54 protein-coding genes, 3 tRNA genes and 3 pseudogenes (2 of these 60 cut by a window edge) are annotated in these 56232 nt (G+C 70.5%); 41 read left to right on the top strand and 19 right to left on the bottom strand.

Going from position 1 to position 56232, the window contains the following annotated elements; genetic code table 11:
- The 6 genes from O0235_RS14475 to O0235_RS14450 all read left to right on the top strand — a co-directional run.
- Positions 1-1125, top strand: the 3' portion of a protein-coding gene (locus tag O0235_RS14475) for a ubiquitin-like domain-containing protein (RefSeq protein WP_270056478.1). It extends 339 nt beyond the left edge of the window; only the last 1125 of its 1464 coding nucleotides appear in the window; the start codon falls outside the window, past its left edge; it ends in the stop codon at positions 1123-1125.
- A 28-nt stretch (positions 1126-1153) separates the two neighbouring features.
- On the top strand, positions 1154-1987 hold the full coding sequence (gene rsmA / locus O0235_RS14470) for a 16S rRNA (adenine(1518)-N(6)/adenine(1519)-N(6))-dimethyltransferase RsmA (RefSeq protein WP_270056477.1): 834 nt from the start codon (positions 1154-1156) through the stop codon (positions 1985-1987).
- Positions 1980-2852, top strand: a complete 873-nt coding sequence (gene ispE, locus O0235_RS14465; RefSeq protein WP_270056476.1) for a 4-(cytidine 5'-diphospho)-2-C-methyl-D-erythritol kinase — start codon at positions 1980-1982, stop codon at positions 2850-2852. The genes rsmA and ispE overlap by 8 nt, the downstream gene beginning before the upstream one ends.
- On the top strand, positions 2849-3268 hold the full coding sequence (locus O0235_RS14460) for a hypothetical protein (RefSeq protein ID WP_270056475.1): 420 nt from the start codon (positions 2849-2851) through the stop codon (positions 3266-3268). The genes ispE and O0235_RS14460 overlap by 4 nt, the downstream gene beginning before the upstream one ends.
- A 71-nt stretch (positions 3269-3339) precedes the next feature.
- Entirely contained in the window at positions 3340-4032 is a 693-nt protein-coding gene (locus O0235_RS14455; RefSeq protein ID WP_270056474.1) for a CehA/McbA family metallohydrolase, read from the top strand.
- A 30-nt stretch (positions 4033-4062) separates the two neighbouring features.
- Complete coding sequence (locus tag O0235_RS14450) at positions 4063-5331, top strand: calcium:cation antiporter family protein (RefSeq protein ID WP_270056473.1); 1269 nt, start codon at positions 4063-4065, stop codon at positions 5329-5331.
- 88 nt (positions 5332-5419) lie between these two features.
- Here the strand turns inward: O0235_RS14450 and O0235_RS14445 are convergent.
- The 3 genes from O0235_RS14445 to O0235_RS14435 all read right to left on the bottom strand — a co-directional run bounded on the left by O0235_RS14445 (position 5420) and on the right by O0235_RS14435 (position 5731).
- Positions 5420-5495, bottom strand: a tRNA-Arg gene (locus O0235_RS14445).
- A 13-nt stretch (positions 5496-5508) separates the two neighbouring features.
- Positions 5509-5595: transfer RNA gene (locus tag O0235_RS14440), tRNA-Leu, on the bottom strand.
- Between the two features lie 59 nt (positions 5596-5654).
- Positions 5655-5731 (bottom strand) — tRNA-Val (locus O0235_RS14435).
- A gap of 89 nt (positions 5732-5820) precedes the next feature.
- Here O0235_RS14435 and O0235_RS14430 point away from each other — a divergent pair.
- Genes O0235_RS14430 through O0235_RS14420 form a run of 3 tightly spaced genes read left to right on the top strand, consistent with a single transcriptional unit; the run spans position 5821 to position 9651 of the window.
- A complete protein-coding gene (locus O0235_RS14430) occupies positions 5821-7212 on the top strand; it encodes a class II fumarate hydratase (RefSeq protein WP_270056472.1) in 1392 nt (463 codons plus the stop codon).
- Positions 7212-8960 (top strand): sensor histidine kinase, encoded by a 1749-nt coding sequence (locus O0235_RS14425; RefSeq protein WP_270058081.1) that lies wholly within the window; start codon positions 7212-7214, stop codon positions 8958-8960. Before O0235_RS14430 ends, O0235_RS14425 begins: the two co-directional genes overlap by 1 nt.
- Positions 8950-9651, top strand: coding sequence for a response regulator (locus tag O0235_RS14420; protein ID WP_270056471.1), 702 nt, complete (start codon positions 8950-8952; stop codon positions 9649-9651). Before O0235_RS14425 ends, O0235_RS14420 begins: the two co-directional genes overlap by 11 nt.
- 9 nt (positions 9652-9660) lie before the next feature.
- On the opposite strand, the gene O0235_RS14415 is transcribed toward O0235_RS14420, so the two are convergent.
- Both O0235_RS14415 and O0235_RS16165 read right to left on the bottom strand, forming a co-directional pair.
- The gene (locus O0235_RS14415) at positions 9661-10176 is read right to left on the bottom strand and encodes a DUF1015 domain-containing protein (protein WP_270056470.1); all 516 of its coding nucleotides are present in this window, start codon (positions 10174-10176) and stop codon (positions 9661-9663) included.
- 91 nt (positions 10177-10267) lie between these two features.
- Positions 10268-10936: pseudogene (locus O0235_RS16165) on the bottom strand (DUF1015 family protein); the annotation flags it as partial.
- A gap of 79 nt (positions 10937-11015) precedes the next feature.
- Between O0235_RS16165 and O0235_RS14405 the strand changes: the two are divergent.
- The gene (locus O0235_RS14405) at positions 11016-11345 is read left to right on the top strand and encodes an HIT domain-containing protein (protein ID WP_270056468.1); all 330 of its coding nucleotides are present in this window, start codon (positions 11016-11018) and stop codon (positions 11343-11345) included.
- On the opposite strand, the gene rph is transcribed toward O0235_RS14405, so the two are convergent.
- Positions 11342-12067 carry a ribonuclease PH gene (rph, locus tag O0235_RS14400; protein ID WP_270056467.1) on the bottom strand — a complete coding sequence of 242 codons (726 nt, stop codon included), beginning with the start codon at positions 12065-12067 and terminating at the stop codon, positions 11342-11344. The two genes, O0235_RS14405 and rph, sit on opposite strands and share 4 nt — an antisense overlap.
- A gap of 66 nt (positions 12068-12133) precedes the next feature.
- Positions 12134-14461, bottom strand: coding sequence for a ComEC/Rec2 family competence protein (locus O0235_RS14395; RefSeq protein WP_270056466.1), 2328 nt, complete (start codon positions 14459-14461; stop codon positions 12134-12136).
- 116 nt (positions 14462-14577) lie between these two features.
- Between O0235_RS14395 and O0235_RS14390 the strand changes: the two genes are divergently transcribed.
- A complete protein-coding gene (locus tag O0235_RS14390) occupies positions 14578-15771 on the top strand; it encodes a thiolase C-terminal domain-containing protein (protein WP_270056465.1) in 1194 nt (397 codons plus the stop codon).
- Positions 15772-15773: 2 nt separating this feature from the next.
- A complete protein-coding gene (locus O0235_RS14385; RefSeq protein ID WP_270056464.1) occupies positions 15774-16184 on the top strand; it encodes a Zn-ribbon domain-containing OB-fold protein in 411 nt (136 codons plus the stop codon).
- An 8-nt stretch (positions 16185-16192) separates the two neighbouring features.
- On the opposite strand, the gene O0235_RS14380 is transcribed toward O0235_RS14385, so the two are convergent.
- The gene (locus tag O0235_RS14380; protein WP_270056463.1) at positions 16193-17071 is read right to left on the bottom strand and encodes a LabA-like NYN domain-containing protein; all 879 of its coding nucleotides are present in this window, start codon (positions 17069-17071) and stop codon (positions 16193-16195) included.
- A gap of 270 nt (positions 17072-17341) precedes the next feature.
- Positions 17342-18409: an Mrp/NBP35 family ATP-binding protein gene (locus O0235_RS14375; protein WP_270056462.1), complete on the bottom strand. Its 1068-nt coding sequence runs from the start codon at positions 18407-18409 to the stop codon at positions 17342-17344.
- Positions 18410-18634: 225 nt separating this feature from the next.
- On the opposite strand from O0235_RS14375, the gene O0235_RS14370 reads away from it, so the two are divergent.
- The 16 genes and pseudogenes from O0235_RS14370 (at position 18635) to O0235_RS14300 (ending at position 35029) form a co-directional block, all read left to right on the top strand.
- Entirely contained in the window at positions 18635-18856 is a 222-nt protein-coding gene (locus O0235_RS14370) for a hypothetical protein (protein ID WP_270056461.1), read from the top strand.
- 78 nt (positions 18857-18934) lie between these two features.
- Positions 18935-19885 carry a dihydroorotate dehydrogenase gene (locus tag O0235_RS14365; RefSeq protein ID WP_270056460.1) on the top strand — a complete coding sequence of 317 codons (951 nt, stop codon included), beginning with the start codon at positions 18935-18937 and terminating at the stop codon, positions 19883-19885.
- A gap of 2 nt (positions 19886-19887) precedes the next feature.
- A complete protein-coding gene (locus O0235_RS14360; protein WP_270056459.1) occupies positions 19888-20907 on the top strand; it encodes a zinc-dependent alcohol dehydrogenase family protein in 1020 nt (339 codons plus the stop codon).
- Positions 20908-20917: 10 nt separating this feature from the next.
- Positions 20918-21949: an N-acetyl-gamma-glutamyl-phosphate reductase gene (gene argC / locus O0235_RS14355; protein ID WP_270056458.1), complete on the top strand. Its 1032-nt coding sequence runs from the start codon at positions 20918-20920 to the stop codon at positions 21947-21949.
- Positions 21949-23142 (top strand): bifunctional glutamate N-acetyltransferase/amino-acid acetyltransferase ArgJ, encoded by a 1194-nt coding sequence (gene argJ, locus O0235_RS14350; protein WP_270056457.1) that lies wholly within the window; start codon positions 21949-21951, stop codon positions 23140-23142. Before argC ends, argJ begins: the two co-directional genes overlap by 1 nt.
- Positions 23139-23906 (top strand): acetylglutamate kinase, encoded by a 768-nt coding sequence (argB, locus tag O0235_RS14345; RefSeq protein WP_270056456.1) that lies wholly within the window; start codon positions 23139-23141, stop codon positions 23904-23906. Before argJ ends, argB begins: the two co-directional genes overlap by 4 nt.
- 57 nt (positions 23907-23963) lie before the next feature.
- Positions 23964-24488, top strand: a pseudogene (locus O0235_RS16160) (RNA degradosome polyphosphate kinase); the annotation flags it as partial.
- Positions 24489-24564: 76 nt separating this feature from the next.
- Positions 24565-26070 carry a polyphosphate kinase 1 gene (ppk1, locus tag O0235_RS14340; RefSeq protein ID WP_373324331.1) on the top strand — a complete coding sequence of 502 codons (1506 nt, stop codon included), beginning with the start codon at positions 24565-24567 and terminating at the stop codon, positions 26068-26070.
- Between the two features lie 52 nt (positions 26071-26122).
- Positions 26123-27325: an acetylornithine transaminase gene (locus O0235_RS14335; protein WP_270056454.1), complete on the top strand. Its 1203-nt coding sequence runs from the start codon at positions 26123-26125 to the stop codon at positions 27323-27325.
- Positions 27326-27334: 9 nt separating this feature from the next.
- Complete coding sequence (locus O0235_RS14330; RefSeq protein WP_270056453.1) at positions 27335-27691, top strand: SdpI family protein; 357 nt, start codon at positions 27335-27337, stop codon at positions 27689-27691.
- Between the two features lie 71 nt (positions 27692-27762).
- Positions 27763-29001, top strand: a complete 1239-nt coding sequence (locus tag O0235_RS14325) for an argininosuccinate synthase (RefSeq protein WP_270056452.1) — start codon at positions 27763-27765, stop codon at positions 28999-29001.
- A gap of 18 nt (positions 29002-29019) precedes the next feature.
- The gene (locus tag O0235_RS14320) at positions 29020-29370 is read left to right on the top strand and encodes a hypothetical protein (RefSeq protein WP_270056451.1); all 351 of its coding nucleotides are present in this window, start codon (positions 29020-29022) and stop codon (positions 29368-29370) included.
- A 1-nt stretch (position 29371) separates the two neighbouring features.
- Complete coding sequence (locus O0235_RS14315; RefSeq protein ID WP_270056450.1) at positions 29372-31009, top strand: alpha-amylase family glycosyl hydrolase; 1638 nt, start codon at positions 29372-29374, stop codon at positions 31007-31009.
- Positions 31010-31040: 31 nt separating this feature from the next.
- Entirely contained in the window at positions 31041-31598 is a 558-nt protein-coding gene (locus tag O0235_RS14310; RefSeq protein ID WP_270056449.1) for a hydrolase, read from the top strand.
- Positions 31599-31786: 188 nt separating this feature from the next.
- A complete protein-coding gene (gene leuS / locus O0235_RS14305; protein ID WP_270056448.1) occupies positions 31787-34231 on the top strand; it encodes a leucine--tRNA ligase in 2445 nt (814 codons plus the stop codon).
- A gap of 138 nt (positions 34232-34369) precedes the next feature.
- Positions 34370-35029 (top strand): bactofilin family protein, encoded by a 660-nt coding sequence (locus O0235_RS14300; protein WP_270056447.1) that lies wholly within the window; start codon positions 34370-34372, stop codon positions 35027-35029.
- A 120-nt stretch (positions 35030-35149) separates the two neighbouring features.
- Here the strand turns inward: O0235_RS14300 and O0235_RS14295 are convergent, their stop codons facing one another.
- The 6 genes from O0235_RS14295 to O0235_RS14270 form a co-directional block, all read right to left on the bottom strand.
- The gene (locus O0235_RS14295) at positions 35150-35404 is read right to left on the bottom strand and encodes a hypothetical protein (RefSeq protein ID WP_270056446.1); all 255 of its coding nucleotides are present in this window, start codon (positions 35402-35404) and stop codon (positions 35150-35152) included.
- Positions 35405-35516: 112 nt separating this feature from the next.
- Positions 35517-36053, bottom strand: a complete 537-nt coding sequence (locus O0235_RS14290; RefSeq protein ID WP_270056445.1) for a hypothetical protein — start codon at positions 36051-36053, stop codon at positions 35517-35519.
- Between the two features lie 2 nt (positions 36054-36055).
- Positions 36056-36538 carry a pantetheine-phosphate adenylyltransferase gene (coaD, locus tag O0235_RS14285; RefSeq protein ID WP_270056444.1) on the bottom strand — a complete coding sequence of 161 codons (483 nt, stop codon included), beginning with the start codon at positions 36536-36538 and terminating at the stop codon, positions 36056-36058.
- On the bottom strand, positions 36535-37095 hold the full coding sequence (gene rsmD, locus O0235_RS14280) for a 16S rRNA (guanine(966)-N(2))-methyltransferase RsmD (RefSeq protein WP_270056443.1): 561 nt from the start codon (positions 37093-37095) through the stop codon (positions 36535-36537). The genes coaD and rsmD overlap by 4 nt, the downstream gene beginning before the upstream one ends.
- Positions 37095-38798: a glycosyl hydrolase family 18 protein gene (locus tag O0235_RS14275; protein ID WP_270056442.1), complete on the bottom strand. Its 1704-nt coding sequence runs from the start codon at positions 38796-38798 to the stop codon at positions 37095-37097. Before O0235_RS14275 ends, rsmD begins: the two co-directional genes overlap by 1 nt.
- A 33-nt stretch (positions 38799-38831) precedes the next feature.
- Entirely contained in the window at positions 38832-40052 is a 1221-nt protein-coding gene (locus tag O0235_RS14270) for a S1C family serine protease (RefSeq protein ID WP_270056441.1), read from the bottom strand.
- A 118-nt stretch (positions 40053-40170) separates the two neighbouring features.
- Here O0235_RS14270 and greA point away from each other — a divergent pair, with 118 nt between their 5' ends.
- From greA to sucC, 7 genes are all read left to right on the top strand, one after another.
- On the top strand, positions 40171-40638 hold the full coding sequence (gene greA, locus O0235_RS14265) for a transcription elongation factor GreA (protein WP_270056440.1): 468 nt from the start codon (positions 40171-40173) through the stop codon (positions 40636-40638).
- 80 nt (positions 40639-40718) lie between these two features.
- The gene (lysS, locus tag O0235_RS14260; protein WP_270056439.1) at positions 40719-42188 is read left to right on the top strand and encodes a lysine--tRNA ligase; all 1470 of its coding nucleotides are present in this window, start codon (positions 40719-40721) and stop codon (positions 42186-42188) included.
- Between the two features lie 10 nt (positions 42189-42198).
- Positions 42199-42714, top strand: a complete 516-nt coding sequence (locus O0235_RS14255) for an NUDIX hydrolase (RefSeq protein WP_270056438.1) — start codon at positions 42199-42201, stop codon at positions 42712-42714.
- Positions 42708-43994, top strand: coding sequence for a serine--tRNA ligase (gene serS, locus O0235_RS14250; protein WP_270056437.1), 1287 nt, complete (start codon positions 42708-42710; stop codon positions 43992-43994). Before O0235_RS14255 ends, serS begins: the two co-directional genes overlap by 7 nt.
- A gap of 140 nt (positions 43995-44134) precedes the next feature.
- The gene (locus tag O0235_RS14245; protein ID WP_270056436.1) at positions 44135-44689 is read left to right on the top strand and encodes a hypothetical protein; all 555 of its coding nucleotides are present in this window, start codon (positions 44135-44137) and stop codon (positions 44687-44689) included.
- A 74-nt stretch (positions 44690-44763) separates the two neighbouring features.
- Positions 44764-45468 (top strand): PP2C family protein-serine/threonine phosphatase, encoded by a 705-nt coding sequence (locus O0235_RS14240; RefSeq protein WP_270056435.1) that lies wholly within the window; start codon positions 44764-44766, stop codon positions 45466-45468.
- Between the two features lie 47 nt (positions 45469-45515).
- Entirely contained in the window at positions 45516-46775 is a 1260-nt protein-coding gene (sucC, locus tag O0235_RS14235; RefSeq protein WP_270056434.1) for an ADP-forming succinate--CoA ligase subunit beta, read from the top strand.
- A 93-nt stretch (positions 46776-46868) separates the two neighbouring features.
- Here sucC and O0235_RS14230 read toward each other — a convergent pair whose 3' ends face one another.
- Entirely contained in the window at positions 46869-47486 is a 618-nt protein-coding gene (locus O0235_RS14230) for an ATP-dependent Clp protease proteolytic subunit (RefSeq protein ID WP_506005461.1), read from the bottom strand.
- Between the two features lie 194 nt (positions 47487-47680).
- On the opposite strand from O0235_RS14230, the gene typA reads away from it, so the two are divergent.
- The 6 genes from typA (at position 47681) to O0235_RS14200 (ending at position 53422) form a co-directional block, all read left to right on the top strand.
- Positions 47681-49534, top strand: coding sequence for a translational GTPase TypA (typA, locus tag O0235_RS14225; protein ID WP_270056433.1), 1854 nt, complete (start codon positions 47681-47683; stop codon positions 49532-49534).
- 42 nt (positions 49535-49576) lie between these two features.
- The gene (locus O0235_RS14220; protein ID WP_270056432.1) at positions 49577-50644 is read left to right on the top strand and encodes an alanine racemase; all 1068 of its coding nucleotides are present in this window, start codon (positions 49577-49579) and stop codon (positions 50642-50644) included.
- A 65-nt stretch (positions 50645-50709) separates the two neighbouring features.
- On the top strand, positions 50710-50859 hold the full coding sequence (locus O0235_RS14215) for a hypothetical protein (RefSeq protein WP_270056431.1): 150 nt from the start codon (positions 50710-50712) through the stop codon (positions 50857-50859).
- 58 nt (positions 50860-50917) lie between these two features.
- Positions 50918-52084: an acyl-CoA dehydrogenase family protein gene (locus O0235_RS14210; RefSeq protein ID WP_270056430.1), complete on the top strand. Its 1167-nt coding sequence runs from the start codon at positions 50918-50920 to the stop codon at positions 52082-52084.
- Positions 52085-52098: 14 nt separating this feature from the next.
- Positions 52099-52758, top strand: coding sequence for a nitroreductase family protein (locus O0235_RS14205; RefSeq protein WP_270056429.1), 660 nt, complete (start codon positions 52099-52101; stop codon positions 52756-52758).
- A 79-nt stretch (positions 52759-52837) separates the two neighbouring features.
- Entirely contained in the window at positions 52838-53422 is a 585-nt protein-coding gene (locus tag O0235_RS14200; RefSeq protein ID WP_270056428.1) for a VOC family protein, read from the top strand.
- Between the two features lie 18 nt (positions 53423-53440).
- Here the strand turns inward: O0235_RS14200 and O0235_RS14195 are convergent, their stop codons facing one another.
- The 3 genes and pseudogenes from O0235_RS14195 to O0235_RS16155 all read right to left on the bottom strand — a co-directional run.
- On the bottom strand, positions 53441-54658 hold the full coding sequence (locus tag O0235_RS14195; RefSeq protein ID WP_270056427.1) for a GNAT family N-acetyltransferase: 1218 nt from the start codon (positions 54656-54658) through the stop codon (positions 53441-53443).
- Positions 54659-54681: 23 nt separating this feature from the next.
- Entirely contained in the window at positions 54682-55416 is a 735-nt protein-coding gene (locus tag O0235_RS14190; RefSeq protein ID WP_270056426.1) for a hypothetical protein, read from the bottom strand.
- 85 nt (positions 55417-55501) lie between these two features.
- Positions 55502-56232 (bottom strand): annotated as a pseudogene (locus O0235_RS16155) (right-handed parallel beta-helix repeat-containing protein) (its annotated part continues 178 nt past the right edge of the window); the annotation flags it as partial.

Genomic DNA, 56232 nt, shown 5'->3' with positions numbered 1-56232 from the left:
GACGGACGCGACCTCTCGCTCATGACCACCGCCTCGACCGTGGGCGGCGCCCTCGCCGAGGCGGGCGTCGCGCTCGGTCCGCGCGATCGGGTCCGGCTCAACGGCGTCGTCGCGTCGCCCGCCGCGCCGCTCGCCGGCTTTCGCATCGCCGACAGCTCCGCCGCCGCAGCCCATTCGCCGGCCCCGGTCGTGACCGTCGAACGCGCCCGCCGTCTCGTCGTCTACATCGATGCCCTCCGCCTCGAAGTCCAGTCGCCCGCGGCGACCGTCGAAGAACTCATCGCCGACCTCGGCCTCGTCGTCCGCGAAGCCGACCTCGTCGAGCCGGCCCTCGCCACGCGGCTGGATGCCGGCATGGCCGTCCGGCTCGCCCCCGCGCGGACCATCAACGTCGTCCTCGACGGCCGGCCCCACGCGCTCTACACCCGCGCCGCGACTGCCGGCGAGGTGCTCGCCCTGCTCGACCTCGGCGATGCGCAGGTCATCGACCTTTCGCACGAACCCGGCGACTACCTCGCGGCTGGCGCGACGCTCGTCGTCGCCACCCTGCGCACGGCGCGGGAAGAAGTGGCCGAGCCGCTTCCGCCCCCCGTGCTCGTCGAAGAAGACCCGGCTCTGCCGAAGGGCCAGGTGCGGCTCACCCCGGGCCAGCCCGGCGAAATCCGCGTCGTCTACGAAGCGATCTACCGCAACGGCGTCCTCGAGCGGCGCGAGGCCGTCGCGCGCACCGTCACCCGCTCGCCCGTTCCCGCCCGCCAGGTCGTCGGAACGCTCGAAACTGGCGGCTCGGGCAACATCCTCGCCAGCCCCGAATACACCGGCCCTTACCGCAAGAAAGTGACGGTCTGGGCCACCTGGTACAACGCCAGCCACGGCCCCTGGTCGCGCGAGCACCCGGCCTACGGCCGGACCGCCACCGGGGCGATCGTCGACCGCGGCATCTGCGCCGTCGACCCGGACTACATCCCGCTCGGCACCCGCTTCGTCGTCCCCGGCTACGGCCTCTGTGTCGCTGCCGATGTCGGCGGCGGCATCAAGGGTTGGAAGATCGACCTCGGCTTCCCCGAGTCCGCCGGGCCCAACCCGTGGCGAACCGGCAACGTCGATATCTACATCCTCGACTGACCCTTCCGGCCGCCCCTACGATGGAGCCATGCCCGCCGCGAAATCGGAGCGCCTTCCCGGCCCGCGCCCGCGCAAGGCGCTCGGCCAGCATTTCCTCCGCGATTCCGGCGTGCTCGCCGACATCACGGGGGCGCTCCGCGTGCCCGAAGGCGGCCTCGTCGTCGAAATCGGGGCCGGCACCGGCCAGCTGACGGCCGCGCTCCTCGATGCCGGCCACGAGGTCGTCGCGCTCGAAATCGAGCCCCGCCTCGTCGGCCACCTCCGCAACCGCTTCCGCCGCCACCCGCGGCTCCGCATCGTCGAAGCCGACGCCCGCACCGCCGCGTACGCAGACATCGTCCCCGCCGACCGGCCGTTCTCCATCGTCGGCAATCTGCCGTACTTCGCCGCCAACCCCATCGTCCGCAACGCGCTCGAATCCGCCCGCAAGCCCGCGGAGCTCGTCGTCATGGTCCAGCGGGAGGTCGCGCGCGAGATGGCCGCCCCGCCCGGCGCGTGGTCGCTCCTGACCGTCTCCATCCGGGTGTATGCCGAGCCCGAACTCCTCTTCGATGTGCCCCCGGAGGCGTTCGACCCTCCGCCAGCCGTCTGGTCAACCGTGATTCGGCTCGAACTCCTGCCGGAGCCGGCGGTCCCGGCGGCCGATATCCCCGGCTTCTTCGAGTTCGTCAGCCGCGTCTACCGGAATCCCCGGAAGCAAATCCATAACAGCCTCGCGCGCGGCCTGTGGCTGCCGCCCGGCGGCGCCCGCGAGGCCCTGCTCCGCGCCGGCATCGACCCTGCGCGCCGCCCTGAGACGCTCGACCTCGCCGAGTGGCGCGCCCTGCAGCGCGCCGCCGCAGAGGTGCTCGCCCTTGCCTGAGCGGCTGCGCGCGCGCGCCCCCGCCAAGGTCAACCTCGCGCTCGACGTCCTCGGGCGCCGCCCCGACGGCTACCACGAGCTCGACACGATTTTCCTCGAGCTCGACCTCGCCGATGACGTCGAACTCCTGCCCGGAGCGGAGCCCGGCATCGACGTCGATGGCCCCTGCGCGGCCGGGACCCCGGGCGACCGTTCGAACCTCGCCTGGCGGGCGCTCGAGCTCGCGGCTGCCGCCGCCGGCGAGCCCCCCGCGCACCGCATCGTCATCCACAAGCGGATACCGGCGGCCGGCGGCCTCGCCGGCGGCTCCTCTGATGCAGCCGCAGTGCTCCGCCTGGCCGCCCAGCTCTGGCCCGGCATCGCGCCGCACCTCCCGCAGCTCGCGCTCCAGCTCGGGAGCGACGTGCCGTTCTTCCTGCTCGGCGGCCTCGCGCGCGGCCGGGGCCGCGGCGAAAAGCTCGAATCCCTCCCTCTCACCGCGCGGTGCGACGTCCTGCTCTTCCCGCCGGGGGCCGCCACCCCGTCGCCCCCGCGCAAGACCGCCGCCGTGTTCGAAGCGTACGCCGCGCTGCCGCCCGCCTCGCCCGCCGTCCCGCGGGTGCTCGACCTCCTCGCGGCCGGCCATCTCACCTCCGGGGGGCTCCTCGGCGCCAACGCGCTCGAACCAGCTGCGCTCCGGGTCTTCCCGGGCCTCGCCGATCACCGCGCGCGGGTCGAGGCGGCCCTCGCTCAGCCAGTCGTCCTCACCGGTGCCGGCCCGACCTGGTTCTGGGCCGGGCCCCCGGGCGCCGGCGCTGCCCTCGCCGAACGGGCGCGGTCAGCCGGCCTCGAGGCCATCGTCACCCGGGCGGCGCAGGCGCCGTGAGCGTCTACACCGTCCTCGCCGGCTGGGCCATGGGCAACGCGATGGCCATCATTTCGACCTTCGCGCTCACGTATATCGCCGTGCAGCCCGGCGCCCAGCGGTTCGTCCAGAAGGTCTTCGACCCCGAGGTGCCGGGCTGGCTCCTCGCCGTCCCCATCTCGATCGGCGCCGGCGTCCTCTGGTCGATGACCGGGCTGGTGCTCGCCTCCATCTACATCCTCGGCGGCTTCGCCGAGATGACGCCGGCCCTCGGCGCGCCGAGCGGCCCGTGGCTCCTCCTCATGGCTGCCATCGCCTGGCTTCCCGTGCCCATCCTCTGGCTCATCTCCCGCCGGCTCTGGTGGATGTGGCTCGGCATGTCGCTCGTCTTCGTCGGCCTCTTCGGCTGGGCGATGCCCGTGCTCGGGGAGCGGTGATATACTCGCCGCACTCGTGAAAATCCGAACGAATCTGCGGAGGGCGCCGTTTGCCGGGCACCATCATTGACATGCATCTGCATACCACCCGGGGCGCCTCGGACTCCATGCTCGACCCCGATGACCTCATCGCCGAGGCCCGCCGCGTCGGCCTTACCGGCGTGAACATCACCGAGCACGACCGCATGTGGGAGCCGTGGGACCTCAACCCGTTCCGCAAGAAGCACGAAGGGATCTTCGTCTCGAACGGCATGGAGGTCTCCACCGATATGGGGCACATCCTCGCCGTCGGGCTGAAGGGCTACGCCCCGGGCATCCGCCGCCTCGAAAAGCTCCGCGAAATCGCTGACGAGCAGGGCGCCTTCCTCATCGTCGCCCACCCGTTCCGCCACTTCTTCGACCCCGTCCACTTCAAGCGCGAGGGCAAGGAGCCCTTCCGCCTCACCCCCGAGGAAGCCGCAAAGCTCCCCGTCTTCCAGCTCGTCGACGCTATCGAAGTCCTCAACGGCTGCAACACCCCGCGCGAGAACTACTTCGCCCTGCAGGTTGCCAAGGTCCTCGGCAAGCCCGGCACCGGCGGCTCCGATGCGCACAGCACCCAGGGCATCGGTTACTTCACCGCTGTCTTCGAAGAAGAGCTCCTGAGCCAGGAGCACATGGTCGACCAGCTCCACAAAGGCCGGTTCTACCCGGGCCGCGGTCTCCCCGAAGGGAAACTCGAAAACTACTGGGAGACCGCCGAGCCCATCCCGTTTTACGAATGAACCGCGCCAGCCGACCGGGAGCCCGGCCCCGTGCGGACTGATACCCGCGCCTGGCTCACCATCGGCGCCGCGGCGCTCGCCTGCGCACCGGGCATCGCCTTCCGCTTCGCCGGCTACCATCCCCCGGCGATCGCCGGCGCGCTCACCTTCGGCATCGCCATCCTCGCCGCGGCCTTCCTGCTCTCGTGGGGCGCCGAGACCGCTGAGATGGACATCTCGCAGGGGCTCGCGCTCGCCATCATCGCCATCATCGCCGTCCTGCCCGAGTACGCGGTCGATTTCATCCTCGCCTGGAAGGCCGGCGCCGACCCGGCCGAGGCCGAGCGCGGCCTCGCCGTCGCGAACATGACCGGCGGCAACCGCCTGCTCATCGGCATCGGCTGGCCGCTCGTCTTCTTCCTGTTCTTCTACCGCACCCGCATTCGCGAACTGGTGGTCGACCGCGAGCGCAGCCTCGAGCTGACGTTCCTTGCCGTCGCAACGGCCTACGTCATCTTCATCCCGCTCCGCAGCCACATCACCGTCATCGACACCATCGTCCTCGTCTCCCTCTTCCTGATGTACATGTTCTTCACCTCCCGCGTCGAAACCGAGGAGGTCGAGCTCGTCGGGCCCGCGAAGGCGATCGGTGCCCTCCAGGCCGCGCCTCGCCGTCTCGTCGTCGTCGTCCTCCTCGTCTACAGCGCCGTTGCCATCTTCGCCTCCGCCGAACCCTTTGCTGACTCCCTCGTCCACATCGGCGAACGCTTCGGCATCAGCGAGTTCTTCCTCATCCAGTGGCTCGCGCCGCTCGCGTCGGAATCGCCGGAGGTGCTCGTCGCCTGCCTCCTCGCGTGGCGCGGCCGCGCCGCCGCCGGCATGGGCGTCCTCATCTCCTCGAAGGTGAACCAGTGGACGCTCCTCATCGGCACGCTGCCGATCGCCTTCCTCGTCTCCGCGGGCGAATTCGGGTGGACGCTGGGCCTGCCTCTCGACAGCCGCCAGCGCGACGAAATCTTCCTGACCGCCGCGCAAAGCGCCTTCGCCATCGCCGTATTCGCCAACCTGCGCATGTCTCGCGCCGAGGCTGCTGTCCTGTTCGGCCTCTTCGCGACGCAGCTCTTCATCACGAACGAACACGCGCGCGTGCTGTACGGGCTCGCGTACACCATCCTCTGCGTCGTCCTGCTCGCATGGAACTGGCGCGCGCTCCCCCGGACCCTCCGGGACGCGGTCACCATCATGCAGGGCCGCGAACTCGCCCCCGGCGACGACCTCGCGGCCGAGGAGCAGGCCGAACCGGCGCGCCCGGCGCCCTGAACCGGGGCCCTCACCAGCGCCCGAAAACGAAAAAGCCGCCCGGTTCGGCGGCTGACGGCGTGCCCGCGACACGTGGCTGGAGCAAAGATGGTACGCCCGGGAGGATTCGAACCTCCGACCTTTGGGTCCGCAACCCAACACTCTATCCCCTGAGCTACGGGCGCACGAAACAGTCGCTGGTGCCGAAGGTGAGATTTGAACTCACACGCCCACAGGGGGCACTACGCCCTGAACGTAGCGCGTCTGCCATTCCGCCACTTCGGCACTGCTTCGATTATCGGCCGGACGGGCACCCCGTTCAACCGATGGACCGACGATTCGGCTGGTGGGCGGTACTGGACTCGAACCAGTGGCCTCGTCGGTGTGAACGACGCGCTCTAACCATCTGAGCTAACCACCCGCCACGCCCCAGTCTATGCCTGCGCCATCCCCTGTTCAACCCGCCGGCGGCCTCTCCAACCTCCTCCGCGAGCCTGCTAGAGTGTCCCCATGGCCGACGCCACCCGCATCGAGCGCGACGCCCTCGGTGAATTCCCGGTGCCCGCCGATGCTCTCTACGGCATCGATACCGCCCGCGCTATCGCCAACTTCCCTATCTCCGGCCGACCCTTCCCGCTGGCGATCGTCCACGCGCTGGCGCTCCTCAAGGCTGGCGCCGCCCGCGCCAACCGCCAGCTCGGGCTCCTCGACCCTCAGCTCGCCGACGCCATCATCACCGCCGCCACCGAGGTCGCCGAGGGCCGCTGGGACGACCAGTTCCCGGTCGACATCTACCAGACGGGTTCCGGCACCTCCACCAACATGAACGTGAACGAGGTCATCGCGAACCGCGCCAACGAGCTCCTCGGCGGCGGCCCGCGCGGCGTCTACCGGCCGGTCCATCCGAACGACCACGTCAACCGCGGCCAGTCCTCGAACGACGTCGTGCCGACGGCCATCCACCTCGCCGCCATCCGCCGCATCCGCGAGCACCTGCTGCCCGGCCTCTACCGGCTCGAATCCGCGCTCCAGGCGAAGTCGGCCGAATTCGACGGCGTCATCAAGACCGGCCGCACCCACCTGATGGACGCCGTGCCGGTCCGCCTCGGCCAGGAGTTCCGCGGCTACGCGGGGCAGGTCGAACGCGCGCGCCGCCGGGTCACCGCCGCCGGCGAAGCCCTGCGCGAGGTCGCGCTGGGCGGCACCGCGGTCGGCACCGGCCTCAACACCCACCCCGAATTCGCCGGCCGCGCGCTCGCGTACGTCTCCGAAGTCGCCCGCGTCCAGCTCACCGAGACGACCAACCACTTCCAGGCCCAGTCCTCCATCGACGCCATCGTCGAGGCAAGCGGCCACCTCCGCGCGGCCGCCGTCGCGCTCGTCAAGATCGCCAACGACCTCCGCCTGATGGCGTCCGGCCCCCGCGCCGGGCTCGCCGAAATCGAGCTCCCGGCGCTCCAGCCCGGGAGCAGCATCATGCCCGGCAAGGTGAACCCCGTCATCCCGGAAGCGGTCATCCAGGTCGCGGCCCGGGTCGTCGGCAACGACGCGACCATCGGCATGGCGGGCCAGTGGGGCTTCTTCGAACTCAACACGATGCTGCCCGTGGCGGGCGCGGCGCTGCTCGAATCCATCGACCTCCTCGGCAATGCCGCGGCCGTCTTCGCCGAGAAGTGCATCGCGGGCATCCGCGCTACGGAGCGCGGCCCCCAGCTCGTCGAGCAGGGCCTCGCCATCGCGACGCCCCTCGCCCTCGATATCGGCTACGACCGCACTGCCGAGCTCGTGAAGCTCGCCCTCGCCGAAGGCATCACCATCCGCGAGGCCGCGCGGCGGGAACTCGGCCTCGATGACCGCGCCCTCGACCGCCTGTTCGACTTCCGCCGCATGACGGGCGCGTGATGGCGCCCGGCAGCAGCCCGGCGGCCCGCTCCGCGGGCGACCCCTCGCTCCTGCCAGGTGCCCCGCCCCGGCTCCGCGGCCTCCTCCGCTGGCTGGCCGAGGACGACACCGCCGGCTGGCTTCGCGGCTACCTCATCGCCGCGGTTCTCGTCGCCGTCGCGACCGCCGCCCGCGGCCTCCTCGGCCTCATCTTCGAGGGGCTCACGCCGACGTTCGTCATCTTCCTCGGCGCGTCCGTCGCGACGGCCTTCCTTGCCGGCACCGGGCCGGCCCTCGCAGCGACCGCTGCCTCGGCCGTCATCGCGAACCTCTTCTTCGTTGGCAGCCCCGGGGCGTTCGAGTTCGATACGGCCGACCTGGTCGTCCTGGCCGCCTTCGTCGTCGAGGGCGGCGTCATCGCCGTCTTCGGCGGCCGGATGCGCCGGCTGCTCCGCCGCCTCATCGAGCGCGAAGCCGAGATCTCCGACCTCTACGCCGGCGCCCTCGCCAAGGAACACGAGCTCCTCCGCGCCAACGAGGCCCTCCAGCTCCTCGCCGACGCGGGCGTCGCCCTCAACCAGTCGCTCGACCTCCAGCGCACGATGACAGCCCTCGCGGGGCTCGTCGTCCCGAGGTTCGCCGACGCCTGCTTCATCGACCTCCTCGAGGACGGCCGGCTCCGGCGTGTCGCGCGCGCCAGCGCCGACGCCAGCCTCGCGGAAGCCGTCGAATCATTCGAGGCCGCCGGCGCCGCGCAGGAGCTCCGCGCTGCCATCGGCAACGCCGTCCGGGGCGGCAGCGCGTGGTTCGTCCCTGTCATCAGCGACGACATGCTCCGGCGCCTGTCGGGAACGCCCGGCCTGCTCGAGGCCGCCCGGCAGGTTCGCGCCCGGTCGATCATCGTCGCGCCGATCGAGTCCCGCGATGGCCTCTTCGGCGCCATGACCTTCCTGCGGGTCGGCAGCTCCCGCCAGTTCGACGGCCGGGACGTCGAGCTCGCGCGGCAGATCGGCGCCCGCGCGGCCATCGCCATCGACCACGCCCGCCTCTACGAAGAAGCGCGCCGCGCCAACGATGCGAAGGACGAGTTCCTCGGCTTCATCTCGCACGAACTCCGCACGCCCATCACTGTCATCCACGGCGGCGCCCACGTGCTCCGCACCCGCCGGGGCGAACTCCCGCCCGATGTCGCCGACGGCATCCTCGCCGACGTCGAACGGGAGGCGGAGCGCCTCTCGCGCATGCTCGAAAACCTGCTGGCGCTCTCCCGCGCCGAACTCGACCGCGACGTGCCGGTCGAACCTGTGCTGCTCCAGCGCCTGATCCCGCGGCTCGTGGCCGGCCTCGACCCGGGCARCGGCTGTACCGTCGACGTGCGCGTCGAAGCGGCGCCCCCGCCGGTTGCTGGCGACCCCGGTTACCTCGAGCACGTCCTCCGCAACCTCATCCAGAACGCCGCCAAGTACGCACCGCCCGGAACGGCCATCGAGGTCGTCGTCGCCGGGGACGCCTCCGGCGGCACTGTCAGCGTGCTGGACCGCGGGCCCGGCGTTCCCCCGGAAGACATCGACCGCATCTTCGAGCGCTTCTACCGCTCCTCCCGCACCGCCGGCCTCGCCCCCGGGGCCGGCCTCGGCCTCGCCGTCTGCCGCAGGCTCATCGAAGGGATGGGCGGTACCATACGCGCCGAACTTCGGCAGGAGGGCGGGCTCGCCGTCACCTTCTGGCTCCCCGCCTTCGCCGACCCGGGAGACGACGATGAGCGCTGAACCCCTGCTGCTGGTGGTCGACGATGAGGCCGGCGTCCTTCGGCTCATGAAACTTGAGCTGACGGCGCAGGGCTTCCGCGTCATCACCGCCGCCGACGGCGAGGAGGCGCTCCGCCTTGCCGAGGAGCAGCGCCCCGACGCAGTCGTCCTCGACATCATGATGCCGGGCATCTCCGGGCTCGAAGTCATGCGCCGCCTCCGCGAGCGCTCCAACGTGCCCATCATCCTCGTCACCGCGAAGGACAAGGACAGCGACAAGGTCCGCGGTCTCGAACTCGGCGCCGACGACTACGTGGTGAAGCCCTTCAACCCGGACGAGCTCGGGGCCCGCATCCGCGCAGTCCTCCGGCGCGCCGTCGCCGCGGAGGTCGACCGGGTCGTCCGGGCCGGCAACGTCGAAATCGACCTGAACCGCCGGCTGGTCCACAAGAACGGCGAGCAGGTGTCGCTCACCCGCACTGAATGGCTGCTGCTCCAGCACCTCGCCGCCAACCCGGACAAGGTCATCCTCGCGCCGGAGCTCCTCTCGAAGGTCTGGGGCCCGGAGTACCGCGATGACCTCCAGTACCTCCGCGTCTGGGTTTCCCGCCTCCGCGCAAAAATCGAAGACGCGCCCGCCGAGCCCCGCATCATCAAGACGCTTCCGGGAATCGGCTACATGCTGTCGACCGGCGGCGGAACCGAAGACTGACCCCGGCCCTCAGGGTTCAAGGGGATAGAAGACCAGCCCGGTCCCCAGCTTCGGGTGGAAGAACGTCGACTTCTGCGGCATCCGCTCGCCCTGGTCGGCGAGCTTCATGACGTCATCGATGCGCACCGGGTTCAGCAGGAAGGCAGCAGAAGCCCCCGGTCGCGCCTCCAGGAACGCGAACACCTCGTCGAGGTCGTGGGAATACTCGATCGCGCCCGCCCGCAGGTCGTCGTCCGAAATGCCCCAGAGCGGTTCGAGCACTCCGTAGCGCAGCACGTTCGGCCCGATGCCGAGCCACGCGTCCGAATGTCCCGCCGGCACGTTCCCCGCGAGCGGTTTGCCCGGCACCCGGCGCAGGGCGTGGACCTGGCGGGGCTCCAGCTCGAGCGCCACCGCGTCTGCTGTCTCCAGGACGGCGAGGAGCGCCTCGCGCGATGCGTCCGCCCCGGCGGGGAGCTTCACGTGTTCGATCTCGAAGGCGTCCCCGAGCCGCTGCCGCCAGTCCGCCGGCGCCGGCCGCGGCACCAGCCGGTGAATCGGCCGGATGACGAGCCACTGGGTCCTCGCTTGCGACGATGGCCGCCATGGTGAACCGCGCCGGGTGGTCGGGCGGCAGCGGCCCCTGTTCGAGCCGCCAGTTGCGGTAATTCACGGCGGTCTCGTACCGGTGATGGCCGTCCGCGATGTAGAACGACTCCGCCAGCAGCGGCGCCAGCTGGCGCATCTCGTACGGGCCCGCTTCGACCGCCCAGAAGCGGTGGTGGTCGCCTTCGAAACTCGTGGCGGTCGCCGTCGGCGGCGTTGCCGCGGCCGTCCGTTCGATGAAATCGCGCAGCTGGCCGGCCCGGTCCCGCGCAATGCAGAAGACCGGGCTGAACTGCACGCCCGTGGCCTGCAGCAGCCGCAGCCGGTCCTCCTTCGGGCCCGACATGGTGTACTCGTGCGGCTTCACCGCCCCGGTTTCCCACGGCTGCGCCTCGACCGCCGCCATCACCCCGCGCCGCCGGTAGACGTGGCCGCCTTCGACGAACTCCTGCTCGTAGACGTACAGCATGGGCCGCTCATCGCGCGCCAGGAGGCCGCGGGCCTGCCACTCCTGCACGAGCCCGGCCACCCGGCCGTACCGCTCGTCGCCGCCTTCCGCCAGCTCGAGGTGGACGGCGTTGCACGGGTTCTTTGCCGCCAGCGCCCGCTGCATGGCGGGCGTGATGACGTCGTAGGGCGGCGCGAGCAGGTCATCGAGCGGGCCCGCAGCAGGCGTATAGCGCAGGCCGCGGAACGGCATGAACTGGGGCATCGGGTCTCCCGGCGTGGCTCTCGTGGTTTGTTTGGCGGGGCGCCGGACCGGTAAGATCCGAATCCCCATGCCAACATACTGCGTCTTCTGCAACATTGTCGCGGGCAAAGAGCCCGCGAACATCATCTATGAGGATGACGAAATCATCGTCATCCAGAATATCCTTCGATGGGTTCCGGTCATGCTCCTCGCCATGACCAAGCAGCACACCACCCAGGCCGAACTCTGGACCTACCACATGGGCAAGGTCGCCCCAATCGCTGCCGAGATCGGGCGTCAGCTCTGCCCGGGCGGCTTCCGGCTGCTCTCGAACTTCGGCTATGACGCGATGCAGAGCCAGGAGCATGGCCACCTCCATATCCTCGGCGGCACGTTCCTCGGCCACTACGTCGGCTAGCTGGCGGCGAGCGCCTCCCGCTGCTTCTCGAACAGCTGGAGGATCCCCGTCCGCGCGAGGTCGATGAGCGCATCCATCGCTGCCCGGCTGAACGGCTTCCCCTCGGCCGTTCCCTGCACCTCGACGAACGCGTCGTCGCCGGTCATCACGACGTTGAAGTCGACCTCTGCCGTGGAGTCCTCTTCGTAACACAGGTCGAGCATCGGCACGCCCCCCACGATGCCGACGGAGACTGCCGCCACCGGCGCGGTGATGCACGCCTCGGTCACCAGCCCGGTAGCGGCGAGCTTCCGCACCGCCAGCTTCAGCGCGACGTACGCGCCGGTGATGGACGCCGTCCGCGTGCCGCCGTCCGCCTGCAGGACGTCGCAGTCGAGCGTAATCGTCCGCGGTCCAAGCAGCTCGAGGTCGACGACCCCGCGAAGCGACCGCCCGATGAGCCGCTGGATCTCCTGCGTCCGGCCGCCGGGCCGGCCCCGCTCCACCTCGCGCTGGCTTCGCGTGTGTGTCGCGCGCGGCAGCATCGCATACTCCGCCGTCACCCAGCCGCTCTGGGTATTCCGCAGGAACGGCGGCTGCCGGTCCTCCACGCTCGCGGCGCACAGCACGCGCGTCCTGCCGAACTCCACGAGGCAGCTCCCTTCGGCGAAGTCCAGCACGTTCGTCGCAAGGTGAACGCGGCGCAGCTCGTTCGGAGCGCGCCCATCGATGCGTGTCGTCATCTCGGGCTCCGGGCGGTCCAGGGTCGCTCCCGAGGGTAGCCGCGGCGCCGCTCCCGGGCAAAGCGCTCAGCGCTCCGTCGTGACCCGGATGACCCCGTCCCTGACCTCGACCCGGATGCGTCCGTCCTGGTCGGTCCGGGCGATGGTCGCGCCGCCCAGGGCCTCCAGCGTCAGCGGATGCGGGTGGCCGAACGGGTTGCCGGAGCCGACGCTGATGACGGCCAGTCCTCCCGCGGCGAGGCCGAGAAACGCGGCGTCGCTGTTCTTCGACCCGTGGTGCGGCACCTTCAGGATGTCGACGCCGCCCCCGAGCGTGTCGAGCAGCGCCCGCTGCTCCGCCGCGCCGAGGTCGCCCGTGAACAGGAGCCGTATCCCGCCGTACTCCGCGAGCACCGCCAGCGAACGCCGGTTCAGCTCGCTTCCAGGTATGTCCTCCGGCGGCCAGAGGATGCGGAACGCGACGCCGTCGAACTCGAACCGGTCGCCGGCCTGCGCAACGACCTCCCGCCCGCCGAGGGCCCGGGCCGTCAGCGCTCCCGTCCGCGTCGCGTTCCGGTCGCCGTTCGTCACCACGCTGCCGAGCCGGAAGCGCGCCGCCAGCGCCGGGAATCCCCCGATGTGGTCCTCCTGCGGGTGGCTGATGATGACCAGGTCGACCTTCCGGTCCCACGCGGGCATGACCTCCCCGAGTTCGCGCGCGAGCCGCAGCCCGCTCGGGCCGGTATCGATGAGCACCTGCTTGCCGCCGGGCGTCGTCAGGAGCAGCGCATCCCCCTGCCCGACGTCCAGCACATCGAGGGCAAGGCGGCCTTCCGGCCGGGCGATGCCGGGGAGGAGGAAGATGGCCAGTGCCCCGGCCGCGCCGCCGAGCACGAGCCGGTTGCCGAGGGCCGCCCGGCGCCGCGCGGCCTCGGACACCGGCACCGGCGCCGGGAGGAACCGGTACGCCGCCCCGGCCGCGGCCGCGAGCGCGGCCATCAGCCCTGCCGCCGCAGCCGGCGCGAGCCGCCCCGGCTCGACGGCCGCCCACGCCGGCGCCGCGGCCGTCGCTGCCGCGTCGAGGATGAACCGGAGCGGCAGCCAGGCGACGATCCCGGCGAATTCGCCGCCGGCCCGCCACCCGAGCCCGGCGGCCGATGTCGCCAGTGATGCCCAGAACGCCAGCGCGACCACCGGCTGGACCGCCACGTTAGCCAGCGGCCCCACCACGGAAACCGCACCGAAATGCGCCCAGGTGATGGGAGTCGTCGCGGCAGTCGCGGCCAGCGACAGCGCCGTCACCTCCGTCGCCCAGCCGGGAAGCCAGCTCGCCGGCCACCACCGGCGCGCCTGCTCGACCATCCACCGAAGCCACGGCCCGAACGTCAGCAGCCCGGCAGTCGCCGCCGCGCTCAGCTGGAAGCCGGCATCGAGCGCCAGCCGCGGCCACGCCGCCGTCAGCAGGATGACCGCCAGCGCCAGGCCCGGCAATCCGCTCTGCGGCCGCCCGACGGCTTCACCGGCGAACAGCACCGCGGTCATCACGGCCGCGCGGGCCACGCTCGGCTCGAACCCGGCGAGGATGACGTACCCGCTCACCGCCAGCGCCGCGGCCGCCAGAGCCCGGTTCCGGCCGATCGCCCGGCTGAGCACCGCCAGCGTCAGCGCCGCAACCATCACGAGGTTCGCCCCCGAAACGGCGACCAGGTGGCGCAGCCCGCTCCGGTTGAACTCCTCCTTCACGTCCCGCGAGAGCCCGCCGTCCCGCCCGAAGGCAATCCCGGCGCCGAGCGACGCCTCGGGCTCCGGCAGCGACCGCTGCAGCGCGGCGTCCAGGGCCAGCCGCAGGTGCGTCAGCTGGCGGTCCATGCTCCATTCCCCGGGCTCGAGCAGCGCGCTCTTCGGCCGCCACATCACCGCGCCGATGCCCCGGGCCGCGAGGTAGCTCCGGTAGTCGAAGCCGTCGAACACCGGCGCCGCTTCCAGCTCGCCTTCGAGCCGCACCCGGTCGCCCGGCAGGAACCGTTCGTACTGGTGCATCCACGCCCGGATCAGCCCCGCGTTCTCGACAGCCGCACCGTCCTCCAGCTCGAGCCGTTCGATGCGGATGTCGTACGCGGTCGCGAGTTCGCCGGGGTCTGGCTCGCTCACGACGATGCCGGTCACCACTGCATCGCGGCCCGTCAACGCCGCGACCGGGGGCGGTGCGCCGTCCAGCGCACCCTCGAGCCGCCAGCCGGCGGCCCCGGCGAACAGGACGGCCGCCGCCAGCACCCCCGGCCGCACGGCGCCGCGGACGGCTGCCGGGACACCAGCGAGGGCGGTCCATGCCGCACCCATCCACCACGGCGCGCCCCAGAGACCGACCGGGACCAATCCCGCCAGCCACGCCGCGCCCAGTCCGATCAGCAGCATCGGCGCCGGAGGCTAGCAAACTTCGCGGCTGCCGCGCACCGTTTGACGCCCCGCGAGCCCCTCCGTAGAGTCCGGCGGCAAGAAGCGCCCACCATTTCGCAGACAGGAGCAGCTGCATGCCCACCCAGCGGCGGGATGCCGCCATCGTCGGGATCTACGAATACCCGAAACGCAAAGCCCCCGGCGTGACGCCCCTCCAGATCAAGGCCGAATGCGCCGCCCGCGCCCTCGAGGATGCCGGCCTCAGCTGGAAGGACGTCGACGGCCTCTACGACGCCCAGGACGGCGCGGGGATGGCCGGCCTCAGCCTCGCCGAGTACTTCGGCTTCCGCCCGAACGTCATCGACACGACCGCCGTCGGCGGCAGCTCCTACGAGTTCCACGCCGCCCACGCGAAGCGCGACATCGCGGCCGGCCGGTGCAGGGTCGCGCTCCTCACCTACGGCTCGACCGCCCACAGCGACGCCCGCCGCATCGGCACGATGGGCGGGGGTGGCGGCRGCGCGCCGAGCCCGCTCTCGAACATGACCGACCCCTACGGCATGACGCTCATCTCGAACTACGCCATGGTCGCCCGGCGGCACATGCACCAGTACGGCACCACGAGCGAGCAGCTCGCCCGCATCGCCGTCGCGACCCGCGCCCACGCCATGCGCAACCCCCAGGCCGTCCAGGCGATGACTGACCTCGAATTCCRGGACATCCGCGAGATCACCGTCGAAGACGTCCTGAACTCGCGCATGATCGCCGACCCGCTCCACCTGCTCGACTGCTGCATGGTCTCCGATGGCGGCGGCGCGGTCGTCATCGCCGCCCCGGAAGTCGCCCGCGACTGCCGCAAAACGCCCGTATGGATCATCGGCTCCGGCGAAGCGACCAGCTACTCGGAGAACGGCTCCGACATCACCGTGAGCGCCGCTGCCCAGTCCGGCCCCCGCGCCTGGGCCGAGGCCGACGTCCGGCCCGACGAAGTCGACGTCGCGATGATCTACGACTCGTTCACCATCACCGTGCTCGTCATGCTCGAGGACCTCGGCTTCTGCAAGAAAGGCGAAGGCGGCGCCTTCGTTTCTGAACAGCGTTTGCGCTTCGACAGCCCACTCAAGCCCGCGCTCAACACCGACGGCGGCGGCCTCRGCTCGAACCACCCCGGCATGCGCGGCATCTTCCTGCTCATCGAAGCCGCCCGCCAGCTCCGCGGCGAATCGACGTCGCAGGTCCCCAATGCCCGCCTCGCCGTCGCGCACGGCAACGGCGGCATGCTCGCCACCAGCCACACCGGCGGCACCATCGTCCTCGCGAGGGATTGACCATGCCAGACCGACCGCAGCCCCGCTTCCCGGAACCCGACACGCAGCCCTACTGGGAGGCGACGAAAGACCACCGCCTCCTCTACCAGGTCGATCGCGATACCGGCGACGTCGTGTTCTTCCCGCGCCGCCACAACCCGAAAAACGGCTCCTCGAACCTCGAGTGGCGCGAATCGAAGGGCCTCGGCACGGTCTACACGTTCAGCGTCGTCCGGCTCAACCGCCACCCGGCCTTCGCCGAGCTCGGGCCCTACGCCGTCGCCTACGTCGACCTCGATGAGGGCTTCCGCATCCTGACGAACATCGTCGGCGTCCAGGACCCGACGAAAGACATCTACATCGGCCAGCGCGTCAAAGTCGCCTGGCTCGACCAGTCGACCGGCATCTCCATCCCGGTGTTCGAACCGGCCTGAGCCGGGTCTCAGGCCCGAATCTTCTGCAGGATCGACTGGATGTCGATGAAGCGGTCGGCGGCGTGCCGCAGGTTCGACGCCGTGCTGCTGCCGACCGCGACCACTTCGACCCGCACGCCTTTGGCCTGCACGACCTCGACGAGCCTTTCGAAATCGCCGTCGCCGGAGACCAGCACGACGACGTCGAGGCGGTCGAGCATCTCCATGATGTCGAGCGCCATCTCGATATCGACGTTCGCCTTGATCGTCCCATCGGAGAACCGCTTGAACGGCTTCGTGACGACGCGAAACCCGTTATCGAGGAACGGCTCGGCGAACCGCTGCGTCTCGAGGCTCACACCCGGGTCCTCGTGCACCGGCGAATAGGCGACCGCGCGGACGAGCTGGCGCCCTTCCGAGAGGTAATCCAGCATCTTCCGCCAATTCACGCGGTGCTTGAGCCGGTCGAGAGCGAGCTCGATGTTCGCGGCGTCCACGAACACGCCGATGCGCGGCGCGGGAGCCGGGGCGGCCCCCGGCGTGTGAGCCACCCGGCGCGCCAGGTCCTCCTGCACCCGAACGAGCTGCGCGAGCTGGGCCGCCTGCGTCTCGAGCGTCCGGGTCAGGGTCGAAATCTCATGGGCGAGCTGGCTCAGCTGCTTCTCCGCCGGCACCGGCGCCGGGGTGCGCTCCTTCTTCGCAGGTGCGCCCGCCTCGGCCGGAGGCTTCGCAGGCGCGCCCGCCTCGACCGGAGGCGCCGGGGCTTTCGCTGACGCCGGGCCCTCAGCGCCGTCGCGCTTCGCGGGCGCCGTGCGGGCGGGGGAGGGAGCCGGCGCAGGTGCGGCCGCAAGGGCCGGCGCGGCGGATTCCAGCGGCTGGCCCAGCACCTCTTCGACGATGGCGGCCACTCGCGATCGCCTCCGGCGCGGCGCCGGCGGCGGCTCGGCTGCTGCTTCGGCAGGAGCCGGTGCCGCTGCGGCCGATGGCGCCTCGGCCCGGGTGACGTCGGTCGCGGCTTCAGCCGCCGGCTTGCGCGAAGAGCGCCGCCGCCGCGGCTTGGGGTCGTCCAGCGCCTCGGGCGCGGGTTCGGGAAGGGGAGCCGGTGCGGCCGGTTCGGCCGCGGGTGCGGCGGGACGTTCCCGCCGCGGGAAGATGTTCAATGCCATGGTGATCTGGGGTTACCCACCCATCCTTTGCAACACACTGATCCGGGCCGCCACGTTCCTGGCGATCCGGTCGAAAGCGCCCGCCGAATCCGAGTCCGGCGCGCCGTAGACGACTGGCACCCCGCGGTCCGCGCCCTCGCGCACCCCGGGCTCGATCGGGATTTCACCGAGGAAGTCGATGCCCAGCTCGTCCGCCGCCTGCTTCGCCCCGCCGTGACCGAAGATGTCGTACCGCTTCCCCGTGTCGGGCGCCACGAAGTAGCTCAGGTTCTCGACCATCCCGAACACCGGCACCCCGAGCTTCTCGAACATCGCCACCGCCTTCATCGCGTCTTCCACGGAGACCGCCTGCGGGCTCGACACGATGATCACGCCGGTGATCGGCGCGTCCTGCGCCATGCTCATCGAAGCGTCGCTCGTCCCCGGCGGCAGGTCGATGACGAGGTAGTCCGTATCGCCCCAGGGCACGTCGTGCAGGAGCTGGCGCACCGCGCTCCCGATCATCGGCCCGCGCCAGACCACCGGCGTGCCCCGCGGCAGCAGGAACCCGATCGACACCACCCGCACGCCGTAGCGCTCGACCGGCTTCAGGCCCTCGCTCGACCCCGCCTGCAGGCCCGGCGGCAGCCCGAACATGGTCGGCAAGTTCGGACCCGTGATGTCGGCGTCGATCAGCCCGACGCTCGCACCCGCCTTCGCGAGGGCGACCGCGATGTTCGAGGCCACGGTCGATTTGCCCACGCCGCCCTTGTTCGAGGCCACAGCGATGATGTTCCGCACGCCGGGAATCGGCTTCTGTCCCTCGCGCGGGTTCGACGCCCGCACCTGCGCCCCCCACGTGATCGCCACGTCCCGGACCCCCGGAACCGCGGCCAGCGCCGCCCGCACGTCCTGCTCGATGGTTTCCCGAAGCGGACAGGCCGGCGTCGTCAGCTCGACCGTCAGCGCCACCGTGCCGCCGTCGATGGCGAGGTCTTTCACCATGCCGAGGCGGACGATGGAGGCGTGAAGCTCGGGGTCTTTGACGCTCTCGAGGGCTGCGACGACGGCGTCGCGATCGATCGTGGGAACGGGGGTCATCCGCGGGGTGCCTTTCTGCAGATGCTGGCGGCGCATTCCGGGACCGGCCATCCCGCGTGCCGGGCCGGTGCCAGCTGCACCTCGATCGTACCCGGTTTCACGAGCGGGGCCAAACCCGTGCCCGGTTTACCGCGCATTTCGAGGTCACGCCGTAGCGTAGTTTTGCGCCCCCGGTCGGTGATATACTCTGGATTACCGACCGGTAAGCACAGCATCGGAGATTGCATGACCGAATCGACTTCGACCACGACGGCACAGGCCGGGCAGGCGCTCTGCCGCCACCACTGGGTCATCGAAACTCCGAACGGGGCCGTCAGCACCGGCCGCTGCAAGCGCTGCGGCATCGTCCGCGACTTCCGCAACTCGTCCGAAGACCCGCTCTGGGACAGCGACAGCTTCAGCCTGAACGGGTCGCGCTACCGCGGCCGCCGCACGAGCGACTCCTGACGCAGGGAGCCCGCGGAAGCATCGGAGGGCCGGGCGATTCGCCCGGCCTTCGGCGTTTCCGCGCGGTACACTGTGCCCGTGACCCCTGACCTCTCCGTGGACCTCGCCCCCGGCCACAAGCGCGGCCTGCTCCTCCGCAACCCGGTCATGCCGGCCAGCGGCACCTTCAGCTGGGGCTTTGAATTCGAGCATCACTTCGGCCCCGAAGGCATCCGCCGGCTCGGCGCGGTCGTCTCGAAGGGCGTCACCATGGAGCCGCGCGCGGGCAACCGCCAGCCCCGCGTCGCCGAAACCCCGGCCGGCATGCTCAACTCCATCGGCCTCCAGAACGTCGGCATCGAGGCATGCGTCCGCGACCTCGCCCCGCAGTGGGCCCGCTGGGAGACCCCGGTCATCGTCAACGTCGCTGGCGACACCATCGACGAATTTGGCGAGATGGCGCGCATGCTCGACGGCGTGCCCGGCGTCGCCGCCCTCGAGCTGAACATCAGCTGCCCGAACGTCGATACCGGCGGGATGGAGATCGGCCAGAGCGTCGAGGCCTCAGCGCGCGCCACGAGCGCCGCCGTCCGAAATACCGACCTCCCGGTCATCGTGAAGCTCACCCCGAACGTCACCGACCCGGTCGCCCTCGCCAGGGCCTGCGAGGCTGAAGGCGCGGCCGCCATCTGCGCCATCAATACCGTCCTCGGCATGGCGATCGATGTCGACCGGCGTCGCCCGGTCCTCCCCCGCGCGCGCGGCGGCCTGAGCGGCCCCGCCATCAAGCCCATCGCGCTCCGCATCGTCTACGACGTCGCCGGCGCGGTGCGCATCCCGGTCATCGGCTGCGGCGGCATCGCGACCTCGCGCGACGCGCTCGAGTTCCTCATGGCCGGGGCGTCCGCGGTCCAGGTCGGAACGGCCACCTTCGCTAACCCGCGCGCCCTCCTCGACGTCGTCGAAGGTCTCGAAGCCTGGTGCGCCGCCGAAGGCGTGGCCCGCATCGCCGATATCATCGGCTGCGCCCGCCCGGCCCCCGTCGCCTGACCATGCGCGCCGCCCGCCTCCACCAGCCCGCCCCGGCCGAACGCGCGCCGCTCCGCATCGAAGCAGTCGAACCGCCGCAGCCCGGCCCCGGCGAACTCCTCCTCCGCATCACCGCCTGCGGCGTCTGCCGAACCGACCTCCAGCTCGCCGAGGGGGACCTCCCTGCCCGCCGCCTCCCGATCATCCCCGGCCACCAGGTCGTCGGGCGGGTCGAAGCCGTCGGCGACGGCGTCGGCGGCTGGCGTGTCGGCGACCGCGCCGGCGTGGCCTGGCTCGGCGGGGCATGCGGCGCCTGCAGCCGCTGCGCAGCCGGCCGTGAAAACCTTTGCGAACGGGCCGAATTCACCGGCTGGAACCGCGACGGCGGCTACGCCGAGTTCATCGCGGCGCGTGCCGACTTCTGCTTCCCGCTTCCCGATGGCTTCGCCGACCTCGATGCCGCGCCCCTGCTGTGCGGCGGCGTCATCGGCTACCGATCCCTGCGGGTCAGCGGCATTCAGCCGGGCGGCCGGCTCGGCCTGTTCGGCTTCGGCGCCTCGGCATCGCTCGCCATCCAGGTCGCCGCGTACTGGGGCTGCGAGGTTTACGTCGTCACCCGCTCCCGCGCCGAGCAGGAGCGGGCGCTCCGGCTCGGCGCCCGCTGGGCGGGCGGTTACCGCGACCCGGTCCCCGTCCCCCTCGACGCCGCCGTCACGTTCGCCCCCGCCGGCGAGGTTGTCGTGCGCGCGCTCGAAGCCGTCGACCGCGGCGGGACGGTCGCCATCAACGCCATCCACCTCGACCGCGTGCCGGAGTTCCCCTATGACCGCCTCTGGTGGGAGCGCTCCCTCCGCAGCGTCGCCAACTTCACCCGCCAGGACGCCCGCGAGTTCCTCGACCTCGCCGCGCGCATCCCGGTCCGCACGGAGTACGACCTCTACCCGCTCGAAGCGGCGAACGATGCGCTGCTGGCCCTGAAAGAAGGACGGGTGAACGGCGCGGCCGTGCTCGATATCGCTGGTCCGGTTCGCGCCGGCGCGTAACAATTCCCGCGTGACCTACCGCGTCGGCATCATCAACGTTACCGGCTACGCCGGCATGGAGGCCGCCCGCCTCCTCTGGAACCACCCCGCAGCGAAGCTCGTCGCGGCGACCGGGCGCTCGCTCGCCGGCCAGCGCCTCGGGGACGCCTTCCCGTCGCTCGGGCTTTACGCCGCCCTGCCGATCACCGAGACCATCGAGGAGAGCGTCGACGTCGTCTTCTCCTCGCTCCCGACAGCCGAGAGCGCGAAGGCCTGCGCCCCGTTCGTCCGCGCGGGCGTCAAGGTCATCGACATCGCGGCCGATTTCCGGCTGAAGGCGCCCGGCGCGTTCGAACAGTGGATGGGCGGGGGCCAGCCGCACCCCGCGCCCGACCTCCTCGCGGAAGCCGTCTACGGCCTCCCCGAGCTGAACCGCGAGCGTATCGCCGCCGCGCGGCTCGTTGCGAATCCCGGCTGTTACCCCGCTGCCGCCATCCTCGCGCTCGCCCCGGCCGTCAAAGCCGGCATCATCGAGCCCTCCATCGTGGTCGACGCCAAGTCAGGCATCTCCGGCGCCGGCCGCGGCAGCGGCGGCGGCTTCGGCTATAGCGAAGTCAACGAGGACGTCTCGGCCTACAAAATCGCCAATCACAACCACCAGCCCGAAATCGCGCAGGAGCTTGGCGCGCTCCGCGGCGGCGACGAGCCCCGCGTCACGTTCGTCCCGCACCTCGTCCCGATGACCCGCGGCATCCACGCCACGTGCTACGCGCCGCTCGCCCGCGACGTCACGCAGGCCCAGGTCGCCGAGCTGTACCGCGAGTTCTACCGCGGCGCGCCGTTCACGTCGGTCGCCGCCGCGCCCCCGCACACGAAGCACACGCTCGGCACGAACCGCTGCCTCGTCCATCCGGTGGTCGACGCCCGGAACGGCATGCTCGTCGTCGCCAGCGTCCTCGACAACCTCGGGAAAGGCGCGGCCGGCCAGGCGATCGAAAACATGAACCTGATGCTCGGCCTCGACCAGGCCGCGGGCCTCCAGCTGCCGGCGGTGTACCCCTGATGCAGGTCGACCCGGCCGGGCACGTCACCTCGCCGCGCGGATTCCTCGCCGGCGCCGCCTACGCCGGCGTGAAGACCTACGGCGAGGGCAAGCTCGACCTCGCCATCCTCGTTTCCGAACGCCCCTGTTCGACCGCCGCGGTGTTCACCCGCAGCCGGCTCCATGCCGCCGCGGTCGACATCGACCGGGCGAAGCTCGCCGTCCGCCCCGCGCGCGGCGTGGTCGTCAACGCCGGCGTCGCAAACGCCAGCACCGGCGAGCGCGGCATGGCCGACGGCTACGAACTCGCCCGCCTCGCCGCGGCCCGCGCCGGGATTCCCGATGACGAAATGCTCGTGTGCAGCACCGGCGTCATCGGCCACTTCCTGCCGATGGAGAAGCTGGCTGCCGCCATGCCCGCCATCGAGCTCACGCCCGCCGGGGGTCCCCTGTTCGCCCGGGCCATCATGACGACCGACACCCGGCCGAAGACCGGCGCGGTGCGCTTCGGCCCCTACACCATCGGCGGCGCCTGCAAGGGCTCCGGCATGATCCACCCGGACATGGCCACCATGCTCGCTTTCCTCACGACCGACGCCCCGGTCGAAAACGCCTGCCTCGACGCCGCGTTCCGCCGCGCGGTCGATGACTCGTTCAACCTCGTCTCGGTCGACGGCGATACGAGCCCGAGCGACACCGCAGTCATCTTCGCCAACGGCGCTGCCGGCGGCGACATGATCAGCGCCGGGCATCCGCTGGCGTCCGACTTCGAGGCCGCGCTCCGGGCGCTTTGCGTTCACCTGGCGAAGGAGATCGCCCGCGACGGCGAAGGCGCAACGAAACTCGTCGAATTCACGGTCACTGGCGCCGCCACCCCGGAAGACGCGCGCCGCCTCGTCCGGCTCCTGAGCACCTCCTACCTGCTCAAGTCCGCCATCCACGGCGCGGACCCCAACTGGGGCCGCATCGCCGCCGTCATCGGCCGCTCCGGCGTCCAGCTCGATGAAGCCGCCGTCGCCATCGACCTCTGCGGAACCCGGGTCTACGAACGCGGCCGGCCGACGGCCTTCGACCCGGACGCCCTGTCGGCGGCCATGCGGGGAACCGACGTGACCGTCGCGGTGCACCTCGGCGCCGGCCGCGAGGCGGCCACCGGGTGGGGCTGCGACCTCTCCGCCGAATACGTCTCCATCAACGCGGACTACCACACATGAGCAGCGGCCCGTTCATCATCAAGATTGGCGGAAGCACCCTCGGTTCGACCGACACCACCTACGCCGACATCGCGGCGCTCGCGGCGGCCGGCGACGTGCCTGTCGTGGTCCACGGCGGCGGCGCCGAGGCCAGCCGCTGGCTCGAGGCAATGCAGATTCCCTCCCGCTTCGAGCGCGGCCTCCGCGTCACCGACGAGCGCGTCCTCCCGGTCGTCGTGGCCGTCTTCGCCGGGCTCGTGAACAAGCGCATCGTCGCAGCTATCGACGCCGCAGGGGGACGCGCGGCCGGGCTTACCGGCGCTGATGCGCGGCTGCTCGAATGCCGGCTTGCCGACCCCGCCCTCGGATTCGTTGGTGAGCCCGTGGCTGTGAACGCCGCGCCGATCGAAGCGCTCCTCGCAGCCGGCATCATCCCGGTCATCGGCCCCATCGGGTGCGTGCCCGGCGAACCGGCCGACCAGCTCGTCAACGTCAATGCGGACGTCGTCGCCGGCAACATCGCCGCCGCGCTTGGCGCCCGCCGGCTCGTCTACCTCACCGATGTCGACGGCGTGCGCGACGCCGCGGGCCAGCGCATTCCGGTGCTGGACGCGGAGCAGGCGCGCGCGCTCATCGCTGCCGGCACCATCTCCGGCGGCATGATCCCGAAGGTCGAGTCCTGCCTGCACGCGGTTTCGCTCGGAGTCGAGGCCCAAATCGTGGACGGCCGCCAGCCCGGCGCCCTCCGCGCGCTCGACGGCGCCGGCACGCTCGTCACCCCCTGACGGCCTTAACACTTCCGGGTATCCTTCCGTGGTACTGTTGGGGAACCGCGAGTCACCATGGAAGGCACCGAATCCCCGCCGGTCCCGGGGTCCGCACCGCAGCCTGCTCCCGTAACGCCCGCGGCGTGGGACCTCGACGACCCTGCCCTCTACCTCAACCGCGAACTCAGCTGGCTCGAGTTCAACCAGCGCGTGCTCGTCGAGGCGAGCGACCCCCGCAACCTGCTCCTCGAGCGGGTCAAGTTCCTCGCCATCACCGCCAGCAACCTCGACGAATTCTTCGCGAAGCGCGTCGGCTGGCTGAAGCGCATGCTCGCGACCGACGCCCGGACGCGAACCGTCGACGGCCTCACCATCGCTGAGCAGTACGACCTCGTCGTCGACCGCTGCCACCGCATGCGCGCCCGGGCCGAAGAGGTCTGGCGCGCCGAACTCCTGCCCGAGCTCGCCGCCCACGGCATCCAGATCGTCCGCTTCCACGACCTCGAAGAGCCGGCCCGGCAGCGGCTGCGCGAGTACTTCGAGCGCTCCATCTTCCCCGTCCTGACCCCGCTCGTGGTGGACCCGGCCCACCCGTTCCCGTTCATCTCGGGCGGTTCGCTCTCGCTTGCCCTCAATGTCCGCCACCCCTCGACCGGGCAGGACCGCTTCAGCGCGCGTGAAGATCCCGCCGAACCGTCCCCGCTTCGTCGACGCCGGCGACCTCCGCTTCGTCCTCCTCGAAGACCTCATCGCCGCCCACTTCGACATGCTCTTCCCCGGCATGGAAGTGACCGACTGGCAGGAGCTGCGCGTGCTCCGCAGCGCCGAAACCGGCGCCCCGGGCGAAGAAGCCGACGACCTCCTCGAACTCATCGAGAGCGCCCTCCGGCGCCGCCGGCTGGCAGAGGCCGTCTCGATCGAAATCACCGGAGAACTGCCCCCGGCCCGCATGGAGCTCCTGCTCGAAGAGCTCCAGGTGAGCGAGCGCGACGTCTACCGCTCCGCCGGCCCGCTCGGCCTCCACGACCTGTTCCAGATTGCGAGCCTCGATATCGCCCCGCTCCGGGATGCGCCCTTCGCGCCCGCCGTGCCCTCCGCCTTCGCGGGGACCGGCGACGCGCCCGAGTTCTTCGCCACGATCCGCGAGCGCGACCTCCTCGTCCACCACCCCTACGAATCGTTCGACCAGACGGTCGTCCGCTTCGTCGAAGAAGCCTCAGAAGACCCCGCGGTGCTCGCCATCAAGGCCACCATGTACCGCACCTCGCCGGACTCGCCGATCCTCGAGGCGCTCATCGACGCCGCCGGCCGCGGCAAGCAGGTCGCCGTCCTCGTCGAGCTCACCGCCCGCTTCGACGAGGCGAACAACATCCTCTGGGCGCGCAAGCTGGAGGCCGCCGGCGTCCATGTCGCCTACGGCCAGCCGGACCTGAAGATTCACTCCAAGATCTGCCTCGTGGTGCGCGAAGAAGCGAACGGCGTCACCATGTACGCCCATATCGGCACCGGCAACTACAACTCCCGCACCGCCCGCGTTTACACCGACCTCGGCCTCTTCACTGCCGACCCCGGCATCTGCGGCGACATCCTCCGCATCTTCAACCTCCTCACCGGCTACGGCGAACAATTCCGCACGGACGTGGTGCTTGCTGCGCCGTCGAACCTGCGCCGCGCCGTCACCGAGCGCATCCGGCGCGAAATCGCGCACGCTCGGGCCGGCCGGCCGGCCCGGGTCATCTTCAAGATGAACGCCCTCGAAGACTTCGAGTGCACCCGCCTGCTCTACGAAGCGTCGCAGGCCGGCGTTCAGGTCGACCTCGTCATCCGCGGCATCTGCCGGCTTCGCCCCRGGCTCCCCGGCCTCTCCGATAACGTCCGCGTCGTCAGCATCATCGGCCGCTTCCTCGAGCACGCGCGCATCTACTATTTCCATAACGATGGCGACTCCGAGTTCTTCATCGGCAGCGCCGACCTCATGAAGCGGAACCTCGACGAGCGGATCGAGGTGCTCGCCCCGGTCCGGTCGCCGGAACATCGCGCCCAGCTGCTCGACCTGCTCGAGCTGCACCTGAACGATGCGCGCCAGGGCTGGCGGCTGCACGACGCCACCTGGCACCGCGACCCTGCCGTCGAGGTCCCGGGCAGCCAGGCGCTCCTCCTCCAGCGCGCCCCGTTCTCCTGAGCGCGGTTCACCGGGCCCGCTCCAGGCCGTACGATGCCCGCAGGAGGCCCCGATGCCCGACTGGATCGCCGAAGAACACCGCTACCTCTTCCAGAACTACGGCCGTCAGCCGGTCGTCATCGAACGCGGCTCAGGCACCCGCGCCTGGGACACCGACGGCAACGAATACCTCGATTTCGTCGGGGGCGTCGCGGTCAACGTCCTCGGCCACAGCCATCCCGCCGTCGTCCGCGCCATCAGCGAGCAGGCCGCCCGCGTCATCCACACCTCCAACCTCTTCTACTCCACGCCCATGATCGAGCTTGCCCGGGTGCTGGTCGAAGCATCGGGGCTCGACCGTGCGTTTTTCTGCAATTCCGGAACCGAAGCCGTTGAAGCGGCGATCAAGCTCGCGCGCCGCTGGGGCCGCGACGTTCGCGACGGCGCCTTCGAAATCATCACGACCACCGACAGCTTCCACGGCCGCACCATGGGCTCGCTCTCCGCCACCGGCAACGCCCGCTACCGCGAGCCGTTCGAACCCCTCGTCCCCGGCTTCCGCATCGTCCCCTGGAACGACCTCGATGCCGTGCGCGCTGCCACCAGCAGCCAGACCGCCGCGGTCATGGTCGAACCGATCCAGGGCGAAGGCGGCGTCAACATGCCCGCGCCTGGCTACCTCGCCGGCCTCCGGGACTGGTGCGACCGGCAGGGCATCCTCCTCATCTTCGACGAGGTGCAGACGGGTATCGGCCGCACCGGCACCCTGTTCGCCTTCCAGCACGACGGCGTCCGGCCCGACGTCATGGCGCTCGCGAAGGGCCTCGCCGGCGGCGTGCCCATCGGGGCCATCCTCGCCCGCGACGACATCGCCGCCCACTTCGTGAAGGGCGACCACGGCAGCACCTTCGGCGGCAACGCCCTTGCTGCCGCCGCTGCCCTCGCGACCCTGCGCGAGGTCATGGCCCCGGGCTTCCTCGAGACCGCCCGGGAGCGGTCGCAGCGGCTCATCGACCGGCTGCAGGCGATCGAGGACCGCCACCCGCTCGTCACCGGCATCCGCGGCCGGGGCATGCTCCTCGCTGTCGGCCTCGCCCGCGAGTGCTCCGCCGAGGTCGTCGATGAGGCGCGGCGCCGGGGCCTCCTCGTGAACAACGTCCGCCCCAACGCCGTCCGCCTCATGCCGCCGCTCAACGTCTCCGAGGACGATATCGACCGCGCCGCCGACATCCTCGAGGCCGCCATCGCTGCCGTCGAAGGCGCCGGCGCGAAGTAGGCAACGTTCATGTGGTTCGCGTTCCTCATCGTGTTCGCTGGCGGCATCGTCGTCGCCTGGGTCGGCTGGCGGGGACTGACCGGCAAGCTGCCGCGCCAGCACATCGCCGGCATTCGAACGCCCTACACCCTCTCGAGCGACGAGCGCTGGCGGGCGGTGCACCGCCACGGCGGCCCGTACCTCGTGCTCGGCGGCGCAGCGGCCGCGGCAGCGGCAGCGGCCCTCCTCCCCTTCGCGGCCTCCGGCCGCCTCCCGCTCGCGTTTTCCGTCGCGGCCCTCCTTGCGGTGGCCATGATGACCGGCGCCAGCGCCCTCGCAGCCTGGCTCCTCGGCGTCGCCGCCGCCCGCCGCGAACTCGGCGACTGACCGGCGCGGTTTGCGCCTGCCCGCCGCCCGGCCATACTGGAGCCACACCCTTCGCCCGACAGGATACGCGCGTGCCGAAGCTCGTCCTCGCCTACTCCGGTGGGCTCGACACCACCACCGCCATCAAGTGGCTCACCGTCGAACAGGGATACGAGGTCATCGCCCTGAACATCGATGTCGGCAAGAGCCGCGAGCAGCCGGTGGTCGAGTCCCGCGGGCTCGCCGCGGGCGCCGTCAAAGTCCGCGTCATCGATGCGCGCGAGGATTTCCTGCGCTACTTCGCCTTCCCCGCCCTCGCGGCCGGCGCCGTCTACCAGGACCAGTACCCGCTGGCGACCGCGCTCGCCCGCCCGCTCATGGCCAAGCTGCTCGTCGACGTCGCGCACGAAGAGGGCGCGGTCGCCGTCGCGCACGGCTGCACCGGCAAGGGCAACGACCAGGTCCGCTTCGACGTCGGCATCCAGACGCTCGACCCCTCGCTCAAAATCGTCGCCCCCACGCGCGAAAACGCGATGCCGCGCGACTACCAGATCGAGTACCTCCGCAAGCACGGCGTCGACATCCCGTGGGGCGAAAAGGGGCCCTTCAGCATCGACGAGAATCTCTGGGGCCGCAGCGCCGAAGCAGGGGTGCTGGAAGACCCGTGGACCGAGCCGCCGCGCGAAGCCTACGAATGGACGCGCGACCCGGAGGAGGCCCCTGCCGCGCCCGAGTACATCGAAATCGACTTCGAAGCGGGCCTCCCGGTCCGCCTCAACGGCGAGGCGCTCGGCCCCGTCCCGCTCGTGGAGCGCCTCAACGACCTCGGCGGCCTCCATGGCGTTGGCCGCATCGACCACATCGAGGACCGCCTGGTCGGCATCAAGAGCCGCGAAATCTACGAGGCCCCGGCGGCAGTCATCCTCCATACCGCCCACGCCGCCCTCGAGGCGATGACGCTCTCGAAGCAGCAGCTGAAGCTGAAGAAGTACATCGCCACCGAATACGCCGAGCTCATCTACAACGGCCTCTGGTTCAGCGCGCACCACCAGGACCTCGCCGCCTACGTTGCCAGCACCCAGCGCCACGTCACCGGCACCATCCGCGTCAGGCTCCACCGCGGCAGGGCGGTCGTCGTCGGCCGGAAGGCGCCGCGCTCCCTGTACGACCGCGGACTCGCTACCTATGATCGGGGCGACACGTACGACCAGTCGGCTGCCGTCGGCTTCATCAACATCTGGGGGCTCCAGACGCGGACGCAGGTTCGCACCCAGCTCCTTGCCGACCTGCCCGAGGCGCTGCGGATCGCGATGCCGCAGCAGCACGACTGACGAGAGGGGAATCCACGCATGGCCGTTGCTGCCGAACCCGCAGGCGCCATCAGCTACGAAGGGCCCAGCCCCGACACGGAATTCCTCGGCTTCTCCCAGGCGAACTTCCTCGTGACCGTTCCCGGCTGGAAGGCCCGCGAGGTCGCCGTCCTGCTCAACGCCCCGGCGGCGCGCCGCCTCCTCCACGAGCTCGGCCGCGAGGATACCCCTGAAGCCCGCGACCACCTCGCCCGCCTCGTCGGCGAAGCCTGGCTGAAGCGCGTCGTCAGCGGGGCCGCGCCCTTCGAGTCCATCGTCACGGTCTCCAACGGCTTCCTCGACGAGCGCCCCGACCTCCTCGCCGAGGTCCGCGCTGCCGCGGCCGCCTGACATGGCCGCGCCGCCCCCGGGCGACTGGTGGCGCGAGGCCGTCTGCTACCAGGTCTACCCCCGGAGCTTCCAGGACTCCAACGGCGACGGCATCGGCGACCTCGAAGGCATCATCCGCCGGCTCGACTACCTGAACGACGGCACCCCCCGCTCCCTCGGCGTCGATGCCATCTGGCTCTCCCCCACCTTCCCGTCGCCGATGGCCGACTTCGGCTACGACGTCAGCGACTACTGCGGTGTCCACCCCGACTTCGGCACGCTCGAAACGATGGACCGGCTCATCGCCGAGTGCCACCGGCGCGGCATCCGCGTCCTGCTCGACTGGGTGCCGAACCACACGAGCGACCGCCACCCGTGGTTCCTCGCGTCTCGCTCCTCCCGCTCGAACCCGAAGCGCGACTGGTACATCTGGCGCGACCCGAAACCGGACGGCTCGCCGCCGAACAACTGGCGGTCTGTGTTCGGAGGGCCGGCATGGACGTTCGATGAGGCGACCGGCCAGTACTACCTTCACTCCTTCCTGAAGGAGCAGCCTGACCTCAACTGGCGGAACCCCGAGGTCGAAGCGGCGATGCTCGATACCCTGCGCTTCTGGTTCGAGCGCGGCATCGACGGCTTCCGCATCGACGTCATCGGCCGCATCCTGAAACATCCGGACCTGCCGGACAACCCGCCGAACCCGGACTGGCGCCCCGGCGACCGCGAACGCTTCAGCCAGCTCTGGGTCCACAACCACAACTACCCCGACGTGTTCGCGGCGGTCCAGCGCATCCGGCGGGTCTTCGACGAATACCCCGGCCGCGTCGCCGTCGGCGAAGTGTTCGGCACGCCGGAGGAGATTGCGCGGTTCTACGGCACGCAGGAGGCGCCGGGACTCCACCTCGCCTTCAACTTCCACTTCATCCACGAACAGGGGCACGTCATCACCCCGTGGGAGGCGCCCGTCCTTCGCCGCATCATCGCGAATGCCGAGGCCACCGTTCCGCCGTTCAGCCAGCCATGCTTCGCGCTCAACAACCACGACCGCTCCCGCTTCGTAACCAGACATAATCACGACGGACGCGGCCGCGACCGGGCGCGCGCCGCCGCGCTCCTCCTCCTCGGCCTCCGGAACACCCCGTTCATCTACTACGGCGAGGAAATCGGCATGGCCGATGTCGATATCCCGCCCGAGCGCCAGCAGGACCCGGCGCGATTCCACTCCATCGGCCGCGACCCGGAGCGGACGCCGATGCAGTGGGATGCGACGCCGGGCCGCGGATTCACCACCGGCGAGCCGTGGCTTCCCTTCGGCCCGCTGTCGCCGAACGTCGCCGAGCAGGACGGCGACCCGGATTCCCTGCTCTCGCTCTACCGGCGCGCCATCTGGCTGCGGAAGGAGCTCCCCGCGCTCCGGCATGGTTCCCTCGCCGACCTCGCGGGCGACGGCCGCGTCGTCACGTGGGCGCGGCGCACCCCTGACGACCCTGCGGTGGCCGTGGCGATCAACACGTCGACCGATGCCGCCGCAGCCGTTCTCCCGTTCGAGGCAGGGCGCGTCGCGCTCTGCACCGACCGCTCCCGCGAGGGCGCGCAGGTCAGCGGCGGGGCGGTCGAACTCCCGCCCCTCGGCGCCGCCTGGGTGGTCGCCGGCCTCTGACCCGCACCCGGGGCTCTGGTATCCTCGCCCCATGACCGAACCGCGCCGCCGCATCCTCATCCCCGGCGACCGGGCGCAGGCCGCGCCGCCGAACGCCGGCGATTCGGCTCCGCCCGCCGAGGGCTGCGATTGCCCGCAGCTCGATCCAGCCGACTGGGACGGCGTCGAAAGCGACTGGTCCGACATCACTTTCCTGCGCGCCTCCGTGAAGGCGCTCGCCGGCGTCCCTGTCGGGTTCGACGCCGCCCGTGCCGCGCTTTTCGCCCGCGCGGGCGCCCTCGGGCTTCAGGTGCCGGACGATGCCATGCTCCTCATCGGCGAAGGGAAGTTCAGCCGGCCGCTGCTGCTCGAAGTCGAGGGCGACGCCCCGGCCTCCAAGGAGGTCGTTCGCCCCGGCGGCCTCGCGTTCAGCCGGCTCATCGAAGCCCCGTGGGGCGAGCTCGCGAAGGCAGCGCGGCGTCTTCGCGACGAGGCCGGCGAGCGGTACGGCCGCCCGCCGGCGGCGATCTACGCGTGGTATCTCACCTGCCGCAGCTGCTCGCGCGAGCGGAACTTCGAAACGCTCCTCGTCGCCCACTATCCCGCCTGACGATGTGAAGCGCTCCCGGCGCGCCGCCGCCGGCCGCGATGACGCTGCCGACGGCCCGCCGGTATCATGAGCGGCACCATGCGCACCCCGACGGCACGGGCGATCCTTCTTCGGCCCCGCGGCGCCTRGCCGGCGGGGCCTTCCCAAATCCTCCCGCAGCCGATACCGAGCTACCCCTGGAGCAGATCATGCCCGATCGCTACGACCCCGCCGTGATCGAAGCCAAATGGCGCGAGCGCTGGCTCGCCGACCGCCTCTACCACGCACCGGACGACGACCCGCGCCCCAAGTGGTACGCCCTCACCATGTTCCCCTACCCCTCGGGCGACCTCCACACCGGCCACTGGTACGCCATGGCGCCCAGCGATGCCGCCGCCCGCTACCGCCGCATGCAGGGCTACAACGTCCTCTTCCCGATGGGCTTCGATGCCTTCGGCCTCCCGGCCGAAAACGCCGCCATCAAGCGCGGCATCGACCCCAAGGCCTGGACCTACGCCAACATCGACCGCATGCGCGGCCAGCTCCGCATGATGGGCGCTTCCTTCGACTGGGACCGCGAGGTCATCACCAGCGACCCCGAGTACTACAAATGGACCCAGTGGTGGTTCCTCAAGTTCTACGAAAAAGGCCTCGCCTACCGGGCTGAAGCCGCCGCCAACTGGTGCCCCGGCTGCCGAACCGTCCTCGCCAACGAACAGGTCATCGATGGCCGCTGCGAACGATCCGACGACATCGTCGAACGCCGCTTCCTGACCCAGTGGTTCTTTCGCATCACCGCCTACGCCGAAGAGCTGCTCCGCTTCGACGGCATCGACTGGCCGGAGCGCATCAAAGTCATGCAAACGAACTGGATCGGCCGCTCCGAAGGCGCGACGCTCCAGTTCCGCGTCGACGTGCCGGGTGTCGATGAGCCGCTCCGCGTTTTCACCACCCGCCCCGATACGGTCTACGGTGCCACCTTCATGGTGCTCGCCCCTGAACATCCGCTGGTCGAACGCATCACCACGCCGGAATGCCGCGAGGCTGTCGACGCTTACCGCGTGCAGGCAAGCCGGCAGACGGAAATCGAGCGCCTCTCGGCCGAACGCGAGAAGACGGGCGTGTTCACCGGCGCGTACGCCATCAACCCGTTCAACGGGAACCGCGTCCCCATCTGGATTGCCGACTACGTGCTGGTGACCTACGGCACCGGCGCGATCATGGCCGTCCCTGCGCACGACCAGCGCGACTTCGAGTTCGCGCAGAAGTACGGCCTGCCGGTCATTCCCGTCTTCGACCACCCGGAAATCGACGTCACGAAGCCGCTCACCGCTGCCTTCACGCGCGGGACGCGGATGATCAACTCCGGCCCGTTCGACGGCACGCCGGCCGAAGAAGCCATCCAGCGCGTGACCGCCTACGCTGCCGAGCGCGGGTTCGGCGAAGCAACCGTCACCTACCGGCTGCGCGACTGGCTCATCTCCCGGCAGCGCTACTGGGGCGCGCCGATCCCGATGATCCACTGCCCGGAACACGGCATCGTCCCCGTCCCCGAAAAGGACTTGCCCGTCCTGCTGCCCGAAAACGTGAAGTTCGACCCCACCGGCCAGTCGCCGCTCACGCAGGTCGAGGAGTGGGTGAACGTCCCCTGTCCCATCGACGGCAAACCTGCGCGCCGCGAGACGGACACGATGGACACGTTCATGTGCTCCAGCTGGTACCAGATGCGGTACATCGACCCGCACAACGACGAGGCGCCGTTCCGCCGCGAGCTGGCGCGCAAGTGGCTCCCCGTCGACCAGTACACCGGCGGCGCCGAGCACGCCGTGATGCACCTGCTCTACACGCGGTTCTTCTGGAAGGCGGCCCGCGACCTCGGGCTCGTCGAAGGCGACGAACCGATGCTCCGGCTCTTCAACCAGGGCGTCATCCTCGGCCCCGATGGGAACCGGATGTCGAAGAGCCGCGGCAACGTCGTCGCCCCCGATGAGCAGGTCGCCCAGTGGGGCGCCGACTGCTTCCGCTGCCAGCTGATGTTCGTCGGCCCGTGGGACCAGGGCGGCCCGTACAACCCCACCGGCATGGCCGGCATCTCCCGGTGGCTCCACCGCCTCTGGTCGCTCGTCGTCGACCCCGTCCAGCTCACTGATGCGCCGGATTCCCCGGCGGCGCGCGACCTGCGCCGGGTGACCCACAAGACGATCCTCGCCGCCACGCAGGACATCGAGCACTTCCGCTTCAACACCATGATCTCGCGCCTCATGGAGCACTCGTCTGCGCTCCAGCGCGCCCGCGAGGCCGGCCCCGTCGACCGCGCGGCCTGGGAAGAGGGCATCCGCACGGCGCTCCTTCTCACCGCCCCGCTTGCGCCGCACATCACCGAGGAGCTCTGGGAGCGCATCGGCGGGCCGTACTCGATCCACCAGCAGCGCTGGCCGGAAGCCGACCCCGAGCTCGCCCGCGACGAGGAGGTCGAAATCGCCGTCCAGGTCAACGGCAAGCTCCGCGACCGGGTCACGGTGCCGGCCGACGCCGATGAGGCGCTGGTTCTCGACCGCGTCCGGGGGCTGGAGCGGGTCGCCGCCGCCCTTGGCGACCGCGCGCCGCGGAAGGTGATCTACGTCCCCGGCAAACTGGTCAACCTCGTGGTCTGACGCCGTTTCGCGCTTTGCCCAGGTTCGAAAATCACCCGGAATTTACGTTTCCGGGTGGACGTTCGGTTGCCGGGGCAGTACGGTTGGCCGGAGGAGGCTGTGCGCACCCCGCAAACGCGCGCCGCCCCAGGAGGGCCCATGCAAATCAAGAAAAACCCCCGCGACGCCGGCTACCCGGAGAGCATCGCAAGGTACGACCGGGAGCGCCCGGCCGCGGAGCATGACCCCTACGCCGAATCCGCGCCGGAGGCCGCCTACGGCCGCGGCATCGCCCCCCGCGCCGGCGCCGCGCCGTCTCGCCCGGACGAGCCGCGCGCCGAGGCCCCGGTCCGCAGTGAGAGCGTCATCGACCGGCATTCGTCCTTCGACGGCCGATTCGAGACGGAGCAGGATCTCCGCATCGAAGGCGCGATTAGCGGCGAAGTCGTTTGCCGCGGAACCCTGACGCTCGAAAAAGACGCCTCCGCCCGGGCGCGCGTCCAGGCGCGCGAAGCGCTGGTCAAAGGCCGCCTTGAGGGCGACATCGTCTGCTCCGGCCGCCTCACGATCGCGGCCACAGCCGTCGTCACCGGCACCATCCGCGCCCCGATTCTCGTGGTGGAAGAAGGTGCTTCCATTTCCGGGAACGTCGATACGACCCAGAAGGCTGCGGACATCGTCACGCGGCCTGCGGCGAGGTCGGCCGAGCCCGCGCCCGCCGACGCACCGCAGCCCGCTCCGCGCCCGGCCCGCCGCGAGGCGCCATCGTTCGCGCTCGTCTCGAGCGACGCAGAACCGGTGACTGCAGAACGGCGCTGAGCGCTCACTCAGGCTGAACCGCGCACACAACCGAAGGGGGTTCGTCCAGCCGGACGAACCCCCTTACGTTTTCCCTGTCTGAGCGCGACTCCGCCCGCGCATCGGCGCGAAAGGCGCCAGTCAGGCGACAGTGAAATAAACGACCCCGTCCACGACCCACGTATTTGCGTGTTTCCCGAGCCGGCGCGCCGCTCTGCTGATGCGCATCGCGATCGCCCGCGGCGTTTCCCCGCGCGCGGGAACCAGCTTTCCCGCTTTCCCCTGCGGAACCTGCTCGACGTACTTCTCGTACTCGCGCATGCGGGCAGCAAGGCGTCCAGTTTGCCGCGCCGGCCGCGGAGCTTCCGAATCCTTGATGACCGAAAACTCAGCCATGTCGATATGCCTCCATGCGGTGCTCCRGGATTCCCCGGTAATGTTACTTAGCGCGTACTATATCCCGGCATCGGCAAAGCGGGAAATCTCGTGATGAAGCCGCTCGATTCGTTCAGTTTTGCTCGCGGTCGAGCTGCTCGAGATTTTCGCGCACCGAACCCRGGAGCTGCGTGAGGAGCCGGTCGAGCCGGAGGAGCACCTCCCGTGTGTAGCGGTTCAGGTTGTCCAGCTCCTGCCGCGTCGCTTCGGCCGCTTCGCTCAGGTGGGCGGCCGCGGTCGCGTCGGCTTCCGCCACGATCTGCCGCGCCCGCGCCTCAGCGTCCATGAGCAGCTGCTGCGCGCGCTCTTCAGCGGCCCGGGTGATGGCGTGCTCCTCGATGAGCCGCGCCCGCTCCTGCTCGGCCCGCTCCATGGTGCGCCGCGCGCTCAGGTGCGCGTCGTCGATGATCTGAGCTCGCGCTTCGAGGATCTGCTGCGCCTGCCGCAGGTCCGCCGGGATCGCGAGCCGCAGCTGGTCGATCAGGTCCAGCAGCCGCCTGCGGTCGACGACGAGGTTGCCGCCCACGGGGAGCCGCCGGGACTCGATGACGAGCTGTTCGAGCCCGTCGATCAGCTCGAGGAACTCCAGCTGCGCCCCCTCCGGGCTCACGGTTACTCCTGTCCGAGCTTCCGCCGCAGCGCGGTCCGCACGTGCGGCGGAACCAAATCTGCGACATCGTAGCCCAGGCGGGAAACCTCCCGGATGCGGCTCGCGCTGATGTAGAGGAACTCCTGGTTCGCCATCAGGAACACCGATTCGAGGTGCGGCGCCATCTTCCGGTTCATCATCGCCATGTCGAACTCGACTTCGAAGTCGCTCACTGCGCGGATGCCGCGCACGATGGCCACCGCCCCTTTCCGCTTGGCGAATTCGACGGTCATCTCGTCGAACCCTTCGACCTCGACAGTCGGAAGGTTTTCGACCGCCTGTTTCACCATCGCGATCCGCTCTTCCCAGGTGAACATCGTCGCCTTGTCGCGGCCCTTCACGACGGCCACGATGACGCGGTCGAACAGGTGCGTCATCCGCACGATCAGGTCGAGATGCCCGTTCGTCACCGGGTCGAACCCGCCCGGGTAGACTGCGATCCTCATTCGCCCTCCAGGTGGCTGTACAGCGCGACGGCGGTGTCGCCGTAGGTGCGTCGCTCGAGGAGCTGGAGCCCTCGGGGCCGCACCGGCGGATTGTACCGGCTTCCATGCTCGAAGACGACGCGCCCGCCCGGGGCCAGCAGGGGCGCCAGCCCGGCCAGCACTTCCTCCTTCGCAGGGTCGTCGTACGGCGGGTCCATGAAGATAAGGTCGAACGGCCCCTCGAGCCGCGCGAGCGCGGCCGGGATCCGCCCGCGCAGCACCGTCGCGCGCTCGCCCAGCCCCGTCCGCGCGAGGCTCTGGAGAATCGCCTCGGTGCACGCCGCTTCGCCTTCGACGAACGTGGCGTGCGCAGCGCCGCGGCTCAGCGCTTCGATCCCGAGCGCGCCCGTCCCGGCGTACAGGTCGAGCACGCGCGCATCCTCGACAGCGTTCCCGAGGATATTGAAGATCGCCTCGCGGACCAGCCCCGAGGTCGGCCGCAGGCGCACCCCTCGCGGCTCGACCAGCGGCACCCCGCGGGCAACCCCGCCCGCCACGCGCACCCCTCGCCCGGCCATCAGGGCCTCGCCGTCGGTGACGGTGTGGCGCCCGCGGCGGGCCGCGCCCGGACCACCACGTCGACCGAGTTTTCGAACAGCGCGACGCCGTCGCTCAGCGTGAGCGTCACCTTGTAGGTGCCGGGCTCCGAAGGCGTGAACCACCGCGCCGAGCCGCGGCCGGTGTCGTCGATCGTCCCGCTGCTCACTGCCCAGCGGGGCTTCAGGTCATCAGCGTTCGGCTGCTGGAGCGTCGGCAGCCCGCTCGTGACGAACGGGATGATCGCTGGCCAGATATCGCCCAGCAGCACGTTCTCCGAAGCGTCCTCGATCGCCACGCCTCCCAGCTTGAACGACGGAATCAGTTCGAGTTTGAACCCGATGCTGAAGACGTTCTCCAGGTAGATCGTCCGGCTGCCGCCGCCCTGCGGCTGCTTGTAGCTGAACGCGACCGTCGCCGTTTCGGGATACCAGCGCAGCCCGGTCAGTCCTTCGTCGCGGTCGATGTTCGTTCCCGCCACGTCGACCTGCGTGCTGGTGGTGATCGCGTCCGCCTGCGCGCGCACCGAAATGCGGGTGGCGATGTTCATCGCATCGACCAGGGTCATGCGATTGATGGTCTCGCCCCCCGTCTCCGTCGCATACGGTGAGACGGTCAGCACCAGCTTCGATGGCGGCACCCGCTCCGCGAGGTAACGCAGCACTTCCGGCATCACGAGCCGGTACGTCGCCTGGTCGCGGTACGGCGCGATTTTCACGAGGTCCGCCTGTGCGGCGATCGCCTCGAAGTCGTACGCCCCCTCGTCGATGCGGTTCTGCGTCTTGATGGGCGACGGCAGCGTGACCGTCAGTTTCTTCCCCTGCCCGTGCAGCGCCCCCGCCAGCTCGCCGATGAACAGCGTGAACGACGTCCGCTGCGTGGCCGGCAGGTCGAGGTAGGCGATGTCGACGCCGTTCACCCCGGCCTCGTTCACCTTCGCCACGATTTGCTGGACGTGGTTCGTGCGGGAGCGGGCATCGGCCAGCAGCGTTTCGACGACGGCGACCTGACCTGCCACCGACGCATTCGCCGCGATGACGGGGTACACCTCGTAGGTGGCCGTCCGGGCGACCGTCCGGCTCAGCTCGCCGGCTACGCTGCCGTCGGCCGCGGGCGCGAAGTCGATCGGGTGCACGATGGTGACGTGCGGCGCGGCCTGCGGGTGGAGATTCGCGTTGTGCGGCAGGTAGGCGACCACCTCGCCGGCGGGCGTGTTCCGCCGCAGCACGGCGATGACCGGCGGGGCATCCTTGAACGTGCCCGTGACGACCGTGCCCTGCGCATCCGGGACTGCCGGCGCCACCGGCTCCCAGCGCTGCGCGCCCTCGTCGTACCGGAAGAAGCTGAGCATCCGCCCGTCGGCAGCGGGCTTCAGGAGCGCCGCCTGCACCTGGAGGTCGAACCCGGGCTGGACGGCGGTTGCTTTCGGGTTCAGCTCGAAGATGCGCGAGGCGAACTCGTAGCCCTCCGGCGCGGCGATGTCCCGGTCCGAGGGGCAGTAGACGTCGGCGCAGCTCTCGCTGCCGCAGATGCGCCCGAACGTGAACCAGCCGAGCAGCGCGATGCCGACGAGGATCGCCCCGAGCCCGAGGATGCGGCCGAGCGGCCGCTGGCTGCCCCTTCCCCCGAGCGGCTGGCCCGCACCGCCGGCACCCCACGGCAGGCGCCCGCCTCCCCGCATCATCGGCGAAGCCACTCCCCGCGGGCGTTGGAAAACCTATGACCGTTTCGCAAGGCGAACCTCGGCCTCGATTATCCGGCCATTCCGATTGAGGACAACTTTGACCGTTTCGCCCGGCTGGTGTCCCGCCAGCGCGTTCAGGAGCGGCGTCCGGGCGTCGATGACGTCATCGCCCACCTGGACGATGACATCCCCTGCCCTGATGCCCGCCTGCGCGGCCGCTCCGCCCTGCACGATCGTCAGCACCACCGCCCCGGAGCTGACGGCCAGCGCCGGCAGCCGCGCGGCGACCTCCTCGTTCAGGTCGATGTGCTCCAGTTCGAGCGACGGCCGCGGAATGGGTCCGCGCGCCGCGATGATCCGGTTCGCGATATCGAGCGCCCGGTTCGCTGGAATCGCAAACGCGACGCCCTCGACCGGCTGGCCGGCTCCCGATTGCCGCAGGATGGTCGTCGGGATGCCGACCAGCTGGCCGGCGAGGTTGACCAGCGCCCCGCCGCTGTTGCCGCTGTTCACCGCCGCGTCCGTCTGGATGATGTCGTCATGCCGGACGCCGTCGAGCAGCCGCGACCGGTTCAGCCCGCTGATCACGCCCACCGTAACCGACCCGTACAGCTCGCCGAGCGGGTTGCCGATAGCGATGACCGTCTCGCCGGGCCGCAGCGCGTCGGAATCAGCCGTCTCCATCACCGTGAGCCCGACCGGCGCGACCTGCAGGACGGCGATGTCGTTGAACGGATGGTCGTGGCCGATGAGCACCGCCGGCCGCTCCGACCCGTCGGCGAACACGACCTTCAGCTGGTCGGTGCCCAAAACGACGTGCGCGTTCGTCAGGATGTACCCCTCTGCGCTGATGACGACGCCGCTGCCGACATCGAACGTCCGGCGCGTCGCGCTCTCCACCCGGACCACGGCCGGGCGCGCCTTCTGGACGGCATCTGTCACTGCCGAGGTGATGTCTACCTCGACCACGGACGGCGCGGAGCCGCCCGGCTGGGCACCGCCATCGCCGTCATCCCCGAGCTGGAGCACGAGCAGCCCGCCGGCGATGCCGCCTCCCAGCGCCGCGGCGACCACCGCGAGCGCTAGCGCGAGCCAGCCGGGCCCGCGCCTCGTGGACGGCGGCGCCGGGGCAGCAGGAGCGCCTGCGGCGCCCTCGGCGGCTGGCGTCTCCGCGCGGCCCGCCAGCCCCTCATCGCCCGCTGGCGGCCGCCAGACGCGCCCACCCGGTCCCGGCTCCCCGGATTCACTCGTCATCCGTCTCCCCATCGCGGCGATTGCCGCGCCTTCTCCGCCGTCGGTATACTTTCGGCGGAACTGAGGCAACGCGCGGCCTCAGTTCATTTGTTGTCGCGCGGCATCCGTAGGGTACGACATGATGGAAAAGCCCGTTCCGCTCACCCGTGAAGGAAAAGCAAAGCTCGAGCAGGAGCTCGAGCAGCTGCGCATTCGGCGGCGCGAAGTGGCGGAAATGATCCACAACGCCCAGGAGCAGGGCACCAGCCAGGCCGACGCCGAATACGACGACGCCAAGCTCGAACAGGGCCGCGTCGAAGGCCGCATCCTGGAAATCGAGGACATCCTCCGCCGCGCCAAGATCATCGACGAGGAAGCTGCCCACAGCGCCGGCCGCGTCATGGTCGGCTCCACCGTCGAAGTCGACCAGGACGGGACGGTTCGCACCTACCGCATCGTCGGCGGCCCCGAGGCCGACCCCCTCAACGGCAAGATCTCCAACGACTCGCCAGTTGGAACCGCCCTGCTCGGCAAAGCCGTCGGCGACGTCGTCTCCGTCAACGTCCCGAAAGGCGTCATCAAGCTCAAAGTCCTCAAGATCGACTGAGCCGCACCCCGCGCGCACAATCGAAAGCGCAGCTTGTGACGGGCCGCCCCCGGCGGCCCGTTTCCGTGGAGGAGCCGCTCGTGGATGAACTCGTCGCGCAGCGCATCGCGAAGCTCGAAGAGCTGCGCCGGCTCGGCATCGACCCCTATCCGCCCCGCTGGGACCGCACCCACACCTCCCGCGAGGTCGTCGCCATCGTCGAAGCGCTCCCGCCCGGCGTCAGCGAAGCCGAAGGCGTCGAGGTCCGCGTCGCTGGCCGCGTCATGGCCCGCCGCGATATGGGGAAGGCCACCTTCATCGACATCCTCGACGGCGCCGGCCGGCTGCAGGTGCTCCTCCGCGCCAACGCCACCGCGGGCTACGACCTGCTCCGGCTGGTCGACCTCGGCGACTTCGTCGGCTTTACCGGCATCCCGATCCGCACCCGCACCGGCCAGCCGACCGTCGCCGCCAGCTCCTGGACGATGCTCGCCAAGGCGCTCCACGCGCCGCCCGAGAAGTACCACGGCCTCGCCGACCCCGACCTCCGCCAGCGCCGCCGCTACCTCGACCTCATGGCGAACGAGGAAACGCGGCGCGTCTTCGAAATCCGCAGCAAGACCGTCGCCGCAATCCGTCGCTTCCTCGACGACCGCGGCTTCATGGAGGTCGAAACCCCCATTCTGCAGGTGACCGAAGGCGGCGCCGCCGCCCGCCCGTTCGTCACCCATTTCAACGCCCTCGATGAGCCCCGCGTCCTGCGCATCAGCCTCGAACTCTTCCTCAAACGCCTCCTCGTCGGCGGCTTCGAGCGCGTCTACGAAATCGGCCGCAACTTCCGCAACGAAGGGATGAGCTTCAAGCACAATCCCGAGTTCACGATGCTCGAGTCCTACCAGGCCTACGCCGACTACAACGACGTCGCCGCCATGACCGAGGAGATGATCAGCACCGTCGCGCAGCAGGTGCTCGGCACGACCACCATCACCTTCCGCGGCCAGGAGATCGACCTCGCGCCGCCGTGGCGCCGCATGACGTTCTTCGAAGCGCTGAAAGCGTTCGGCGGCCCCGACCTCGACGTCTTCACCGACGCGGACAGCCTCCGCGCCGAGCTGCGCCGCCGCGGCCTCCCCGTCACGGACCAGATGGGCTACGGCAAGCTCGCCGACGAAGCGATGTCCCACTACGTCGAGCCGAACCTCATCCAGCCCACCTTCCTCCTCGACTACCCCGTCGAGCTCTCGCCGCTCGCCAAGCGGAAGCCCGGGAATCCCCGCCTCGTCGAGCGGTTCGAATGCTTCATCGCCGGCTTCGAGTGCGGCAACGCCTACACCGAGCTGAACGACCCGCTCGACCAGCGGCAGCGCTTCGAGCAGCAGCTCGCCCTCAAGGCCGCCGGCGACGATGAGGTGGAGCTGGTCGATGAGGACTTCCTCTTCGCGCTCGAACACGGGATGCCGCCCACCGGGGGCTTCGGCATGGGCATCGACCGCCTCGTCATGCTGCTGACCGGCCAGTCCTCCATCCGCGAGGTCATCCTCTTCCCGCCGGTCCGCTCCATCGAGGACTGACGGGAACGGTATGGCCGACCCGGTCGAGCGCCACCACACGGCCACCGCCTACATCGTCGCGGGCGGGCGCACCCTCCTGCTCTGGCACCGCGGGCTGCGGATGTGGCTCCCCCCCGGCGGCCACCTCGAACCGAAGGAGGATCCCGTCCRGGGCGCCCTCCGCGAAGCCCGCGAAGAAGCGGGCCTCGACGTCGAGGTCATCCCGCCGCACGGCCTGATCCAGGTCGAACGCCCGCTCGTCCTGCCGCCCCCCGCGGTCATCCTGATCGAGGACATCGTCCGGCCCGACCAGCCGTTCCACCAGCACATCGACCACGTCTACTTCACCCGCGCCCGCGGGGAGGTCGATTTCGCCGCGCCGATTCCCCACGGCCTCCACCGCTGGGTCGCCTACGACGAGATCGCCGCTTCGGTTGCGCTCCCGGCACCCGATGGTACGCTCGTGCACGTCGCCGAGGACGTCCGCCTCCTCGGCCTCCGCGCCATCGAGGCAGCTGCGGCCCGGGGGAGCTCGACCGGATGCTGAGTATCCAGTTCATTCGCGAAAACGCCGAGCGCGTTCGCCGCGACATGCTCCTGCGGAACGCCGACGTCAACATCGACCGCATCCTCCAGCTCGACGAGCAGCGCCGCCAGCTCCTCCAGCAGGTCGAGTCGCTCCGTGCGAAGCGCAACGCCGCCAGCAAAGCCATCGGCGCGGCGAAGGACCCCGCCGAGCGCGAGGTCCGCATCGCCGAGATGCGGCTCGTCGGCGATGAAATCCAGCGCCTCGAAACGAAGCTCCGCGCCGTCGAAGACGAGCTCCAGCAGCGGCTGTACGAAGTCCCGAACATCGTCGACGAGGCCGTCCCCCGCGGCCCTGACGAGACCTCCAACGTCGTCGTGGAGACCATCGGCGAGCCCCGCGCCTTCGATTTCGTGCCCCGGCCGCACTGGGAGCTCGGGACCATCGTCGACGGGCTCGATATCGAACGCGGCGCGCGGATGTCCGGGTCGCGCTTCTACGTTCTCAAGGGGCCGCTCGCCCGGCTGCAGCGCGCCCTCATCCAGTTCATGCTCGACGAGCACACGGCTGCCGGCTTCACCGAGGCGTATGTGCCCTACATGCTCTCCGAGGCCTCCCTGCTCGCCTCCGGCCAGCTGCCGAAGTTCCGCGACAACCTCTACCGCGACGCCGAGGAGGACTTCTACTTCATCCCCACGGCCGAGGTTGCCCTCGTCAACTACCACCGTGACGAAATCATCCCCCCCGGCCAGCTTCCCCAGCGGTTCGTCGCGCACACCCCCTGCTTCCGCCGCGAAAAGATGAGCGCCGGCCGCGACGTGCGCGGCATCAAGCGCGGCCACCAGTTCGAAAAGGTCGAAATGTTCGTCTACTGCGAACCCGAGCAGAGCGCTGCCGAGCTGGACCTGCTGGTCAGCCGGGCGAAGCACATCGCCGCCGCGCTCGAGCTGCCGCACCGCGTGGTCGCGCTCTGCAGCGGCGACCTCGGGTTCAACGCCTCGCGCACGTTCGACCTCGAGGTATGGGCTCCCGGCCAGGGCGAATGGCTGGAGGTCAGTTCGGCCTCGAACTGTCTCGACTTCCAGGCCCGCCGCGCCAACATCCGCTACCGCCCGGCGCCGGAAGCCGCGCCGCGGCACCCGCACATGCTCAATGCCTCCGGCCTTGCCCTGCCGCGCACGGTCATCGCGGTGATGGAGAACTACCAGCAGCCCGACGGCAGCATCGCTGTGCCGCGGGTGCTCCAGCCCTACCTGCGCACCGACCGCATCTCCGCGGTCCACCCCGCGCCCGCCGGTTGACCCGGCCTTTACCTGCCAGCACGTTTCACACGCAGATTACACAGCGCTGCAACGAAACCATCCCCCGGAACATACCCGGCCGGCATACTCGTTGGAGTGCACGACACCAGCGACCGGATGGAGGGAGCAGCATGCATCCGTTGAAGACATTCGCCGGCGCGGCGGTCGCCGCCGCGCTCCTCGCGGGCAGCGCGCTCGCAGCCGATACCGCATTCGCCCAGTCGCCGCCCGAGCCGCCGTCCCGGTTCGCCGGCAGCGTCACCATCGACGGTCAGCCGGCCCCGGCGGGCACGCCGATCGAGGCACGCGTCGGCAGCACCAGCTGCGGTGTCACCACCGTGTTCCTGCAGGGGGGCCAGGCGCGCTACGTCATCGACGTCGCCAGCGCGGCCACGCAGGCGGGCTGCGGCACCCCGGGCGCGCAGGTCACCTTCGTGGTCGGCGGACAGGCCGCGCCGCAAACCGGCTCGTGGCGGAATTACGAGCTGGCCCAGCTCGACCTCGCGCTGGTGACGGCGACCCCGACGGCGACCACAACCCCGCCGCCCGCCGCGACGCCGACTCCCCGCCCGCCCGTCGCCGGCACCTCCCGGGCCCACACCGACGCGCCGAGCGCGTGGTGGATCGTGGCCATGGCCGGCCTCGCCTCGCTCGGCTTCGCCGGCATGGGTTGGGCCGCTTCGCGGCGGCAGTAACGCCGTCCTCGCGGCCGGGCGGTCCGCCCGCTGCCCCGGGCAGCATCACGCCCGGGGCAGTATCGTAATCGGGCATGAGCGAGGTCGCCGGGGGAACGTGGCGGGGCTGGCGCTGGGCCGCTTCCACCGACATCGGAAGACGCCGGGCCGAGAACCAGGACGCCTGGCTGGTCCGGGAGAGCCCGGCGGGCCTCTTGCTCGCCGTCGCCGACGGGATGGGCGGCCACCCGAACGGTGCCTGGGCCGCGCGCTACGCCGTCGACGAACTCGCCTCCGCCGTCGGCGCGCAGGCATCTCCGCTCGACCTCGCTGCGGCTGTCGCTGCGCTGAGCAGCCGCCTCCGGGACGCAGCCGCCCGCCTCGGCACCCCCGGGGCCGGGACGACGCTGACCGCGGCGCTCCTCGCCGACGGCGTGCTCCGCTGGGTCAGTGCGGGCGACTCCCGCCTGTACGCCCTCGAGGCCGGCGCGCTCCGCCAGGTCACCCGCGACCACAACCTCGCCGCCGAGCCGGGCGGTCATCCTGGCCTGGCGAACATCCTCACCCGCTGCCTCGGCATGGCCGGCGCGCTCGAACCGGATGCCGGTGAGCTGGCCGCCCCGGAGGGGCTGCTCCTCGCGACCGACGGCCTCTACCATCTCGTCGCGGCTGAGACGCTGGCTGACGCCCTGCGCTCACCGGACCTCGAGAGCGCCGCGTCGGTCCTCGTCAACCTCGCGAACGACGCTGGCGGTCCCGACAACATCACCGTCCTCCTCGCCCGCCGCGCTACCGGCTAGCGCCCCGAGGCGGTACGCTTCCTCCGCAATCCCTACCGGAGCACCCCATGAAACTTCATGAGTACCAGGCGCGCGACCTGCTCGCGAAACACGGCGTGCCGGTCACCGCGGGCCGCGTCGCCGCGACCCCGGCCGAAGCGCGCAAGATTGCCGAAGAGCTCGGCGGCAAGGTCGTCGTGAAGGCGCAAATCCATGCCGGCGGCCGCGGCAAGGGCCGCCTCGTCGCGCAGTCCGATACCGCCGACATGTACCAGAAGCTCATCAGCGACCCGGAGAACTACTCCGGCAAGGTGCGCGGCGACCGCGTCGGCGGGGTCCGCCTCGCCGACACTGCGGAGGAGGCGGAGCAGGCCGCCGCAGCCATCCTCGGCAAGCACCTGGTCTCCATCCAGACCGGCCCCGAGGGCAAGCTCGTGAAGAACGTCCTCGTCGCCGAGCAGACCGACATCGCGAAGGAGTACTACCTCGCCGCCATCATCGACGGCATGCAGGGCTGCCCGCTCATCATGGCATCCGCTGAGGGCGGGCAGGAGATCGAAGTCGTCGCACACAACAATCCCGAGGCGATCGTCCGCATGGCCGTCCCCGCGGCCGCCGGCTACTCGCCGTACATCGGCCGCACGCTGGCAGCCCGGCTCGGATTCACCGGCGACCAGGCGGACCAGTTCGGCAAGGTCGTCGAAGGCCTTTACCGGACCCTGATGGCGACCGATGCCAGCCTCGTCGAAATCAATCCCCTCGCGCTGACCGCCGACGGCCGCGTCGTCGCCGTCGATGCCAAGCTGAACATCGACGACAACGCCCTCTTCCGCCAGAAGGAGCTCGCCGCCCTGCGCGACCTCGATGAGGAGGACCCGCTCGAGGTGAAGGCGCAGCAGCTCGGCGTGGCCAACTTCATCAAGCTCGACGGCAACATCGGCTGCATCGTCAACGGGGCCGGTCTCGCCATGGCGACGATGGACACCATCAAGCTCGCCGGCGGCGAACCCGCGAACTTCCTCGACATCGGCACCGTCAACGACCCTCAGCGCGTCGTCAACGCCATGAAGGTCATCCTCGAGGACCCCGCCGTGAAAGCCATCCTCGTCAACATCTTCGGCGGCATGGCGCGCGTCGACATCATCGCCCAGGGCGTCATCGAGGCGCACCGCCAGATGAAGATCGACGTCCCGGTGGTCATGCGGCTCGTCGGGACGAACCTCGCCGAGGGCGAGCAGCTCATCAAGGAGTCCGGCCTGCCGCTCATCCGCGCCAACGGCCTGTTCGAAGCCGCGAAGAAGGCCGTCGAGGCCGCCGGGGCCGCCTGACACGCGCCAGTTCGACGGAAACGAGACGTGCCCCCGGTCACCCGGGGGCACGTCATTTCGAACAGGTTCGGCCGGGCTGACGCGCCCGGGGCGCTAGTTCGCGGCCACCTTGCCGTTCGGGCTCCCCTCGCCCTTGGGCGGCCGGTCGAGGATCTCGTCGATGAGCCCATACTCCTTCGCCGCGGGCGGGTCCAGCCAAAAGTCGCGGTCCGTGTCGTGCTCGATCTTCTCCATCGGCTGCCCCGTCCGCTCCTGGATGACCGTGCGGAGCACCCGCTGGAGCCGGAGCGTCTCCCGCGCCTGGATTTCGATGTCCCGCGCCTGCCCCTGGGCGCCCCCGAGCACCTGGTGCAGGTGGATCGTGCTGTGCGGGAGGGCGTACCGCTTCCCCTTCGTGCCCGAGCAGAGGATGACCGTGCCCATGCTCGCCGCCAGTCCCATGCACAGCGTGGAGACGTTCGGCCGGATCAGGTTCATCGTGTCATAGATCGCCAGCCCGGCCGTCACGCTCCCGCCGGGGCAGTTGATGTACATCATGATGTCCTTCTCGTCGTCCTCTCGCGCGAGGTAGAGGAGCTGGGCGACGACGAGGTTCGCCACCATGGCGTCGATCGGCGTCCCGAGGAAGACGATCCGCTCCTTCAGCAGGAGCGAGTAGATGTCATAGGCCCGTTCGCGCCGGCCGTCGCTCTCGATCACGAACGGCATGATGTCCTCGGGCCGGACGAGGTCGGCATCCGGCCGCTTCCCCGCCACGAGTTCCTGGATCAGGTCGTAACTGCTGCTCATCGCGACCCTCCGGTCATGCTGCCTCCAGTGTGCGGCCCCCGCTGCGGTTTCGCAAAGTGGAGCCGCCCTGGCCGCTGCGGCTTCACCGGACACCAGCGCTCCCGCACACTGGAATCATGCCCGAGCGCCGCGCCGATATCCGCAACGTCGCCATCATCGCCCACGTCGACCACGGGAAGACGACCATCGTCGACGCGCTGCTCAAGCAATCCCGCATCTTCCGGGAGAACGAGCAGGTCGGCGAGCTGATCCTCGATTCGAACCCGCTCGAGCGCGAGAAGGGCATCACCATCATGGCGAAGAACGCCGCTATCGAGCACGCCGGCGTCCGCATCAACATCATCGACACGCCCGGCCACGCCGACTTCGGCGGCGAAGTCGAGCGCGTGCTCAACATGGCCGACGGCTGCCTGCTCGTGGTCGATGCCGCCGAAGGGCCGATGCCCCAGACCCGCTTCGTCCTCCGCAAAGCGCTCGAGCTCGGCCTCCACCCGGTGGTCGTCATCAACAAGATCGACCGCCCGAACGCGCGGCCTGCGGAGGTGCTCGAACTCACCTCCGACCTGTTCCTCGAACTCGCGACCCACGACTACCAGCTCGAATTCCCGGTCATCTACGCGAGCGCGCGGGACGGCTACGCCGGCACGACCCCCGACATCCGGTCAGGCGACATGAGCCCGCTGTTTCGGGCCATCCTCGACCACATCCCGGCGCCGGAATGCGACGCCTCCGCCCCCTTCCGGATGCTCGTGACGAGCCTCCTGTACGACAGCTACCGCGGCCGCATCGCCGTCGGCCGCATCAGGGACGGCGCTGTCCGGCCGGGCATGCCCATCCAGCGCTTCGCCCACGACGGCGCGGTTTCAGCCTTCCGCGTCGGCCAGGTCTTCGGTTTCCGCGGCCTCGACCGGGTCGAGCTCGAATCCGCCGAGGCGGGCGACATCGTCGCCATCACCGGCGTGCCGGACGTCCTCATCGGCGAAACCCTCGCCGCGCCCGAGGTGACGGAGCCCCTGCCCGCCATTGCGCTCGAGCCGCCGGCCGTGAAGATGACCTTCCGCGTGAACGATTCGCCGTTCGCCGGGCGCGATGGCCAGTTCGTCACCAGCCGCCAGCTGCGCGAACGTCTCTTCCGCGAGGTGGAGACGAACATCGCGCTCCGCGTCGAGGAAGGCGACTCCCCGGACCAGTTCATCGTCAGCGGCCGGGGCGAACTCCACCTGGCCATCCTCGTCGAGACGATGCGCCGCGAAGGGTACGAGTTCGCCGTCACGCGGCCGGAAGTCATCCTCCGCGATGGGCCGGCGGGCCGCGAGGAGCCCTTCGAACGCCTCTACATCGAAGCCCCGGAGTCGGCCACCGGCTTCCTCATCGAGGCGCTTTCCGGCCGCAAGGCCCAGATGGTCGGCATGCACTCGGGCGAAGACGGCCGCGTGAGGTTCGAGTTCGACATCCCGACGCGCGGTCTCATCGGCTTCCGCGACGCGTTCGTCACCGGCACAGCGGGCGAAGGCATCATGAACACCGAATATCTCGGCTACCGGCCGTGGGCCGGCGACATCAGCCGGCACCGGTCCGGCGCGCTCGTCGCCAGCGAAACCGGGACGGCCCTCGCCTACGGCATCGCCGCCGCCCAGGAGCGCGGCATCCTCTTCATCAGCCCCGGCGACGAGGTGTACGTCGGCATGGTCGTCGGCCTCCACAGCCGCGACAACGACCTCGACGTCAACGTCTGCCGGGCGAAGCACCTGACGAACATCCGCAGCTCGACCTCAGACATCGCCGTGAAGCTGGTTCCGCCGCAGCCGCCGAGCCTCGAACAGGCGCTCACCCTCATCGCCCCGGACGAGATGGTCGAGGTCACGCCGAAGGCTATCCGCATCCGCAAGGCCGAGCTCAACCCGGCCCTGCGGGCGAAGGAAGCCCGCAAGGCAAAGTACGCCGCCCTCGAGGCAGGCCGCAGCGGCTGACGGGGCTGGCGGCCGCGCCCCCCGCGCCGTACAGTCCCCGCCATGCACCTCGACGAGATCGACACCCCGGCCCTCCTGCTCGACCTCGATGCCGTGGAGGACAACATCGCCAGCATGCAGAGCATGCTCGCCGGCAGCCATGTCCGCCTTCGGCCGCACTTCAAGACCCCGAAGTGCCCGCAAATCGCCCGGATGCAGCTGGCGGCCGGCGCCATCGGCATCACCGTCGCCAAGCTCGGCGAAGCCGAGGTGCTCGCCGACGCCGGGCTCGGACCAATCCTCATGGCCAACCAGGTCGTTGGCGCGCCCAAGCTCGCGCGCCTCACCGCGCTCCTGCAGCGCGGCGTCGATATCACCGTCGCCGTCGAATCGGAGTTCAACGTCCGCGAGCTCGGCCGCGCGGCCCGCGACGCCGGCGTGCGGGCCGCGGCCGTGATCGAGGTCGACGCCGGCATGCACCGCTGCGGCACTGCCGACCCGGCCGAGACGGTCCGCCTCGCCCACCTCCTCATCGAAGAGGGCATCGACTACCGTGGCATCATGGGCTACGAGGGCCACATGTACGGCCAGCCCGAAGCCGGGCCCCGCGAGACGCTCATCCGCCAGGCCCTGGACACCGTCCGGGCCCACGCGGAGGCGCTCGCCGAAGCGGGACTCGCGCCCGCCATCGTCTCGACCTCAGGCACCGCAAGCGTCCCAATCGCCGCCGCAATGCCGTTCGTCACCGAGCTCCAGGCCGGCACCTACGTCTTCAACGACCTCCATGACGAGCCGTTCATCCCCGGCCGATTTCGCTTCGCGCTGACGCTCCTGACGACCATCACGTCGGTCAAGGGGCGGTACGCCGTCGCCGATTGCGGCATGAAGTCGCTCACGAACGAGTTCGGCCCGCCCGTCTCGCCCGATGGAAGGCTGCGCGCAGCGCGGCTGAGCGAGGAGCATGCCATCATCGTCGGCGACGGCGTTGCCGCGCTCGCGCCGGGCGACCGGGTCGAACTCATCCCGAGCCACGGCGACACGACGCTCAACCTCCACGACGTCTACTACGTGCGCCGCGGAGGAGAAATCATCGACACGTGGCCGATCCTCGCGGCGCGCCGCTTCCGCTGAGCCGGGTACAATCGCGCCACGAAGTCGGCGCCGGCATCGTCCGGCAACGCTGAAGGGGGAGAACGATGCGGAAGTGCCCGTGGTGCGGCCGTGAAAATCTGAACGTCTACGCCTACTGCCAGGGATGCGGCCGGGGATTCGCCGGCCCTGCGGAAGAGCGGAGCGAAAAGAAGCGCCGCCTCCCCTGGCCGTTCGGGTCGAAGAAAGCCGCCTGACATCTTGCGAAGCGCCCCGGCGGCGCCTACGCTTCGCGGCCTGCAGGAGGTTGCTGCCATGCCGGCCGCCACGTCATCGCTCATCGATGCGGCGCGGGAGATTGCGCCGCTCGCCCGCCGCCACGCCGACGATTCGGAGCGGGATCGGAGGCTTGCCCCGCCGGTCGTTGCCGCACTGCGCGATGCCGGCCTTTTCCGCATGCTGGTGCCCCGCGAACTCGGCGGCGCCGAAGCGACCGTCGCCGACCTCGTCGCGGCGATCGAAACGGTCGCCGCTGGCGACGGCGCGGCTGGCTGGTGTCTGATGATCGCGGCGACCACCGGCATCACCGCTGCCCTCCTCCCACCGGACGGCGCCCGGGAGATCCACGGCGACCCCGGCGCGATCACCGGCGGCATGCTCATGCCGCGCGGCGCCGCGCGCCGGGTCGAAGGCGGCTACCGGGTGACGGGCCGCTGGGCGTACGGCAGCGGGTCGCCCCACTGCACCTGGCTCCTCGGCGGCGTCACGGTCGTCGACGAAACCGGCGCCCCCGAGACGCTGCCCGGCGGCCACCCTCACCTCCGCATGGCGTTTTTCCGCGCTGGCGACTACGTCATCCACGACACGTGGCACGTTTCGGGGCTCCGCGGCACCGGCAGCCACGATTACGAAGTCGCGGACCTGTTCGTGCCGGAGCGCCACACCGTCGGCATCGGCGGCGTTCAGCCCTGGGCCGGCGGCCCGCTCTACCGCTTCCCGATGTACGGCCTGCTGGCGCTCGGCGTTGCCGCCGTGGGTCTCGGCATCGCGCGCGCAGCCATCGATGAGCTCGTCAGCCTGGCGGGGGCGAAAACCCCCACCGGCAGCCGCCGCGTTCTCGCCGAGCGCGCCGCGGCCCAGGCCGGCATTGCCGAGGCAGAAGCCCTCCTCCAGAGCAGCCGGGCCTTCCTCTCCGATGCCATCGGCAGCGCGTGGGCGGCAGCGGAGCGCGGTGAAGCGCTATCCCTCGGCGACCGGGCCGGGCTCCGGCTCGCAGCGACCCACGCTGCGAAAAGCTGCACCCGCGCCGTCGATATCTGCTACGACCTCGGCGGCGGCACGAGCATCTACGAAACGAGCCCCCTGCAGCGCCACTTCCGCGATATCCACACCCTGACCCAGCACGTCATGGTCGGCCAGCCGACCTACGAGGTCGTTGGCCGCATCATGCTCGGCCTGCCGACCGACACCTTCATGCTCTGACCCGGGGAGACGCCTTGGACCTGATTGACGGCATCATGACGCTCCGCGCCATCCGGCGGTTCACCGCCGAGCCGGTGACCGACGAGGAGGTGCTCACCTGCCTGCGCGCCGCGCGCCAGGCGCCGAGCGGCGGCAACATCCAGCCCTGGCAGTTCCTCGTCGTGCGTGACGCCGACCTCCGCCGCGGCCTGGGCGACATCTACCGCCGGGCCTACGACCGGTACGAACCGGCGATGCTCGCCGCGACGCCGCCTTTCCGGGACGACGCCGAAGCGGAGCGCCACCGGCGGACCGTCGCCTCGGCGCGCTACCTCGCCGAGCACCTCCACGAAGCGCCTGTCATCGTCCTCTTCCTCATGCCGAACATCAGCATGACCCTGCACGATGCCGAAGGCCCACTCGATGTCGGCACGCCGTGGGCCTCCGTCTACCCGGCGGTGCAGAACTTCATGCTCGCGGCCCGCGCGCTCGGCATCGGCACCACGCTGACGACCGTCATCCGCGTCTACCAGGACGAGGTCCGCGCGCTGCTCGGCATCCCGGACCGGTACGAACTCGCTGCGCTCGTGCCAATGGGCCGTCCCCGCGGCAAGTTTGGCGTCGCTCCCCGAAAGCCTCTCGCCGCCGTCACCCACTGGGACCGCTTCGGCAATCGCCGTGACGACATCGGGTGAGCGCAGCAGTGCCGCCGCGCCTTGACCCGCTGCGCTAAGATTTCGGAAGGCCGTCCGGGACGGGCGGCAGGGAGGCAGCATGGAACGCAAAAACACCGAATTCGAATTCCGCGGCATCAACCACCTCGCGCTCGTCTGCCGCGACATGGAGCGCACGGTCGACTTCTACTCGAACGTCCTCGGCATGCCCCTCATGAAGACCATCGAGCTGCCCAACAACATGGGGCAGCACTTCTTCTTCGACATCGGGAACGGCGACTCGCTCGCCTTCTTCTGGTTCCCGAACGCACCGGAGGCGGCGCCCGGCATCGCGGCCCCGGCGGGGATGCCCGGCGAAGGTGAATTGGCCACTGCCCACGGCTCCATGAACCACGTCGCCTTCGACGTGCCGCCGGAGAAATTCGACGAGTACTACGAGAAAATCAAGGCGAAGGGCATCCCGGTTACGCCCATCCTCAACCACGACGACAGCCCGCGGCAGGTTTCCCGCGAGGTCCACGAAGGCACCTTCATCCGCTCGTTCTACTTCCAGGACCCGGACGGCATCCTGCTCGAGTTCGCCTGCTGGCTCCGCGCGATGGGCCCCGACGATGTGAAGCACAAGCCCGCCCGCGCCGCCGACCGCGACCGCTACCTCGGCCTCGTCGGCACCGGCGGCAGCTGACCGCCAGGCGCCGGGGCTTCAGAACCCGTTCGGGCAAAACGGCTCGTACTCGGTCCGGAACATCGCATCGGCAAGCCGGAGCGCATGATCGTCGCGCACGGCCAGGCGCCCTGCCCGCGCGTGGAACGTCGCGCTCCGGTGTCCCGCGAGGAGCGAGGCCAGCACGGCCGGCGGCAGCGTAAGGTCCGGTTCGCCGTCGAACCGCCGGGCCTCGGCCCGGCTGCCCTGGGCTTCGAGCAGCCAGGTGCCTTCGTTCCACGGGCATTCCGGGTCGGAGGTGATCCGGATCGCCAGCCGGCCCTCCGCGCCGTACGGCCGCGCGGCCAGCGCGCCAGCCGCATCGACCACCCGCATCCAGATGGCGTCCTGCGTGCGACGGTTCAGCACGCGCGGCTCGAGCAGCAGCTCCGGCGCCTGGTCATCCGGCGGCACACCCTTCCATTCGACCCGCCGCGCCAGGTCGTGCGCCCGCAGGAACTCCCACAGCGACGCCCAGGCCCCGGGCGTGAGCGCCACGAACTCGGCCACGCGAAGCTCCTGTTCCCCCTCATCGGGCTGGTGCTCAACCCCCTGGACGGAGTAGACGGCGTAGCCCTGCGGCGCCCCGCCCCCATCGCGGTAGACCGCGACGTGCACCGGGAGGCCTTTCTTCGGCGGCCGGAATGTCGAGACGCGCCACAGTTCCGCCGACCGGTGGATGACCAGGTTCCGCGGCGTCGCCCACGCGATGAACAGGGGCTTGATGATGGGGTAGGCCTCCTCCGGGCTGAGGAGTTCGATGCGCCCGCCGTCATCCTGGATCGGCTGCGCGAGGGCCGCCAAGCGCGGGTCGAACCGGTAGGTCACGCCGGTCGACGCAAGCCCGTAGCCGAAGCGCTGGTAGATCGCCGCCATGCTCGCCCACAGGATCGCCAGCGGCTGGCGCCGCTCGTACATCGTCTCGAGCGCCTGCCGCATCGTGCGGCGCAGCAGGCCGCGGCGGCGGTAGTTCGGCAGCGTCCCGACTGCCGTGACCCCGCCCATCGGCACCGGCGAGCCATTCAGCCGCACCGTGAACGGCCAGACCCCGAGCGTGGACGCCATCTTCCCGTCGACGAACGCGCAGACAGTCCATTCCGGCTGCGTCGCCGAAAGCTCGTCCTCCATGCCTTCTTCGGAGGCGAAGACATACGAGACGATGCGGGCATACTCCCGCAGCTCGTCCCGGTCAGCGCAGGGACGGATGTCGATGCTCATGCGCGCGGAGTATACGCCGGTGCTCAGGGCTGGAGTGGCACCAGGGTCGCCGGTTCGCTGAGCAGAAGCTGGTAGACGCTGCAGGCCTCGACCTGTTGCAGTTCGAGCGCCCACGCCGGGCCCCGGCCGTCGCCGTACCGCAGCCACCGCTGCCGCGCCGCGTCCCATTTCGCGACCTGCAGCAGCCGGTCGCCGAGCGAGGCAAAGGCATCGCGCGGGTCTGCGCTGCCGCCGATATAGACGACGTCGTTCCACCCGGCTTGCAGCGAGGCCGGTACGGGGAACGAGACGCTGAAGCCGCCTTCGAGCGTGACCGGCGCCGTCGCGAGGAACCAGTACTCCCGCCCGGGTTCGAGCGCCGGCAGCGTTCGCCCGGCCGGGGTCGCCGCGAGCCACCGCCGGTATCCGCTGGAGCCGTCGATGGCTTCGTAGATCGCCGTCACCGCCGGGTTGGCTGCCGAGGGGAACGCATCACCCAGCAGCAGCGGCTGGCTGCCGAAGTACGCGACGTGGTTCCACCCCGGCAGGAGGTGGACGTTTCCGCACACCACTGCGCCGGCCCCCACGCGGACGGACGGCCCGAACTCGCTCGTGTTGCCGTCGCCGTCTGTCGCCGTGGCGATGATCCACTGGCCGGGGCTCACCGGCAGCGAGGCCGTGAACTGGCCCGAGCTGCCCGCCGTGACCGGCGGCCCGAGCGGCACGGTCCCGTAGTCGCCGATGCCGCCCGGCGTATGCTCCGCGAGGTAAATCTCCACGACACACCCGGCGCAGGCCGTGCCACTGGATGCCGGCCGGTGTCGCCCGCGTGACGGACGGTCGTCCGACGCCGCCATTCCCTTCCGGGGCGAGCGCGATCGCGGGGCCGCGAAGCTCGAGGAAGGTGTTCGACCGGAAGGTGTTCCGTGACGACGGCGGGAGCTCATCCCCCGAAGTGACCGAGATGCCGGTCCCGCAGCCGCGGAAGGTGTTCGCCGACACGAACGCGCCGCTGCTCCCCGGCTCGAGCGAGACGCACGCCCCGGCAACGCTGTCGAACTCGTTCCCTTCGATTCGGGTGCCGATCCCGCCGCCCGCGACCCGGACGCCGTGCTCGAGGCCGGTGAACCGGTTCGCCGCCGCGCCGCTGCCGCCGATGACGGCCCCGCTGGCTGCTACGACGACTCCAGTCCCGGTGCGCTCCCCTTCGCCCGGCCCGGCAAGCTCGTTCCCCGTCACCGACACTGCCGCCCCGCTGACCCGGACCGCGACGCCGCAGCCGCGGAACGTGTTCCCGACGGCGCCGCCGACGGCCGCCTCCGCCCCTTCAGCGATGACGCACGCGCCCGTGAATCCCTCGAATTTCAGGCCCCGCGCGGCGGTGCCCGGCCCGGACAGGCGCAGTCCGTCCTGCGGCGCCGAGAGGCTCACCGAGCCGCCCCGGATGACGACGCCGGCCCCTGCCCCGTCCACCGTGGCCCCGGCCCGGGTGAGCGCCGGCAGCGGCGCGCTTCCGACGGCGATCACCGTCTCCGACCCCGGCGGGAACACCGCAGGGTCGAAGCGGACCGTGGCCGCGGCCGTGCTTCCGGAGT

The organism is Tepidiforma flava (assembly GCF_027594505.1).
Classification (GTDB): Bacteria; Chloroflexota; Dehalococcoidia; order Tepidiformales; family Tepidiformaceae; genus Tepidiforma; species Tepidiforma flava.
Note: the sequence above shows the minus strand (reverse complement) of the source record. Positions and strands in the feature narration are given on the sequence as shown.

Bases quoted from the DNA above. Each gene is read 5' to 3' on its own strand.
- rsmA (WP_270056477.1), top strand. From the start codon at position 1,154: ATGCCCGCCGCGAAATCGGAGCGCCTTCCCGGCCCGCGCCCGCGCAAG.
- O0235_RS14455 (WP_270056474.1), top strand. From the start codon at position 3,340: ATGCATCTGCATACCACCCGGGGCGCCTCGGACTCCATGCTCGACCCC.
- O0235_RS14430 (WP_270056472.1), top strand. From the start codon at position 5,821: ATGGCCGACGCCACCCGCATCGAGCGCGACGCCCTCGGTGAATTCCCG.
- O0235_RS14420 (WP_270056471.1), top strand. From the start codon at position 8,950: ATGAGCGCTGAACCCCTGCTGCTGGTGGTCGACGATGAGGCCGGCGTC.
- O0235_RS14405 (WP_270056468.1), top strand. From the start codon at position 11,016: ATGCCAACATACTGCGTCTTCTGCAACATTGTCGCGGGCAAAGAGCCC.
- rph (WP_270056467.1), bottom strand. From the start codon at position 12,067: ATGACGACACGCATCGATGGGCGCGCTCCGAACGAGCTGCGCCGCGTT.
- O0235_RS14395 (WP_270056466.1), bottom strand. From the start codon at position 14,461: ATGCTGCTGATCGGACTGGGCGCGGCGTGGCTGGCGGGATTGGTCCCG.
- O0235_RS14385 (WP_270056464.1), top strand. From the start codon at position 15,774: ATGCCAGACCGACCGCAGCCCCGCTTCCCGGAACCCGACACGCAGCCC.
- O0235_RS14375 (WP_270056462.1), bottom strand. From the start codon at position 18,409: ATGACCCCCGTTCCCACGATCGATCGCGACGCCGTCGTCGCAGCCCTC.
- O0235_RS14370 (WP_270056461.1), top strand. From the start codon at position 18,635: ATGACCGAATCGACTTCGACCACGACGGCACAGGCCGGGCAGGCGCTC.
- O0235_RS14360 (WP_270056459.1), top strand. From the start codon at position 19,888: ATGCGCGCCGCCCGCCTCCACCAGCCCGCCCCGGCCGAACGCGCGCCG.
- argJ (WP_270056457.1), top strand. From the start codon at position 21,949: ATGCAGGTCGACCCGGCCGGGCACGTCACCTCGCCGCGCGGATTCCTC.
- argB (WP_270056456.1), top strand. From the start codon at position 23,139: ATGAGCAGCGGCCCGTTCATCATCAAGATTGGCGGAAGCACCCTCGGT.
- O0235_RS14335 (WP_270056454.1), top strand. From the start codon at position 26,123: ATGCCCGACTGGATCGCCGAAGAACACCGCTACCTCTTCCAGAACTAC.
- O0235_RS14330 (WP_270056453.1), top strand. From the start codon at position 27,335: ATGTGGTTCGCGTTCCTCATCGTGTTCGCTGGCGGCATCGTCGTCGCC.
- O0235_RS14320 (WP_270056451.1), top strand. From the start codon at position 29,020: ATGGCCGTTGCTGCCGAACCCGCAGGCGCCATCAGCTACGAAGGGCCC.
- O0235_RS14315 (WP_270056450.1), top strand. From the start codon at position 29,372: ATGGCCGCGCCGCCCCCGGGCGACTGGTGGCGCGAGGCCGTCTGCTAC.
- O0235_RS14310 (WP_270056449.1), top strand. From the start codon at position 31,041: ATGACCGAACCGCGCCGCCGCATCCTCATCCCCGGCGACCGGGCGCAG.
- leuS (WP_270056448.1), top strand. From the start codon at position 31,787: ATGCCCGATCGCTACGACCCCGCCGTGATCGAAGCCAAATGGCGCGAG.
- O0235_RS14300 (WP_270056447.1), top strand. From the start codon at position 34,370: ATGCAAATCAAGAAAAACCCCCGCGACGCCGGCTACCCGGAGAGCATC.
- O0235_RS14295 (WP_270056446.1), bottom strand. From the start codon at position 35,404: ATGGCTGAGTTTTCGGTCATCAAGGATTCGGAAGCTCCGCGGCCGGCG.
- coaD (WP_270056444.1), bottom strand. From the start codon at position 36,538: ATGAGGATCGCAGTCTACCCGGGCGGGTTCGACCCGGTGACGAACGGG.
- rsmD (WP_270056443.1), bottom strand. From the start codon at position 37,095: ATGGCCGGGCGAGGGGTGCGCGTGGCGGGCGGGGTTGCCCGCGGGGTG.
- O0235_RS14275 (WP_270056442.1), bottom strand. From the start codon at position 38,798: ATGATGCGGGGAGGCGGGCGCCTGCCGTGGGGTGCCGGCGGTGCGGGC.
- O0235_RS14270 (WP_270056441.1), bottom strand. From the start codon at position 40,052: ATGACGAGTGAATCCGGGGAGCCGGGACCGGGTGGGCGCGTCTGGCGG.
- greA (WP_270056440.1), top strand. From the start codon at position 40,171: ATGATGGAAAAGCCCGTTCCGCTCACCCGTGAAGGAAAAGCAAAGCTC.
- serS (WP_270056437.1), top strand. From the start codon at position 42,708: ATGCTGAGTATCCAGTTCATTCGCGAAAACGCCGAGCGCGTTCGCCGC.
- O0235_RS14240 (WP_270056435.1), top strand. From the start codon at position 44,764: ATGAGCGAGGTCGCCGGGGGAACGTGGCGGGGCTGGCGCTGGGCCGCT.
- sucC (WP_270056434.1), top strand. From the start codon at position 45,516: ATGAAACTTCATGAGTACCAGGCGCGCGACCTGCTCGCGAAACACGGC.
- typA (WP_270056433.1), top strand. From the start codon at position 47,681: ATGCCCGAGCGCCGCGCCGATATCCGCAACGTCGCCATCATCGCCCAC.
- O0235_RS14220 (WP_270056432.1), top strand. From the start codon at position 49,577: ATGCACCTCGACGAGATCGACACCCCGGCCCTCCTGCTCGACCTCGAT.
- O0235_RS14215 (WP_270056431.1), top strand. From the start codon at position 50,710: ATGCGGAAGTGCCCGTGGTGCGGCCGTGAAAATCTGAACGTCTACGCC.
- O0235_RS14210 (WP_270056430.1), top strand. From the start codon at position 50,918: ATGCCGGCCGCCACGTCATCGCTCATCGATGCGGCGCGGGAGATTGCG.
- O0235_RS14200 (WP_270056428.1), top strand. From the start codon at position 52,838: ATGGAACGCAAAAACACCGAATTCGAATTCCGCGGCATCAACCACCTC.
- O0235_RS14195 (WP_270056427.1), bottom strand. From the start codon at position 54,658: ATGAGCATCGACATCCGTCCCTGCGCTGACCGGGACGAGCTGCGGGAG.